Annotated in this window: 49 protein-coding genes and 1 pseudogene (1 of these 50 cut by a window edge); 20 read left to right on the top strand and 30 right to left on the bottom strand. The window is 73.4% G+C overall.

What is annotated here, in order from left to right; all coding sequences use genetic code 11:
- Window positions 1-161: 161 nt before the first annotated feature.
- From OG715_RS36190 to OG715_RS36080, 23 genes are all read right to left on the bottom strand, one after another.
- Complete coding sequence (locus OG715_RS36190) at window positions 162-1538, bottom strand: sulfate adenylyltransferase subunit 1 (protein WP_266273042.1); 1377 nt, start codon at window positions 1536-1538, stop codon at window positions 162-164.
- Between the two features lie 2 nt (window positions 1539-1540).
- Complete coding sequence (gene cysD / locus OG715_RS36185) at window positions 1541-2449, bottom strand: sulfate adenylyltransferase subunit CysD (RefSeq protein ID WP_266273043.1); 909 nt, start codon at window positions 2447-2449, stop codon at window positions 1541-1543.
- A gap of 20 nt (window positions 2450-2469) precedes the next feature.
- Window positions 2470-3033 carry an adenylyl-sulfate kinase gene (gene cysC / locus OG715_RS36180; RefSeq protein ID WP_266273044.1) on the bottom strand — a complete coding sequence of 188 codons (564 nt, stop codon included), beginning with the start codon at window positions 3031-3033 and terminating at the stop codon, window positions 2470-2472.
- A gap of 83 nt (window positions 3034-3116) precedes the next feature.
- Entirely contained in the window at window positions 3117-4478 is a 1362-nt protein-coding gene (locus OG715_RS36175; RefSeq protein ID WP_266273045.1) for a condensation domain-containing protein, read from the bottom strand.
- Window positions 4478-5995 carry an amino acid adenylation domain-containing protein gene (locus OG715_RS36170; RefSeq protein ID WP_266273046.1) on the bottom strand — a complete coding sequence of 506 codons (1518 nt, stop codon included), beginning with the start codon at window positions 5993-5995 and terminating at the stop codon, window positions 4478-4480. The genes OG715_RS36175 and OG715_RS36170 overlap by 1 nt, the downstream gene beginning before the upstream one ends.
- A gap of 50 nt (window positions 5996-6045) precedes the next feature.
- On the bottom strand, window positions 6046-6321 hold the full coding sequence (locus OG715_RS36165) for a phosphopantetheine-binding protein (RefSeq protein WP_266273047.1): 276 nt from the start codon (window positions 6319-6321) through the stop codon (window positions 6046-6048).
- A 115-nt stretch (window positions 6322-6436) separates the two neighbouring features.
- Window positions 6437-7690 carry an MFS transporter gene (locus OG715_RS36160; RefSeq protein WP_266273048.1) on the bottom strand — a complete coding sequence of 418 codons (1254 nt, stop codon included), beginning with the start codon at window positions 7688-7690 and terminating at the stop codon, window positions 6437-6439.
- A 108-nt stretch (window positions 7691-7798) separates the two neighbouring features.
- Window positions 7799-8539, bottom strand: a complete 741-nt coding sequence (locus tag OG715_RS36155; protein ID WP_266273049.1) for a sulfotransferase-like domain-containing protein — start codon at window positions 8537-8539, stop codon at window positions 7799-7801.
- Window positions 8536-9588, bottom strand: a complete 1053-nt coding sequence (locus tag OG715_RS36150; RefSeq protein ID WP_266273050.1) for a M20/M25/M40 family metallo-hydrolase — start codon at window positions 9586-9588, stop codon at window positions 8536-8538. The genes OG715_RS36155 and OG715_RS36150 overlap by 4 nt, the downstream gene beginning before the upstream one ends.
- 32 nt (window positions 9589-9620) lie before the next feature.
- A complete protein-coding gene (locus OG715_RS36145; protein ID WP_266273051.1) occupies window positions 9621-10442 on the bottom strand; it encodes a [LysW]-aminoadipate kinase in 822 nt (273 codons plus the stop codon).
- A 5-nt stretch (window positions 10443-10447) separates the two neighbouring features.
- Entirely contained in the window at window positions 10448-11458 is a 1011-nt protein-coding gene (gene argC, locus OG715_RS36140) for an N-acetyl-gamma-glutamyl-phosphate reductase (RefSeq protein WP_266273052.1), read from the bottom strand.
- Window positions 11455-12339, bottom strand: coding sequence for an ATP-grasp domain-containing protein (locus tag OG715_RS36135; protein WP_266273054.1), 885 nt, complete (start codon window positions 12337-12339; stop codon window positions 11455-11457). The genes argC and OG715_RS36135 overlap by 4 nt, the downstream gene beginning before the upstream one ends.
- Complete coding sequence (locus OG715_RS36130) at window positions 12332-12499, bottom strand: lysine biosynthesis protein LysW (protein ID WP_266273055.1); 168 nt, start codon at window positions 12497-12499, stop codon at window positions 12332-12334. The genes OG715_RS36135 and OG715_RS36130 overlap by 8 nt, the downstream gene beginning before the upstream one ends.
- Before the next feature lie 130 nt (window positions 12500-12629).
- Entirely contained in the window at window positions 12630-13556 is a 927-nt protein-coding gene (locus tag OG715_RS36125) for a transketolase family protein (protein ID WP_266273056.1), read from the bottom strand.
- Window positions 13549-14412, bottom strand: a complete 864-nt coding sequence (locus OG715_RS36120) for a transketolase (RefSeq protein WP_327064236.1) — start codon at window positions 14410-14412, stop codon at window positions 13549-13551. Before OG715_RS36120 ends, OG715_RS36125 begins: the two co-directional genes overlap by 8 nt.
- A gap of 56 nt (window positions 14413-14468) precedes the next feature.
- A complete protein-coding gene (locus OG715_RS36115) occupies window positions 14469-15731 on the bottom strand; it encodes a DegT/DnrJ/EryC1/StrS family aminotransferase (RefSeq protein ID WP_266273057.1) in 1263 nt (420 codons plus the stop codon).
- On the bottom strand, window positions 15731-16849 hold the full coding sequence (locus OG715_RS36110) for a BtrH N-terminal domain-containing protein (protein WP_266273058.1): 1119 nt from the start codon (window positions 16847-16849) through the stop codon (window positions 15731-15733). Before OG715_RS36110 ends, OG715_RS36115 begins: the two co-directional genes overlap by 1 nt.
- On the bottom strand, window positions 16836-17468 hold the full coding sequence (locus tag OG715_RS36105) for a hypothetical protein (protein ID WP_266273060.1): 633 nt from the start codon (window positions 17466-17468) through the stop codon (window positions 16836-16838). The genes OG715_RS36110 and OG715_RS36105 overlap by 14 nt, the downstream gene beginning before the upstream one ends.
- Window positions 17465-17935 carry a GNAT family N-acetyltransferase gene (locus OG715_RS36100; RefSeq protein ID WP_266273061.1) on the bottom strand — a complete coding sequence of 157 codons (471 nt, stop codon included), beginning with the start codon at window positions 17933-17935 and terminating at the stop codon, window positions 17465-17467. Before OG715_RS36100 ends, OG715_RS36105 begins: the two co-directional genes overlap by 4 nt.
- A 150-nt stretch (window positions 17936-18085) precedes the next feature.
- Window positions 18086-19330, bottom strand: a complete 1245-nt coding sequence (locus OG715_RS36095; RefSeq protein ID WP_266273062.1) for a cytochrome P450 — start codon at window positions 19328-19330, stop codon at window positions 18086-18088.
- A gap of 61 nt (window positions 19331-19391) precedes the next feature.
- Window positions 19392-22082, bottom strand: coding sequence for an acyl-CoA dehydrogenase family protein (locus tag OG715_RS36090; RefSeq protein WP_266273063.1), 2691 nt, complete (start codon window positions 22080-22082; stop codon window positions 19392-19394).
- 94 nt (window positions 22083-22176) lie between these two features.
- Window positions 22177-25383, bottom strand: coding sequence for a non-ribosomal peptide synthetase (locus OG715_RS36085; protein ID WP_266273064.1), 3207 nt, complete (start codon window positions 25381-25383; stop codon window positions 22177-22179).
- A gap of 352 nt (window positions 25384-25735) precedes the next feature.
- Window positions 25736-26395, bottom strand: coding sequence for a TetR family transcriptional regulator (locus OG715_RS36080; protein WP_438268129.1), 660 nt, complete (start codon window positions 26393-26395; stop codon window positions 25736-25738).
- Window positions 26396-26504: 109 nt separating this feature from the next.
- Between OG715_RS36080 and OG715_RS36075 the strand changes: the two genes are divergently transcribed.
- Complete coding sequence (locus OG715_RS36075; RefSeq protein WP_266273065.1) at window positions 26505-27320, top strand: SDR family oxidoreductase; 816 nt, start codon at window positions 26505-26507, stop codon at window positions 27318-27320.
- A 119-nt stretch (window positions 27321-27439) separates the two neighbouring features.
- Here OG715_RS36075 and OG715_RS36070 read toward each other — a convergent pair whose 3' ends face one another.
- Window positions 27440-28000, bottom strand: a complete 561-nt coding sequence (locus OG715_RS36070) for a hypothetical protein (RefSeq protein ID WP_266273066.1) — start codon at window positions 27998-28000, stop codon at window positions 27440-27442.
- Between the two features lie 156 nt (window positions 28001-28156).
- Between OG715_RS36070 and OG715_RS36065 the strand changes: the two genes are divergently transcribed.
- From OG715_RS36065 to OG715_RS42535, 4 genes and pseudogenes are all read left to right on the top strand, one after another.
- The gene (locus OG715_RS36065; RefSeq protein ID WP_266273067.1) at window positions 28157-28834 is read left to right on the top strand and encodes a TetR/AcrR family transcriptional regulator; all 678 of its coding nucleotides are present in this window, start codon (window positions 28157-28159) and stop codon (window positions 28832-28834) included.
- Window positions 28835-29015: 181 nt separating this feature from the next.
- Window positions 29016-29210, top strand: a complete 195-nt coding sequence (locus OG715_RS36060; RefSeq protein ID WP_266273068.1) for a DUF1918 domain-containing protein — start codon at window positions 29016-29018, stop codon at window positions 29208-29210.
- Between the two features lie 47 nt (window positions 29211-29257).
- Complete coding sequence (locus OG715_RS36055; RefSeq protein ID WP_266273069.1) at window positions 29258-29992, top strand: DedA family protein; 735 nt, start codon at window positions 29258-29260, stop codon at window positions 29990-29992.
- A 73-nt stretch (window positions 29993-30065) separates the two neighbouring features.
- A pseudogene (locus tag OG715_RS42535) lies at window positions 30066-30848 on the top strand (PP2C family protein-serine/threonine phosphatase); the annotation flags it as partial.
- A 98-nt stretch (window positions 30849-30946) separates the two neighbouring features.
- Here OG715_RS42535 and OG715_RS36045 read toward each other — a convergent pair.
- Window positions 30947-31687, bottom strand: coding sequence for a PIG-L deacetylase family protein (locus OG715_RS36045; RefSeq protein ID WP_266273072.1), 741 nt, complete (start codon window positions 31685-31687; stop codon window positions 30947-30949).
- A gap of 203 nt (window positions 31688-31890) precedes the next feature.
- Between OG715_RS36045 and OG715_RS36040 the strand changes: the two genes are divergently transcribed.
- The 3 genes from OG715_RS36040 (at window position 31891) to OG715_RS36030 (ending at window position 35996) form a co-directional block, all read left to right on the top strand.
- Window positions 31891-32604 carry an ArsR/SmtB family transcription factor gene (locus OG715_RS36040; protein ID WP_266273073.1) on the top strand — a complete coding sequence of 238 codons (714 nt, stop codon included), beginning with the start codon at window positions 31891-31893 and terminating at the stop codon, window positions 32602-32604.
- Window positions 32601-33917: an MFS transporter gene (locus OG715_RS36035; RefSeq protein WP_266273074.1), complete on the top strand. Its 1317-nt coding sequence runs from the start codon at window positions 32601-32603 to the stop codon at window positions 33915-33917. The genes OG715_RS36040 and OG715_RS36035 overlap by 4 nt, the downstream gene beginning before the upstream one ends.
- An 84-nt stretch (window positions 33918-34001) precedes the next feature.
- On the top strand, window positions 34002-35996 hold the full coding sequence (locus OG715_RS36030) for an FUSC family protein (protein WP_266273075.1): 1995 nt from the start codon (window positions 34002-34004) through the stop codon (window positions 35994-35996).
- 27 nt (window positions 35997-36023) lie between these two features.
- Here the strand turns inward: OG715_RS36030 and OG715_RS36025 are convergent, their stop codons facing one another.
- Window positions 36024-37430, bottom strand: a complete 1407-nt coding sequence (locus OG715_RS36025) for an amidase (protein WP_266273076.1) — start codon at window positions 37428-37430, stop codon at window positions 36024-36026.
- A 287-nt stretch (window positions 37431-37717) separates the two neighbouring features.
- Between OG715_RS36025 and OG715_RS36020 the strand changes: the two genes are divergently transcribed.
- Window positions 37718-39514, top strand: a complete 1797-nt coding sequence (locus tag OG715_RS36020) for a glycoside hydrolase family 35 protein (RefSeq protein ID WP_266273077.1) — start codon at window positions 37718-37720, stop codon at window positions 39512-39514.
- A gap of 109 nt (window positions 39515-39623) precedes the next feature.
- The gene (locus OG715_RS36015; RefSeq protein ID WP_266273078.1) at window positions 39624-40775 is read left to right on the top strand and encodes a serine hydrolase domain-containing protein; all 1152 of its coding nucleotides are present in this window, start codon (window positions 39624-39626) and stop codon (window positions 40773-40775) included.
- 110 nt (window positions 40776-40885) lie between these two features.
- On the opposite strand, the gene glmS is transcribed toward OG715_RS36015, so the two are convergent.
- Window positions 40886-42712, bottom strand: a complete 1827-nt coding sequence (gene glmS, locus OG715_RS36010) for a glutamine--fructose-6-phosphate transaminase (isomerizing) (protein WP_266273079.1) — start codon at window positions 42710-42712, stop codon at window positions 40886-40888.
- Window positions 42713-42792: 80 nt separating this feature from the next.
- A complete protein-coding gene (locus OG715_RS36005) occupies window positions 42793-43077 on the bottom strand; it encodes a hypothetical protein (protein WP_030396260.1) in 285 nt (94 codons plus the stop codon).
- A gap of 211 nt (window positions 43078-43288) precedes the next feature.
- Here OG715_RS36005 and asnB point away from each other — a divergent pair, with 211 nt between their 5' ends.
- From asnB to OG715_RS35970, 7 genes are all read left to right on the top strand, one after another.
- Window positions 43289-45139: an asparagine synthase (glutamine-hydrolyzing) gene (asnB, locus tag OG715_RS36000; RefSeq protein WP_266273080.1), complete on the top strand. Its 1851-nt coding sequence runs from the start codon at window positions 43289-43291 to the stop codon at window positions 45137-45139.
- A 211-nt stretch (window positions 45140-45350) separates the two neighbouring features.
- Window positions 45351-46505 (top strand): hypothetical protein, encoded by a 1155-nt coding sequence (locus OG715_RS35995; protein WP_266273081.1) that lies wholly within the window; start codon window positions 45351-45353, stop codon window positions 46503-46505.
- A gap of 138 nt (window positions 46506-46643) precedes the next feature.
- Window positions 46644-48080 (top strand): pyridoxal phosphate-dependent decarboxylase family protein, encoded by a 1437-nt coding sequence (locus OG715_RS35990; protein ID WP_266273082.1) that lies wholly within the window; start codon window positions 46644-46646, stop codon window positions 48078-48080.
- An 89-nt stretch (window positions 48081-48169) separates the two neighbouring features.
- The gene (locus OG715_RS35985) at window positions 48170-49582 is read left to right on the top strand and encodes a GNAT family N-acetyltransferase (RefSeq protein WP_266273083.1); all 1413 of its coding nucleotides are present in this window, start codon (window positions 48170-48172) and stop codon (window positions 49580-49582) included.
- 425 nt (window positions 49583-50007) lie between these two features.
- A complete protein-coding gene (locus OG715_RS35980; RefSeq protein WP_266273085.1) occupies window positions 50008-51270 on the top strand; it encodes a MurT ligase domain-containing protein in 1263 nt (420 codons plus the stop codon).
- 64 nt (window positions 51271-51334) lie between these two features.
- Entirely contained in the window at window positions 51335-52063 is a 729-nt protein-coding gene (locus OG715_RS35975) for a type 1 glutamine amidotransferase (RefSeq protein ID WP_045942902.1), read from the top strand.
- 368 nt (window positions 52064-52431) lie between these two features.
- The gene (locus tag OG715_RS35970) at window positions 52432-53457 is read left to right on the top strand and encodes a 6-phosphofructokinase (RefSeq protein ID WP_266273086.1); all 1026 of its coding nucleotides are present in this window, start codon (window positions 52432-52434) and stop codon (window positions 53455-53457) included.
- A gap of 117 nt (window positions 53458-53574) precedes the next feature.
- On the opposite strand, the gene melC2 is transcribed toward OG715_RS35970, so the two are convergent.
- Complete coding sequence (gene melC2, locus OG715_RS35965; RefSeq protein WP_266273087.1) at window positions 53575-54402, bottom strand: tyrosinase MelC2; 828 nt, start codon at window positions 54400-54402, stop codon at window positions 53575-53577.
- 69 nt (window positions 54403-54471) lie between these two features.
- Window positions 54472-54882 carry an apotyrosinase chaperone MelC1 gene (gene melC1, locus OG715_RS35960; RefSeq protein WP_266273088.1) on the bottom strand — a complete coding sequence of 137 codons (411 nt, stop codon included), beginning with the start codon at window positions 54880-54882 and terminating at the stop codon, window positions 54472-54474.
- A gap of 352 nt (window positions 54883-55234) precedes the next feature.
- Here melC1 and OG715_RS35955 point away from each other — a divergent pair, with 352 nt between their 5' ends.
- The 3 genes from OG715_RS35955 to OG715_RS35940 form a co-directional block, all read left to right on the top strand.
- Window positions 55235-56230, top strand: a complete 996-nt coding sequence (locus OG715_RS35955; RefSeq protein ID WP_266273089.1) for a 2-hydroxyacid dehydrogenase — start codon at window positions 55235-55237, stop codon at window positions 56228-56230.
- 465 nt (window positions 56231-56695) lie between these two features.
- Entirely contained in the window at window positions 56696-56860 is a 165-nt protein-coding gene (locus OG715_RS35945) for an SflA family class IV lanthipeptide (protein WP_266273090.1), read from the top strand.
- 2 nt (window positions 56861-56862) lie between these two features.
- Window positions 56863-57671: the 5' end (the start) of a class III lanthionine synthetase LanKC N-terminal domain-containing protein gene (locus OG715_RS35940; RefSeq protein WP_438268130.1), read on the top strand. 1975 nt of this gene lie beyond the right edge of the window; only the first 809 of its 2784 coding nucleotides appear in the window; the start codon lies at window positions 56863-56865; its stop codon lies off the right edge, out of view.

The following is a 57671-nucleotide window of genomic DNA, read 5'->3' as shown; positions in this document are numbered from 1 at the left end:
GCTGCGCCGAACGCTCGATGAACCAGTGAACTCCTGTGACGGAAAGGTCACTTGTGGAGGAGCGCGGTCCACTCTAGGGGGGTGCTGCGGACTCGAACAGACCTCTTGCACGGTTGGCCGAAAGAAAATTGAAATGGACACCACCCGACGAGGAAAACGCCCTAGAAGTCCCAGCCGTCGGCCTCCGCCGCCACCGCGCCGACCGGTGCGGCGGCGGGCAGGAAGGCGTCTCCCGCCATTCCGGCGGCGAGGGTGGTGCCGTCGGCCGGGTCGATCAGCAGGAACGCCCCGGTGCGCCGGGAGTCGGCGTAGGAGTCGAGCGCGAGCGGTTCGGCGGTGCGGACCCTGACCCGCCCGATGTCGTTGGCGACGAGGCTCCCCGGCTCCGTGTGCTGGGAGAGGTCGTCCAGCGTGAGCCGCGACGGGATGTCCTCGACGATCGCCTTCACGGTGCGGGTGGTGTGCTTGAGCAGGACCCGTTGGCCGACGGTGAGCGGGGTGTCGGCGACATGGCAGACGGTGGCCTCGACCGTCCTGGTGATCCGCGGCGGCCGGGGCCCGGCGGTGAGCATGTCGCCCCGGCCGACGTCGATCTCGTCGGCGAGCCGGACGCTGAGCGAGGCGCCCGCGGCCACCGCGTCCGCCGCCTGGCCGAGCACGTCGAGCGCGACGACGGTGGTGACCCGGCCGGAGGGCTGCACGGTCACCGTCTCGCCCACCCGGAGCCGGCCGCCGACCAGTTGGCCCGCGTAGTAGCGCTCCCCCTGGTGCCGGATGACCATCTGGACGGGGAAGCGGGCGGAGCCCTCGGCCGCGCCGTCCCCGACCTCCACCGACTCCAGGTGCTCCAGTACGGTCGGGCCGCCGTACCAGTCCATCCGCGCGGAGGGCTCGACCACGTTGTCCCCGGCCAGCGCCGAGATCGGGATCGCGGTGACCTCGGGGACGCCCAGCGCGGTGGCGTACGCCGTGAACTCCTCGGCGATCAGGGCGAAGACGGACTCCCGGTGGTCGACGAGGTCCATCTTGTTGACCGCGAGGACGACGTGCGGGACGCGCAGCAGTGCCGCCACGGCGGCGTGCCGGCGGGTCTGCTCGACGACGCCGTTGCGGGCGTCGACCAGGACGACCGTCAGCTCGGCGGTGGAGGCTCCGGTGACCATGTTGCGGGTGTACTGCACGTGCCCGGGGGTGTCGGCGAGGATGAACCGCCGCCGGGGGGTGGCGAAGTAGCGGTAGGCGACGTCGATGGTGATGCCCTGCTCGCGCTCGGCGCGCAGCCCGTCGGTGAGCAGCGCGAGGTCCGGCACGGCGGCGCCGCGCGCGCGGGAGGCGTGCTCGACGGCCTCCATCTGGTCGGCGAGCACGGACTTGGAGTCGTGCAGCAGCCTCCCGACGAGCGTGGACTTGCCGTCGTCGACGGAACCGGCGGTGGCGAAGCGCAGCAGGGTGGTGGGCGACGGGCCGAACCGGCCCTCGGCGGCGGTGCGGTGGCCGATCGTCCCGCGGTGGCTGTTCGTCCCGTGGTGGCTGCTCATGTCTAGAAGTACCCTTCCCGCTTGCGGTCTTCCATCGCCGCTTCGGAGAGCTTGTCGTCGGCGCGGGTGGCGCCGCGCTCGGTGAGCCGGGAGGCGGCGATCTCGGCGATGACCTTCTCGATGGTGGTCGCGTCGGAGTCGACGGCGCCGGTGCAGGACATGTCGCCGACGGTCCGGTAGCGGATCAGCCGGGTCTCGACCGGCTCGTCCTCCGCGGGGCCGCCCCAGTCCCCCGCCGTCAGCCACATGCCGGCCCGCCGGAAGACCGGCCGCTCGTGCGCGTAGTAGATCGCCGGGAGGTCGATCTTCTCGCGGGCGATGTACTGCCAGACGTCCAGTTCGGTCCAGTTGGACAGCGGGAAGACCCGGACGTGCTCGCCGGGCGCGTGGCGGCCGTTGTACAGCTGCCAGAGTTCGGGGCGCTGGCGGCGCGGGTCCCACTGGGAGAACTCGTCGCGCAGCGAGAAGACGCGCTCCTTGGCGCGGGCCTTCTCCTCGTCGCGGCGCCCGCCGCCGAAGACGGCGTCGAAGCGCTCGGTGCGGATCCGCTCGGTGAGCGGCACGGTCTGGAGCGGGTTGCGGGTGCCGTCGGGGCGTTCGCGCAGGAGGCCCCGGTCGATGTACTCCTGCACGGAGGCGACGTGCAGCCGCAGTCCGCGTTCGGCCACCACCCGGTCGCGGTAGTCGAGGACCTCGGGGAAGTTGTGGCCGGTGTCCACGTGCAGCAGCGCGAACGGCACGGCGGAGGGTGCGAACGCCTTCAGCGCCAGGTGCAGCATGACGATGGAGTCCTTGCCGCCGGAGAACAGGATCACCGGCCGTTCGAACTCCCCCGCCACCTCGCGGAAGATGTGCACCGACTCGGACTCCAGGGCGTCCAGGTGGCCGAGGGCGGAGAGGTCGTCTGTCATCGTGCCGATCGGGCGGGGGTTCATATCAGCCGCCTTTCCGCCAGCAGGTTCAGCAGTTCCGTCGCCGATTCGGCGACGGTCTGCTCGTGCGCGGGGATGCGCAGATCGGGGTGGGCCGGGGCCTCGTAGGGGTCGTCGACGCCGGTCAGTCCGGTCAGCTCCCCGGCGGCCTGCCGGGCGTAGAGGCCCTTGACGTCGCGTTCGGCGCAGGTGCTCGTCGGGGTCGCGACGTGGATCTCCAGGTAGGGCGTGCGGGAGGTGTCGTGCCGCTCGCGGACGGCCTGCCGGCTGTCCGCGTAGGGCGCGATGGCCGGGACCAGCACCAGCACGCCGTTGCGCGCCAGCACCTCCGCGACCAGTCCGATGCGCTGCACGTTCGTGTACCGGTCCGCGCGGCCGAAGCCGAGGCCGGCGGAGAGGGTCAGGCGGAACTCGTCGCCGTCGAGCACCTCCACCCGGCGGCCGTCGGCGCGCAGGCGCTCGGCCGCGGCGTGGGCGATCGTCGTCTTTCCCGAACTGGGCAGGCCCGTCAGCCACACCGTCGCGCCGCACTCGCACGCGCGCGTCGTCGGGCTGGTTCGCAACTCCGTTTCCACCGGCGTGTCGCTCTCTTTCTGGAGGTCGGGAAGTCCGGAAGCCCGGAAGTCCTTGGGTGGGGCGGCCCGGCTCAGGCGGTCGCGGCCAGCCGGTCGAACAGGTCCCGCACCGGCACCCCGGGGTCGGCCGAGGCCGCCGCCAGCGCGGTCAGCCACTGCCGCAGGAACAGCGCCGCCTCGTCCGGGGTGAAGAAGTCCAGGGCGTAGTCGGCCCGGACGTCCCAGCCGCCGCCGTCCGCGACCACGTACTGGAGCCAGTCGAACTTCGCCGCGGCGCCGCCGACGTGCACCCGCTCGCAGCGCAGCCCGGGCAGCTCCAGCCGGCTCGGCGACTGGTCCAGGACGAGGCAGATCCGGCCCAGGTGCTGGCCGGACAGCACGCCCCGGGTGCGGCCGACGCCGCCGCCGAGCCGGGCGTAGGGCACGTTGCGGTGCCTGAGCACGTCCAGCGAGCGGCGTTTGGCGGCGGCGCAGACCGCGGCGAAGTCGGCGTCGGCGGGGACGCGGTAGCGGACCGGGAGGAGGTCGGTCAGACAGCCGAAGACGCCGTCGAGGTCGGGTTCGCCGCGGCGGGACACCGGGGTGCCGATCACCACGTCCTCGCTGTTCACGGCCGCCGCGGTGACGGCCATGCAGGTGCTCATCAGGACGTGCGGGGTGGTGCGCAGCGCGCGGGCCGCGGCGCGGACGGCGTCCCCCAGTCCGGCGGGCACGGTGGTCCGCACGGTGTCGCAGGCGGAGCCGCGCCGGGCGGCGAGCGGCCTGGGGCGGGGCGGCAGTTGGGTCAGGACCGGCGCCCCGGCCAGGAAGTCCGCCCAGAACGCGAGGTCGGCCGGGGCGATCCCGGCCGCCCGGGCGCGGACGGCGTGTTCGCCGAGCAGCAGCGCGGGCGGTTCGAGCCCGGCCGGGGCGCCGCCGGTCTCCTCGGTGTACAGGGCGGACAGTTCCCGGTCGAGCAGCACCAGGGAGGCGTCGTCGACGGCGACGTGGTGGATCTGCAGCAGCAGCACGTGCTCGTCCGGCGCCCGGTCGTAGAGGGTGAACCGGGCGGGCGAGGCGGTCAGGTCGAGCGGTCGCTGCCCGGCCCGGCGCAGCGTGTCGTACAGATCGCCGTGGTGCGGCTCCCCGCCGGGCAGTCCCCCGCCGGGCAGGTCACCGCCGGGCAGTTCCCCGCCGGGCCAGGGCAGGCGTTCCAGCGGGACGGTGCCGGCCGGGTCGACGCTCTGCACCGGGCCGTCGTCGCCGAGGCCGAACCCGCTGCGGAGCACGGCGTGCCGGGCGACCAGGGCGGCCAGGGCGCGCTCCAGGGCCGGGACGTCGAGCGGCCCCAGGATGCGCTGGGCCCAGGTCTCCAGGAACGGTGAGGGGTCGCCCAGGAACCGGTCGGCGATCCAGAGCGCCTCCTGCTCGTAGGTCTGCGGGAACTCGCGCATCAGCGGGGGCGCCTCTCCAGAGCCGACAGGTCGACCTTGCCGTTCTCGCGCCTCGGCAGCTCGTCCAGCTGCTCGAACCGGCCGGGCACGGCGTAGGCCGGGAGCGTGCCGGTGAGCCTCCTGCGGACGTCCCGCGCGGTCAGTTCGGCGCCCTCGGCCAGGGTGTAGACCAGCGCGATGTGCTCGACCGTCCCGCCGGCGTCGGTCCGCGCGACGGCGGCGCAGGTGCGGATCTCCGGCAGCGCGCCGGCGGCGGCCTCGATGTCGCCGAGCTCGATCCGGTTGCCGCTGAGCTTGACCTGCCGGTCCCGGCGGCCGTGGTAGTGCAGGACCCCGTGCTCGTCGAGCAGGCCGAGGTCGCCGGTGCGCAGGGCGCGGCGCCGTTCGCCGTCGACCTCCAGGGTCGGGAACCGCTCGCGGGTCAGCGTCGCGTTGTTCAGGTAGCCGAGCGCCACGCCGGGGCCGAGCGCGACGATCTCGCCGCGTTCGCCGGGCGGCGCGGGTGTGCCGTCCTCGCGCAGCAGGAGCACGGTGGTGCCGGGCACCGGCAGGCCGACGGGGATGCCGGTGGGGACGGTCGTGTCGGCCGGCCGCATCCGGTGCACGGTCGTCAGCATGCAGTTCTCGGCCGGGCCGAAGCCGTTCCAGAGCGGCAGGTCGGGGAAGCGCTCCAGGAAGCGCGCGACATGCCGGGGGGACTGCTTCTCGCCGCCGACGTAGAGCGTGCCCAGGCCCGCGAAGGCGTCCGGGTCCTCGTCGACGACCAGGTTGAACAGGGAGGTGGTCAGCCAGAGCGTGTCCACGCCCTGCTCGGCGACGAGGGCCCGCAGCCGCCCGGGCATCAGGTGGTTCTCCTCGACCACGACGCAGGTACCGCCGGTGGTCAGCTGGCCCCACAGCTCGAAGGCGTACATGTCCCAGGCGCCGGGGGCGACCTGCGCGGTGGTGTGCCCGGGTCCGAAGCCGTCCAGTCCGCCCGGGCCGAACATCCGGGTGACGGCGCGGTGCGGGATCAGCACCCCCTTGGGGACGCCGGTGCTGCCGGAGGTGAAGAACACCGTGGCCAGGTCGTCCGGGGCGGTCCGCACCGGGGCGAACGGCTCGGCCGCCGCCCCGGCCGCGAGCGCGGCCAGCGGGCCGGGGGCGAGCGTCCTGGTGACGCCGAGCGGCTCGCCGCCGGGCCGGCCGACCACGACCGGGTCGTCGAGCTGGGCGAGGATCGCGGCGAGGCGGCTCGCGGGCCAGCGCGGGTCCAGGGTCGCGTACGCGGCGCCGCTCATCAGCACGCCGAGCTGGAGCGCGATCAGCTGGGCGCCGCGCGGCAGCAGCAGCGGGACGATGTCCCCGGGCCGCACTCCCCAGCCGGTCAGCCGGCCCGCGAGGGCGCGGGCCGCCGAGACCAGGGTCCGGTAGTCGATCCGCTCCTCGCCGTGGACCAGGGCGAGCGCCCCGGGCGCCCGGGCGGCGTGGGCGGCCACCGCGGCGTGCACGCTCCCCGGCCGCGGGGCGTCCGTCACGGGGACGCCGGAAGCGGGAACGCCGGAAGCGGGAACGCCGGAAGCGGCGGTCATTCCGCACCGAGCCGGATCTGCTCGGCGAAGTCGGCCAGTTCGTCGTACTCCAGCAGCCAGGCGGGGTCGACCTTGAAGCCGAGCCGACGCTCGATCCGGGCGCAGATCCGGATGGCCGCCAGCGAGGTGCCGCCGAAGTCGTAGAAGCTGTCGCGGCGGCCCACCAGGTCGACGCCGAGCACCTCGGCCATGACGTCGGCCACCTGCTGCTCCAGCTCGTCGGCCGGCGGCTCGTACTCGGCCTTGCACACGACGTCGCGGTTCTCGGTCACGGGATCTCCTGTTCTCGGCTGCTCGGCCTGTCTCGACGGTCGACGGTCGACCGTCGACCGTCGACGGCTGGGTCTGCTCACGGGGCTGGACGGTTCGGCGGCACGGGAGGACCGCTCAGGCGATCGGTTCGACGGCGCTCGCGGGCCGTACGTCCCGCTCGGCCTCGCGCAGGGCGCGCGTGGTCACCCGGGAGGCGAACACCACGGCGGCCAGCGCCAGTCCGATGCCGCAGACCACGAAGGCGTGCTCGGGGCCCAGCCAGCGGCCCAGGCCGCCGCCGGTCAGCGCGCCGACCGGCACCGCGCCGAGCACGATCAGCCGGTAGGCGGCGGTGACCCGGCCGAGGAGTTCGTCGGGGACGGCGGCCTGCCGCAGCGTGCTCACCACGATCTGGTTCAGGGCCGTGGAGATGGCGGCGAGGAACATGATGATCTCGGAGAGCACGATGCTCCCGCTGAGGCCGAGCACGAGGTAGCTGGCCGCAGGCACCAGCGCGGCGAGCCAGGTGACCGGCCCGCCGCCGATGGCCGGGACCACCCGCGCCGCGATCAGCGAGCCGATCACGGCCCCCACCGCGGGCACCGCGATGAAGATGCCGTACCAGGACTTGGAGACGCCCAGCGGTCCGGTCGCCAGGAGGACGAGCAGACCGGCGGTGGCGGAGGAGAACAGGTTGATCGAGCCGGAGATGAACGCCACCCGGCGCAGCAGCCGGTGCTCCCAGAAGTAGGACCAGCCGGCCCGGATGCTGCGCAGGACGTCCCCCGCCGAGTGCTTGCCGCCGCTGGTGTCGCTCGCGGTGGGGAGCATCCGGGGCAGGGTGACCGCGGCCAGCGCGCCGAGGGCGAAGAGCCCGGCGGTGGAGGAGAACACCATGATCGCCGACAGCGCGAACAGGGCGGCACCCACCGTCGGTCCGACGAAGTTGTTGATCGCCGACTGGGTGGCGAACAGCCGCCCGTTGGCCCGTTCCAGGTCCGCGCGCTCGACCAGTCGCGGCGGCACCGTCAGCGCCGCGTTGTCCACCAGGGTCTCGGCCGTGCCGGCCAGGAACACGGCGAGGTAGAGGACCACGATGCTGTGCAGGTCCGCCGCCAGCGTCAGGACGAGCAGGAGGAAGCCGACCGCCCGGATCGCGTTGCCCCACACCATGATCAGGCGCCGGTCGATGCGGTCGGCGAGGGCTCCGGACGGCAGCGTGAAGATCAGCCAGGGCAGGAACTGCGCCACCGTGATCCCGGCGACCAGCAGCGGGTCGCGGGTCATCTCCACGGCGAGGAGGGGTACGGCCGCCAGGACCAGGCCGTCGGCCAGATTCGACAACCCCTGCGACCACCACAGCCTGGTGAAGCCAGGGCCCAAACTCATGTCCGCTCCTCTTGTTCGTGCGTACGTGCAGATGTGCGGTGCGTGCCGTGCGTGCGGTGCGTGCCGTGCGTGCGGTGCGTTCTCGCGTGCCGTGCGTTGTGGACCGGATCAGCCGCCCGCGGGCGCCGGGGCGCCGCCCAGCGCCGCCGTGATCCTCGCGTAGTAGGGGAGTTGGTCCCGCTCGAGCTCCTCGGCGGTCCGCTCCAGCTCCGCCGGGAAGGGCTTGCGCCCGGCCGGGGCGGCGCCCAGGGCGTTCGACTCGCCCGCCGCGGCGTGCCAGCGCCCGGTGGCCTCCCAACTGGCCGGCGGCTGCTGCTTGAAGGCCAGTGCCTCGGCACGGAAGTCGATCCCCATCGCCTCGCAGTACCGCCGCACCTCCGCCTCGGCGCCGCCCGCCAGCCGGTCGCCGTCGACGAGGTGCATCGGCAGGCCCGCGGCGGTCACCGTCCCGACGATGTCCCACAGGTGCCCGAAGCCCATCGCCGAGGACGTCGCGTCGGCCTGCATCACCAGGTGCGAGCGCACGGTGTCCCGGGGGTTGCGGACCATCGCGGCGTGCCGGCACCGGCGCAGGAAGGCCGGGTCGGTGCCGAGCCGGTCGAGCGGGAAGTCGGTGGTGTCCTTGAAGAACACCGGCCGCTCGGCCGCCGTGTCGACGAGGGCGGCCATCACCTCCTCCTGGCTGGCGCAGCTGCGGCCGGCCACGTCCGCCTCGCCGAAGTCGCACACCCGGGAGAACGGCTCGTGGACCACCAGGAAGTCGCCGCGCTCGTACATCGCGCGCTCGAACGCGGTCGAGCGCGACCTCGGCACGCTCCACAGCGCCAGCAGACTCGGCTGTTCCGTCATGACGCCGCCTCCGGAAGGGTCTTGTCCAGTTCGGCCAGGGCGGCGCGCAGCACGCGGATGCCGTCGAGGTACTCCTGGACCAGGATGTGCTCGCTGTCGGTGTGGTCCTCGTGGCAGTCCCCGGGGCCGTAGGTGGCCATCGGGACCCGCCAGGTCCTGCTCAGGGTGTTCATGTCGCTGGTGCCGGTCTTGAGCTTGTGGCCGGGGCGCAGCCCGGCGGCGGCGATGGCGCGGGACAGCGCGCGGACGCAGGCGGAGCCGCGCGGCACGGTGACGGCGGGCACCTCGTACACCACCGACGCCTCGACCTGTTCGCCGAGGACGGCCCGGACGTCGCGCAGCAGGTCCTCGGCGGAGGTGCCCGGCGGGGTCCGGAAGAGCAGCGAGCAGGAGCTCCCGAAGGGTTCGAACCTGCCGTCCCTGACGACCATGCCGATCCCGTCGAAGGTGTCGTTGCCCCGGGTGCCGTAGCTGTCGAAGAGCCGGGCGAGGGCGCGGACCAGGGTCTCGCTGGACTTCGGCCCCGGGGTCGCGGTGTGGGTGCGCTCGACCTCGCAGCGCACCGCCAGTTGGACCATGCCCTTGTAGCCGACGGTGACCGAGGAGGCCCCGCTCGGTTCGCCGACGATCACGGCGTCCGGGACGGGGACGGTGGCCCGGACGTGCTCGGCGCCCCGGGAGTGCAGCGTCTCCTCCTCGACCGCGCCCACCCAGTGGATCCGGAGGCCGAGGTCCCGGCTGTTGAGCGCCGCGACGAGCATCGCCGTCAGCGGGCCCTTGGCGTCGACGGCGCCCCGGCCCCGGACCAGGGTCGCGGTGTGCTCGAAGGGCACTTCGCCCGGCACGGTGTCGAGGTGGCTGAGCAGCATGACCGTGCGGGTTCCGTGCCCGACCAGGACGTGTACGTTCCCGACCTCGTCGAGGTGGCTCCGCGCGCCGTGTGCGGCGGCGATGTCCCGCAGTCGTTCCGCGAGCTTCCGTTCGCTGCCGGAGACGGAGGGGACCGCCACCACCTCGGCGAGCAGGGCGACGGCGTCGCTGTCGGTCAACACCCTTGCTTCCGTTACGGCATGATGGATCGTCATATTGTGCCACGGCCCTCTCCGACGATGGTACCGCTGCCGCGCAGGGCGGCCGCGATCGGCGCTTCCACCCGGCCGTCGCAGACCTGGACCGCCAGGGCGCCGCGGTCCAGCGCCTCCACTGCGGCGGCGATCTTCATCCGCATGCCGCCGCTCAGGGTGGGCACGAGCTCCGCCGCGCCGTCCCGGTCCAGTTCGGGAATGACGGAGGCGGGGTCGTCGCGGTCGGCGAGCACGCCCGGGGTGTCGGTGCAGAGCAGCAGCCGGTCGGCGCGCCAGGCCGCCGCGATCGCGCAGGCCATCCGGTCCGCGTCGACGTTGGTGGGCTCGCCCTCGGCCGTCATCCCCGGCGGGCAGACGACGGGCAGGATGTCGCAGGCAAGCAGCGCCTCCAGCACCCTGGTGTCCACGCCGACGACCTTGCCGGCGAGATTGTCGCGCACCACCCGGACGCTGTCGCCGAACACGGCGCGGACCGCCGCCTTGCGCCGGGTGCGGACCAACCCGCCGTCCATGCCGGACAGCCCCGCGGCGGTGACGCCCCGGGCGGCCAGCTCGGAGACGATCCGGGCCTGGGTCCGCCCCCGCATCGCCATCATCAGGGCGGTGAGGGTCGCCGCGTCGGTGTACCGGGTCACCATGCCGTCCGGGGACCGCAGGGTGCGCCGGGGCAGGCCGAGTTCGGCGACGGTGTCGTCGATGTCCCGGGAGCCGCCGTGCACCACGACGATCCGGTGCCCGGGCCACAGGGCGGCGATGTCGTCGGCGATCGCGCCGCTGTTCTCCTGGAGGCTTCCGCCCCACTTCACCACGATTCTCATCCCGGTCACACCGGGTGCAATCCGGGGAAGGTCAGCCCGGCCGTCTCCGGCAGGCCGAGCATGAGGTTCATGCACTGCACCGCCCCGCCGGCGGCGCCCTTCACCAGGTTGTCGAGGCTGCCCATCACCAGGGCCCGGCCGCGGTGGTCGGCGACGATGCCGACATCGCAGTAGTTGGAGCCGAGCAGCACCTTCGGGTCCGGGTAGCGGAACGTGCCGCGCGCGCTGTTCACCAGCCGGACGAACGGCTCCGGGCCGTAGTCCTCGCGGTACATGGCGAGCAGTTCGCGCTCGCCGACGTCCCCGACCGACACCTTCGCGAGTGTCTGCACGCCGCGCACCTGCGGGGTCGCGGTGACCGTCATCGACACCTCGACCCCGAGCGCCTCGGCCACCTCGGCCTCGTGCCGGTGGTCGAACGGTGCGAAGACCCGCAGCACTCCGCTGCGCAGCGCGTGCGAGTTGGCGTCGCCGCCGGAGGCGCCGGAGCCGCTGCTGCCGGTCCTGGCGTCGACCTGGACGTCCTGGAGCAGCCCGCGGGCGGCGAGCGGCGCCAGGCTCAGGATGGCGCTGGTGGCCATGCAGCCCGGGACGGCGACCCGGGTCGCGTCGACGATCTGCTTGCGGTGCAGTTCGGGCAGGCCCCGGACGAAGGCACCGGCGTGCTCCCCGTCGCGGCTCCAGCCGTAGTAGCGCTCCATCAGCGCGGGGTCCTCGATCCGGAAGTCCGCGGTGAGGTCGACGATCCTGGGCGCGAGCGCGGCCATGTCGTCGAGGATCTCCGCCGTGGACCCGTGCACGCCAGCCAGGAAAACCAGGTCGACCGGCTCCAGTTCGGACCGCCGGCGGTAGCGCAGTCCGCTGCCGCGCAGCGGTGGGTGCGCGGTCTCCACGGCGCGGCCTGCCTGGGTGTCGGAGGTGACCGCGGCCACCTCCACCTCGGGATGGTGCACGAGCAGGCGCAGCAGCTCACCGCCCACGAAGCCCCGCCCACCCACCACTGCGATGCGTTTCATACCGGTTCCTCCACCTCGACCTTCTCGGCTGTCCAGGCCTCGACGATGCGGGCCGCGACGTCGACACCCGTCGCGCGCTCGAACCCCTGGAACTCGACCCGGGAGTTCACCTCCAGCACCGTGTGGCTCCCGTCCGCGCGCTCGACCAGGTCCACGCCCGCGATCGTCGCGCCGACGGCGGCGGCCGCCCGGACGCAGAGCCGGTGGACCTCCTCGTCCGGCGCGTGCTGCTCGACCGTCGCTCCCCTCGCGACGTTGTTGCGCCAGTCGCTGCTGGACCGGGTGATCGCGCCGACGCACACGCCGTCGACGACGATGCCCCGGATGTCCGGCGAGCCCGGCCGGACCGCCTCCTGGACGATCACCGTGCGCGCGACCGCCGAGGGCAGCGCGGCGCAGTGCTCCAGGACGGCCTCGGCCGCGTACTGGTCGGTGATCAGGCTGACCCGGTTGCCCCAGGAGGCGCTGAGCGGCTTGATCACGGCGGGGTAGCCGAGGGCGGCCACCGCCGCCCGGCCGGCCTCCGGGGTGGGGGCCAGCAGGGTGGTCGGGGTCGGTACGCCCTCCTGCCGCAACCGCAGGTAGGTGGACCACTTGTTGCCGCACACCCGGATCGCCGCGGCGTCGTTCACGGTGCGGGCGCCGAAGGCTTCCAGCGACTCCCCCGCGAGGGCGGCGCGCTGACTGGAGATCTCCCGGTTGAGCACCGCCATCCCCCGCAGCTCCGAGGTGTCCCCGGGGCCGAACGACATAATGCGGGGGTCCAGTCTGGCGACCGGGATCCCGCGGCGGTCCAGCTCGGACAGGAGCCGCCGTTCCTCGTAGCGGACGGTCGACAGCAGGATCCCGAGCCGTGTCGACGCTCTCCGCGGATCACTCACCCCAGTCCTCTTCGGGCTCGGGCGCGAGGGCCAGCTCCAGCGGGTCGACGGACTGGATCTCCAGCTCGGTGGCACAGCCGGGACAGCTCACGATCTCCCCCTGGTAGCTGTCCCCCGGTATCTTCAGCGGGCCGTCACAGCTGACGCACAGTGCTTCCATCTCTTCCTGTCCTCTCTCGATCACTGCTCGGTCGTTTCTCGGTCTCGCGGTCTTCTCGGTCTCGCGGTCTTCTCGGTCTCGCGGTCTTCTCGGTCTCGCGGTCTTCTCGGTCTCGCGGTCTTCGCGGTCGCTACGGTCGGTCGAGGAACTCCAGGACCCGGCGCAGCACGGCCGCGGCGGTGAGCCCGCTGTCCTCCAGCAGGTCGCCGTGGCTGCCGGGCGGGAGGAATCCGGAGACGCCGACCGGCAGCCAGCGGATCCCGCGCGCCCCCAGCGCCGACGCGACCTGCGCGCCCATGCCGCCGGAGGTCCACGCCTCCTCCAGCGTGACCAGCCACCGGCAGTCGGCGGCGACGGCCCGGCCGACCGCGAGGGCGGCCTCCGGGTCGACGGTGTGGGCGTTGATCACCTGGGCGTCGTACCCGGCGGCGGCGAGCCCCCGCGCGACCTCCAGCGCCGTGGCCAGGATCTCCGGGCCGGTGGCGACCAGCGCGAGGTCACGGCCGGGCCTGACCTCCTGCGGGACGCCGAGCTCCGGCTCGGGCAGTCCCGCGAACACCGGCGAGTCCTTGCGGCCGAGCCGCAGATAGGTCGGGCCGTCGTACTCCAGGCACTGCCCCAGCAGGGACACCGCCTGGCGCGCGTCGGCCGGGACGACCACCCGCATGTTGGGCAGCGCGTTCATCAGCGCCAGGTCCTCGGTGGCGTGGTGGGTCGGCCCCAGCCAGCCGCCGCTGGCGCCGCCGTGGGTGCCGACCACGCACACCCGGCGCCTCGGGTAGGCGATGTCGAGCTTGATGAACTCGAACGCCCGGCTCACCGAGAAGGCGGCGAAGGTGCAGACCAGGGCGCGGCGGCCGCAGTGCTCGGCGCCGGCGGCGAGCCCGACGGCGGCGTTCTCCGCGATGCCGACGTTGAGGTAGTCCATCCCGGGGGCCGGCTCGACGCTCCCGGTGTCGGTGTCGACCACCAGCACGTTGTGGCGCGCGGAGAGTTCCGGCAGGGCCTCGGTGAAGGCCGCCCTGGTGCTCATCCGCTCCGGTGCGGTCTCAGCCACGGCCGGACCTCCCCCCACCGCTCGCGGCGGGCGCCACGGCTCCGAGGCTGCCCCGGACCCGGGCGAGCTTCCGCTCGGTGTCGAGCCGGACGAAGTGCGAGGCGGACCGGCCCTCCAGGACGCCCACGCCCTTGGCCTTGACGGTGCGGCAGACCACGGCGGCCGGTCCCGGGGCGCGGGCCGCGCCGTCGAGGGCCTCGCCGAGCGCAGCCAGGTCGTGCCCGTCCACCTCGACCGTGTGCCAGCCGAAGCCGGCCCAGCGGTCGGCGACCGGCGAACCGGCGCTGACCTCGCGCACCGCCCCGGTCTGCTGGAAGCCGTTGACGTCGACGACCGCCACCAGGTTGTCGGCGTTCAGGGCGCGGGCCACCTGCGCCGCCTCCCACACCGTGCCCTCCTGGAGCTCGCCGTCGCCGAGCAGCACGAAGGTCCGGGCGGGGGTGCGGGCGGCGGTGCCCCCGGGGTTGCCGTCGGCCCGGCGCTGCGCCCACGCGGTGCCGTTGGCCAGCGCCAGCCCGTGGCCGAGCGAGCCGGTGGCGAACTCGACGCCGGGCACGGCGACATTGCCGTGGGTGGCCAGCCGGCTGCCGGGGCGGCAGAAGGTGGCGACCTCCTCCCGGGGGACGAACCCCCGTTCGGCGAGGGTGGCGTAGAGGGCCATCGCCGCGTGGCCCTTGCTCAGCACGAAGATGTCGCGCTGCTTCCACTCGGGGTCGGCGGGGTCGATGTCCATGGTCCGGAAGAAGAGCGCGACCAGGATCTCGACGGCGGACATCGAGCCCCCGAGGTGGCCGCCCTCGGGCCCCGCGCACATCTCCACGATGTGCTCGCGGACGGCGCGGGCGCGGACCTCCAGTTGCGCGGTCGTCGGCCGGTGCTCGGATTCGGTCGTCGGCTGGTGCTCGGGTCCGGTCAGCGGCCCGCACCTTCCGCGAGTTCCGGCAGGGCCTTCAGGTGCGACCAGACCTTCTCCACGGCGTCGGCGAAGCTCTGGAGCAACGGTCCGGCGTCCGGCGGCAGTTGGCGCTGCTGGAGGGTGAAGCTGCGGTCGATGACGTCCTGGGTGACCGGCCAGGAGGCGGGGGTCTGCCGGTTCAGCGGCCGCAGGGCCGGCTGGTCGGCGAGCGGCATCATCTGGTACCTGGTGACCGGCATGCCCTCGGCGCGCAGGGCCCGCATCAGCAGGTTCCTGGCCGCCCCCGGCTCCAGACCGGGCAGGACCCGCTCGAAGTCGACCACGAAGCGCAGGATGTGCCACGCGTGTTCGTAGCCGTCCGGCTCGGACGGGCAGGTCAGGCCCTCCAGCGGCCGCAGCCGGGCCAGGAAGGCCTCGACATTGGCCCGCCGGGCCGCGTGGTACTCGTCCAGCCGCTCCAACTGGCTTGAGGTGTAGGCGGCCTGGACGTTGCTCAGCTTGGCGTTGAAGCCCAGCCGGTGGCTCACGTAGCGACGCGGGCGGTCCGGGCGGATCGTCTCGCCGAACTGGCGCAGCTGCACGAGCCGGTCGGCGAGGCGGTCGTCGTCGGTCACCACCAGGCCGCCCTCCCCGCAGGTGGGGAGGTTCTTGGTCATCTGGAGGCTGAAGGTCGCGGTGTTGCCGGAGGCCCCGGACAACACCCCGCGGTGGCGGGCACCGTGGGCCTGCGCGGCGTCCTCGACCACCACCAGGCCGTGCCGGCGGGCGACCTCGCCGATCGCGTCCAGGTCGGCGCTGAGGCCGTGCAGGTGGACCGGCAGGACGGCCCTGGTGCGCCCGGTGATCTCGGCGGCCAGGCTGTCCGGGGACATCGTGAAGGTGACCGGGTCGACGTCCGCGTACACCGGGGTCGCCCCGACGTGCACCACGGCCATCGCCGTCCCGACGAAGGTCAGGGCGGGTACCACGACCTCGTCGCCGGGGCCCACGCCGTGGGCCAGCAGGGCGAGTTCGATGGCGGTGGTGCCGTTGCTCACCCCGACGCAGCGCCGCACACCCAGGTAGTCCGCCCAGGACCGCTCCAGCCGTTCGACGGCCGTCTCCCCCGCCCGGTCGGAGACGAAGACGTTCGACTCCAGGACGGACAGCACCGCCGCGCGGTCCGCGTCCGTCGTCCTCGGCCAGTCCACCGGTGCCAGCGACCCCAGTACGGGTTCGCCCCCGGCGAGCGCCAGCCCGCCCACAGACCCGCCATCCATCAGACGTCCGTCCATTCCTCGGCCAGGGCGAGCTGCCAGTCGGCAGCCAGCTGCTCGTACGCGTGCACCAGCTCGGCGCCGCGGCGCGGCACGAGTTCCGTGATCCCGGCCGTCTCCGCCGCGTGGGCGCCGAGCAGCCGGACGTTCGACCAGGCCGCGACCAGCCGGTCCGCCGAGGCGGCCACCTCCAGCAGCCGGGGCCGCTTCGTCCGGTGCGCGAACTCCTGGGCGAGGCGGCCGTGCAGGAACGCCTGCGACTGCATCGACCAGCCCAGGGTGTAGGCGCTGCGGAGTTCCGCCGGGTCGTCTCGGTGCTCCGTCAGCCGTTCGACGAAGCACCCCAGTCCGGCCCGGCCGGTCCAGAGCCGGTCCCGGGGGTCGGCGGCGCCGCCGGTCCAGCGGTCGAGGTTGCCGCGCAGTGCCAGGGCGACCCGGTCGGCGGTGAGCTCGCCGGGCTGCTCGCGCACCGAGGTGGTGAGCACCCGGCCGCCGATCTCGCGGCTGGAGAAGAAGACGTCCTGGGCGTCGGAGGGATTGCCGGACAGCCAGCTCGCGAGCAGGTGTTCGGCGGCCAACCAGCCCTGGAAGCACGGCGGTTGGGCGTCCGAGACATAGAACTCCACGGCGCCGCCGGCGGTCCGCCGCCAGCCGGGCACCACCACCAGGTGGGCCGCGTGCACATCGTGGAAGGCGGGGCGGAACGGCAGGTGGTAGTTGTCCACCGCCACCACGACGCCGGAGTGCCGCTCGATCAGCCCGATCAGGTCGTCCGCGTCCGTGCCCGTCGTCCAGGCGGACTCCACCTCGTGGTAGGGGCAGAGGTCGCCCGCCACACCCCGGTCGCCCTGGGCCGGGCGGTAGAACTCCTCGCGCGGGACGTCCTCCGGCGCGAAGACGAACTCGCAGGAGAGGCCCAGGACTTCGAGCGGCCGTAAGCCGTGCTCCAGCAGGACGGCGCCCAGGGTGGTCTGCAGGCAGCTCAACGGGTCCTCGTACCACTGGGGGTAGCTTCCGGCGGCGCCGTTCCACCGGGCGGCGCGCGGCGCGGTGCCGGTGGTCCCGGCTCCGGTCGGAGCGACCCCTGTCGTCCCGGCTCCGGTCGTCCTAGCTGAGTGCACGGCTGGCTCCCTGTATCAGCGGGTCGCCGTCGGCGCCGGCGCCCAGGTGCCGGCCGACGAGCGTCAGGGCGAAGAGATGGACGGCCGGGTTCCTGGGCAGCGACATGGCGGTGAGCGGCTTGCGCGAGGTCACCGGGACGCGCTGGCACCAGAGGGTGATCCCGATCCGCTCCTGCACATGGTGCGGGTAGTGGATGACGTCGGTGCGCAGCGCCAGCTCCTCGCCGAAGTCGGAGCGGCCCTCCCACAGGTCGGAGAGCGCGAGGTGGTCCCGGTCCACGGTGCCGTCGGAGAAGTGCCAGGTGAGGACGTCCCTGACCCGGCGTTCCCCGCAGCCGATGAGGTAGAGCCAGTCCCACCGGCGCTCCGGGACCTCGATCCGCTGCCCGGCGCAGCGGACGTTGTCCGGGCCGAGGCCGTCGAGCCGGGCGGTGCGCAGCGGAACGCCGTCGACGAGGAGTTCCAGCGGCGCGTCCTGCGCCGGCAGCGAGTTGCGCCAGACGTTGAGGCGGCCGTCGGCGAGGTTCGCCGGGGTGGTCGCGGCCTGGTTGTTCATGAAGGGTTCGAGCGCAAGCACCTTGTGATCGGTCTGAACGGTCTGAACGGTCTGATCCGTCAACGGAGGTCCTTCCGTACCAATGCCCTGCTCTGCAAACGGGGTTCGACGACGGTGAAGCCGCAGGACTCGAAGGTGGTCACCCGGCCGCGGAAGCTGCCGCGTTCGACGGCGGCCGCCGGGTCCCGGTCGTCCTCGGGGTAGGCCTCGATGAACTCGGCCTTCTCGTCCCGCGCCCACTGCGCGGCCCGGTCGATGAGCACCTTGGTGAGTCCCTGGTGCCGGTGGTCGCGGGTGAGGTAGAGGCAGACGACGGACCAGATGCGCTCCGGATCGTCGCCCTTCAGCAGTTTCGCCGCCCGGGACCTGGTCAGCCTGGGGAAGCCGAGCCGGGGGCCGACCCCGATCCAGCCGGCGGGGACGCCGCCGACGGTACCGAGGATGCCCACCCGTTCGCCGCCCTCGACCAGTTCGCGGAGCCGGTCCTTGCGCGCCGCGGTGCCGCAGGAGGAGCGTTCCTTCGAGGTCATGCGGAAATACGTGCACCAGCAGTTCTCCACGAGGCCTTTCGGTTCGAAGAATTCGCCGACCGTCGGCCAGTCGCCCGGCCCGACAATCGTGGTGACGAAATCGCTCATCGCTTCTGCCTTCCGCGGTGCGGTCGCCGTCCCGGTCGCCGGTTACTTCCAGGCCACGGCGAGCGGCAGACATACTACGCCGTTCAGGAAGTTCGAGATCAGGTGCCCGGGTTCGCCGTCCAGTGCCACGGACCGCACATTCTTTCGCCAAAGGTCGAAGAATATCTTCATACCGATTGCGGCGACATGCTGGCCGATGCACCGGTGCACACCGAGGCCGAAGGCCAGGTGGCGGTTGGGCGAGCGGTCCGGGACGAACCGGAACGGATCGGCGAACACCTCCTCGTCGCGGTTGGCCGAGGCGATCCAGGCCGAGACCAGCGATCCGGCCGGCACCTCGGTCCCGGCCACCACGCTGTCCCCGGTGGTGCGCCGCAGCACGTGGTTGACCGGGCTCGCCCAGCGGAGCGCCTCGTCGACGAACCGCTGGTCGGTCTCCTCCTGGCGGGTGAACCAGGACCACAGGTCCGCGTCCTCGGCCAGCATGATCAGCATCTGGTTGATCGTCTGCGGCACGGTCGGATTGGCGCCCATCAGGAACGCGTAGGCGTTCAGCAGCGGCACGTCCCGGCCGGTGGTGTCCCCCACCACCCCGGCCGTGGCCGGGCAGCGGCCGCTCACCGTATCGGCGGGCGGGGCGTCCTCCAGGACGTTGCCGAGCACGGACATGATGGTGGTGTGCGCCTCGAAGAGGTCGATCCGGCGCTGGCGCTCGGACTCGGCCGCGTTCACCCCGCCCATCGCCCGCACCGTCGCCCGGCCGGTGACCGCCCACTCCTCCTCCGGGATGCCCATCAGCAGACCGGTGATCGTCATCGGCAGGGTGACCATGGCCTCGCAGAAGTCGAAGGACTCCCGGCCCCGGAGGGTGTCGAACAGCTCCGCCATCCGGTCCGTGATGCCGCGCTCCAGGCGCTGCGCCGCCTGCGCCGTCATCAGCGGGGTGAAGACCCGCTTGACCGCGGGGTGCAGCGGCGGGTCGGTGAGGTGGATCGCCGCCCCGGCCGCGACGTCCCCGGCGCCGCGCACCGTGAGCATGGTGCTGTACGCCGAGGAGAACGTCGCGGGGTCGTTCAGCACCTCGAACACGTCCGCGTGCCGCAGCGCCGCGAAGAATTCCTGGCCGTCCGGCGTCCGCTGCACCGACAGCCCGTCCTGCTTGCGCAGGTCCTGCCACAGGGAATGCATGTTCCGGACCGCGTACTGCGATTCCTCGTAGAGGTCCGGGGCGAGCAGGTCCGACGACAGCAGGTCGGAGGATTCGGGGCCCGCGGGAGAAATTCGCATCGAAATACCGCCTTCACCTGGGATTGCCGACACTCGAACAACACACGCGCACGGTCCGGGCCTATCCGACGGCCGCCGCGCTCCCCCGGTCGAGGAATCCGATGCTCTCCGCGCATTTCATGTAGAAGCGCGAGGCGACCGACCATTCGGTGATTCCCTGGGCGCCCAGCACCTGCATCGCCGCCCGGACGACGCGCACCAGGGCGTCCTGGGCCACCAGCTCGAAGCGGCCGAGCACCTCCCCGTCCACCTCGGCGACGTGCTCCGCGAGCTCGTGCAGCCGGGTGCCGAGGGCGTTCAGCTCGGCGTAGCCGCGGATCAGCGGGAACATCAGGGCGTCGAAGTCGACCAGCTTCCGGTCGAACTGCTCCCGGGCGGAGGCGTGCTCCCAGGCGGTCCGGAACAGCCCGAGGCCGAGGCCCAGCGCGTGGGCGGCGTGGCGCAGCCGGCACTCGGGGGCGGCGCAGCCGCCGTGGGAGTCCTCGTCCACTGCCCCGGCCGACCCGTGGTCGGGACGGCAGGCCCGGTAGGCGTTCTCGTACCCGAGGTAGCCCAGGCCCAGGGCGATCGCGCAGCCGACGGTGAGGCCGAGGCCGAGGCCGCCCTCCTCCTCCGGCCGCTCCACCCCGTCGAGGCCGAGCTCGGCCAGGGTCTCCGCGAGCGCGGTGCGCCGGGCCGGCGAGTGGGCGAACAGCGGCTCCACCCGGACCCCGGCGCCCAACGGTCCGAGGACCTCCAGGACGGTGTCGACGAGCTCCCCGCCGAAGCGGTGCAGGACCGCCAGGCAGCGCCGCTCGTACTCCTCCTTGAGGTCCGCCGCGATGGTGGAGAGCATCATCTCCGAGGTGCCGGCGGACAGGGTGAGCCCCGGTGACTCGGTCAGGCCCGAGAACAGCTCCTCGTGCACCAGGTCGTCGACGCCGGGGGTCCGGCCCAGCGTGCTCCAGCGCCGCAGCACCTCGTGCCCGACCTGCTGGCAGGTCTCGCTGGTGTACAGCTTGGCGACGGCGGTGTCGATCGCCCTGACGTCGGCCCGCAGGAACACCTCGGTGGCCGCGCGGGCCAGCGTGGTGGCGCACTCGACCTGGCCTTCGAGGCGTTCCAGCCCGGGCGACCGGCCGACCGTGGCGTGCAGCGCCCGCAGCCAGCGGGCGGCCCTGACCACGTGGTCGATGCCGGTGCGTTCGATGGCCAGCGCGCCGTCCAGCAGGGCCCAGCCGCGCCCCTCCTCGCCGACCCGGCGCCAGTCCTCGACCTCGACGTCGCGCAGCCGCACCCGGCACATCCGCTCGCGCTGCACCGTCTCCACCAGTTCGACGGCCACCCCGGGGGCGGCCAGGTCGACGACGAAGAGCGTGATGCCGTCGTACTTGTGGCCGTCCCGGCCGGTGCGGGCGGCCACCAGGGCCGAACCCGAGATGTCGCTGTAGATGCTGAACACCTTGACGCCGTTGAGGACGTAGCGGCCGTCCCGCCGCTCGGCCCTGGTGCGGAGCGCGGCGAGGTCGCTGCCGGCGCGCGGCTCGCTGTAGAGGACGGTGGAGAACTCCTCGCCGCCGGCGAGGCGCGGGAGCAGTTCGCGCTTCAGCCGCTCCGAACCGGACTTGAGCACGAAGTTGCCGACGATCTGCACGGTCAGCGCGTGGACGAGGTCCGGCAGGCCGGTCGAGCAGAAGCCCTCGAACAGCTCGATGGCGAGCCGGGTGGGCAGGCCGCCGCCGCCGAACTCGCGCGGCCAGTCCGGGGCGAGCAGTCCGCGCCGGCCCAGCTCCCGGTAGGCCTCGGCGATCGCGTCCGGGTCCATCCGGCGGGCGCGGATCACCAGGTCGCGCCAGTGCGGGGTGTCGACCAGCTTGGCCAGCGTCGTGTGCAGGGCGGCCTCGTCGGGCTCCACGGCCTCGTCGGGCTCCACGGCTTCGTCGGGCCCGACCGTGCCCGGGGCCGGTGCTGCGACGGTGGCGGTCCGGTGCTCCCGGAGGACGCGCTCGATCACGGCGACGTTGCCGCTGTCGCCGAGCAGTCCGTAGTGGTCGCCGGGCAGGTCGTGGAGGTCCACGCGGCCCGTCGTCACGGTGCGCCAGTCGGAGGTGAGCGACTCCGCCGCGCGCACCGACACCAGGTCGAGGTCGCCCGGGGTGGGGTGCCACTCGCAGACCAGCCGCCGGTTGCGGGTGAAGAGGGCCAGCCGCTCGGCGAACACCTCCGGGTCCATGTCCAGCCGCGCGGCGGCCTCCTCCGGCGTCCCGGCCGTGAACCCGTCCGCCTCCCCGCCGAGTTGCAGCGCGTCCTGGACGAAGCCGTGCAGCGCCTCGGCGGGCGTCCACACCGGGACCGTCCGGCCGGCCCAGGTCGAGTCGAGCAGCACCACCTCGGGGCGCTCCCCGCGCTCCGCGAGCAGGCAGGCGATCTCCCAGGCGAGGGCGCCGCCGAACGACCAGCCGCAGACCACGTCGATCCGGGGGCCGTGCTCGCCGAAGCTCTCGACGTGCCGGCGGGCGAGCTCCTGGATCGACCCGGCCGGCCCGGCGTCGACGACCGCGCGGGCGGTCGCGTCCAGCCCGAGGCAGCGGTGGTCGGCCAGTCGCCGCACCAGCGGCTGGTAGGCCAGCAGGCTGCCGCCCACCGGGTGGGCGAACAGCACCACCCGGCCGGCCGTCGCCGAGCGGCCCAGTTCGACGAGACTCGTCGTGTCCGCCGGTGCCGATCTCGTCCGGAGAAGGGCGTTCAGGCGTTCCCCGCCGTCGTGCGTCACATGTCCCCCAGCGTCGCGGTCCCTGTCGCGCTTACTGTCGCGGTCCGTGTCCCGACCGCCGTCCCGAACTCCGTCCCGGCCCATCCCCCGGCCCTCACTCGGCCAGGAGGCGGGCGACGTCCTCCTCGGTCATCCCCTCGATGGCCGCCTGGAGTTCCTCCGGGGACAGCCGGGCCAGCTGGGCGCGTTCGACCTCCAGCGCCAGGGCCTGCACGCTGGAGTCCGCGAAGAAGGCGGCCAGCGAGATGTCGGTGCCGAAGAGCTTCTTGATCTTGGACACCAGCTGGGCGGCCTGGAGGCTGGTGCCGCCCAGGTCGAAGAAGCTGATGTTCTTCGCGAAGTCGGTGCGGCCGAGGATCGGGCCGAACGCCTGGGTCAGCATCCGCTGTTCGACCTCGGTGAGCCGGTCCACCGGCTCCGTCTCGGCGGCGCCGTCGTCGTCGACCCCCGGCAGCGCGCGCTCGTCGATCTTGCCGCTGGCGTTGATCGGGAGCTCGTCCAGCAGCACGAACCGGCTCGGCACCATGGTGGACACCAGGAGCTTGCGGCAGTGGTCGCGCAGGGCCGTCTCGGAGGCCTCGCCGGTCCCGCCGGTCGCGCAGTAGGCCACCACCCGCTTCTGCTCCTGGTCCTGCTGGACCTGGACGAACACATTGCGCACGCCGCGGGCGGAGCGGACGGCGCTCTCGATCTCGCCGATCTCGATCCGCACCCCGTTGATCTTGACCTGCTTGTCGGCCCGGCCGATGTACACCAGCCGGCCGTCGCCGTTGAAGCGCGCCAGGTCGCCGGTCAGATAGAGCCGGACCGAGGGGTCGTCACCGACCGGGTCGGGGATGAACCGCTGCCGGTTGTCCTCGTCCCTGTTCCAGTACCCGGCGGACAACCCAGCTCCACCGATGGCCAGTTGGCCGATCACACCCTGCGGCACCGGGACGTTGCGCGCGTCCAGCACGTACGCGAGGTGGTTGTCCATCGGCCCGCCCATCGGCAGCGCTGACGGCGCCAGCGGCTCCGTCAGCTCCTCGACGATGCTGGTGACGGTGCACTCGGTGACGCCGTAGCCGTTGAAGATCCGCCGGCCCCTGCCCCAGGCCCGGACCAGCTCGTGCGAGAACGCCTCGCCGCCGACGAAGACGATCCGCAGCGCGTCCAGCGGCGCCGGGTCGAGCAGCTTCATCACCGACGGCGGCAGGTCGGTCACCGTGATCCGGTGCTCCTCCAGGAACCGCTGGACGCCCGTCATGTCGAGCCGCGTCGTGGCCGGCACCAGGTGCAGCGAGGCCCCCGTCAGCAGCGCGCCGAACATCTCGAAGACCGACACGTCGAAGCCGCAGGAGGCGTAGCCGAGGAACCGGTCCTCCGGGGTGAGCTCGAACAGCGTCCGGACGTTGCGGACGAACGCCAGGATGTTGTCGTGGGTGACGAGCACGCCCTTCGGCGTCCCCGTGCTCCCCGAGGTGTGCATCAGGTACGCGACGGCACTGCCGCCGGGGGCCTCCACCGGGGCCGGGTCCGCCGCCGGGAGCCGCACCGGGAGCGGGTGTTCCAGCGCCGGTGCGACCCCGGCCGTGCTCGCGTCGCAGACCACGAGCTTCGGCGCGGCTCCGTCGAGGATCGACGCGATGCGGCCCGGCGGGTTCATGGCGTCGACGGGGACGTAGACGGCGTCCAGCGCCAGCAGGGCCAGCACGGTCGCCGGGAAGTCGGGGGACGGTTCCAGCGCCACGCCCACCCGGTCGCCGGGGCCGATGCCCTGCGCCGCGAAGTGGGCCCGGAGCGCCTCCGCGCGGTCCCGCAGCTCGCCGTAGGTCAGCGTCGCGCCGGGGGTGACCACCGCCGGCCGCTGCGGGTGCTCGGCCGCGGCGGCACGGAAATGCGTGAACACGTTGCCGGTCGGGAGCGAGGTATCGCGGCCCTTTCCGAGAACGGACTGCACCGCCCGGGAATCCTCGTCGTGGGCCCACGCCTCGGCAATGCAAAGGTTTGGAAAAGCAATGGCCCTGTTCAGGATTCCGACGAATGCCCGCTGCATCGTGGAAATGGTCGCGGCGTCGAAGACATCGGTGTTGTACGCGGTGTGGACATCCAGATCCGCGCCGTTCCGGGTGACCGTCCAGGACTGGAAGAACTTCGCGTGCGTGGTCTCCGGCTCGGTCTCCACGGCGGTTATTCCGTCGAGCCGCAGCGGCTCCGCCCATTCGTTCATCGTCAGCGTGTACTGGAACAGGGTGGAGCGCGCGGACTCACGTCGCACACCGGCCCCGGCGATAATCTCCTCCAGCGGCAGGTGACCGTGCGCCTGACCGTCCCGGAACCGTCGCTGGACATCCACGAGACATTCCCGGAACGTCGCCCCGGGATCGACCCGGCACCGTAGCGGCAGCATGTTGATGAAGAAGCCGATCGTCCTTTCGCATTCGACTTCGGTGCGGTTGGCCGTCGGCACTCCGAAGATGATGTCCTCGGACCCCGAGTATTTGTTGTAGAGCACGGCCATCGCCGTGGCGTAAACGGTGATCGGCGTGGTCGACAGCGCGGAGGCGAGCTCGTTCACCCGGGCCGCCAGGCCCTCCCAGGTGGTCACCTCGGCGGCGCCGGCGTAGGTCGTCTCGGGCGGCAGCGGACGGTCGCCGGGGATGTCCATGACGTCCACCCCGCGGAGCGCCGCGGCCCAGTAATCCACGCTCTCCTGCCAGGCCCCGGCAGCCATCCGCTTGCGCTGCCAGGCGCCGAAGTCGGCGAACTGCACGGTCGGGGGCTCGACCTTGGGCTCGGCGCCGACCCGGCGGGCGTTGTACTCCTGCTCCAGCTCCTCGAAGAAGATCGAGGTCGACACGCCGTCGAAGACGATGTGGTGGACCAGGAAGCCGAAGTAGTGGAGGTCGTCGGCCACCGTGACCAGGGAGGCCCGCCAGAGCGGGAAGGCGGTCAGGTCCAGCACCGTGCCGGCGAGCTCGGCCATCAGCCGTTCGGCCTCGGCCGCGGATTCCACGGAGGTCCGTTCCACGGCGATCGCGGGATTTTCGACGACACCCTGGAAGTACTCGTCGTTCTCCACCAGCACATGGGTCCGCAGCGCCTCGTGCCGCACGACGATGCTCGCGAAGGAATCGGTCAGCGCGGCGACGTCGAGGTCGCCCTCCAGCCGGAACAGGAATGCGACGTTGTAGGTCGTCCCACCGGTCTGCAACCGGTCCACGAACCACAAAGTGTTCTGTGAATGCGAGAGCGGTACATTGTTCCGGTCCTGGCGCGGTCGGGGACCTTCGGTGATCTTGGCCCGAGCGCGCGCCAACATACCCGCGAGCGACTGCTTCCTGTCCAATGCGGCACCGTCTTGTGCTGAACTCACACAAAGCTCCCTTGTCGTCAAGTGCGATCAAAAGCAGCAGTTCTGCGGGTATTTCAGCAGTGCAGGAACGGGGTCGTGCGACTGAGATGCGCGTTCCGACCATCGGGCATCCTGCCGCAATGAATCAAGGCGGTCAAGGTCACCAACGCAAGGGGGATCCCGCCGCGGCCGCGTTACGCGTTCCGCTGCGGCGGCGTTTCTCCTGGTGGGACGAGAAATTCGCGCACGTCGGCGGCGGAGTCCGGCGGTCCGCTCCCGTCCCCGGCCCATCGTCTTGGCAGGTTCCGGACACCAGCGATCAGCCCAGCGAATCGATCCAGCGCTCCAGCCGCTCCCCCTCGGCCAGCATCAGCCCGGGCTCGCGAAGGGTGTTGGTGAGCAGTGAGATCCCCTGATAGGCGGCGACCAGCGCCACCGCCAGCTCGCGGGAGTCCTCGCGCCCCAGCTCCGCGAACTGCTCCTCCACCCAGCCGATCAGCCTGCGCACGACCTCCGCGACGGCGACGTCGAGGCCGTCGGCGCGCTTGTCGAGCTCCGAGGCGAGGCTGCCGGTGGGGCAGCCGTACCGGGCGGTGAGTTCGCGCTGCCCGACCCAGCCTGCCAGCAGCGCCTTCAACCGTTCCTTGGGGGCAGGGAGCGCGTCGAGCCGCTCGATCAGCTCCTCCAGCCCGCTCCCGTGGGCCTGGATCGCGGCCTCGACCAGCTCGTTCTTGGTCTTGAAGTAGTAGTAGACGTTCCCGACCGGGACGTCCGCCGCGCGGGCGATGTCGGCGAGCGTGGTCTGCTCCACCCCCTTCTCGTGCAGCACCTGCGCCGCCGCCGCGGCCAGCCGCTCGCGCTTGCCCGGGGCCCGGCCGGCACCCTTCACGGCCTTCACGGCCTCCGGATCCTTCGAGCCCTTCGCGGCCCTGGCCGTCTTCGCCGTCTTCGCTGTCTTCGAGGTCTTTGAGTCAGTCACCTGACTAAGAGTAGACGTCCGGCCCGGCATCGGCTACCGTCGTTCTCAGTCAGCCAACTGACTAACTCAATCGGAGCGGCCAACTGCCGCTCTCCACAGGGGGTTTACCATGATTGTTGTCACGGGTGCGACCGGGAACGTCGGCCGCGAGCTGGTCCGGACCCTGGTCGGCGCCGGCGAGCAGGTGACCGCCGTCTCCCGTCGGCCGGGGCCGCTCCCGGCCGGCGTCCGGCACGTACCGGCGGACCTCGCCGACCCGGAGAGCCTGCGCCCCGCCCTCGACGGCGCCACGGCCCTGTTCCTGCTGGTGGCCGGCGAGGCGCCGCAGGAGATCCTCCGACTGGCCCGGTCGGCAGGGGTGCGCCGGGTCGTCCTGCTCTCCTCCCAGGGCGTCGGGACGCGGCCCGAGGTCTACGGCCACGCCGCCGGGTTCGAGGAGGCCGTGCGCGAGTCCGGCCTCGACTGGACGGTGCTGCGCTCCGGCGGCCTGAACTCGAACGCCTTCGCCTGGGCCGACTCGATCCGCGCCGACCGCACGGCCGCCGCGCCGTTCGCCGAGGTCGGACTGCCCACCGTCGACCCGGCGGACGTCGCCTCGGTCGCCGCCGCCACCCTGCGCGAGGACGGCCACACCGGCCGGACGTACGAGCTCACCGGCCCGGCCGCGGTCACCCCGCGCGAACGGGCCGAGGCGATCGGCGCCGCGCTGGGCACCCCGGTGCGGTTCGTCGAGCAGACCCGCGACGAGGCCCGCGCCCAGCTGCTGGCGTTCATGCCGGAGCCGGTGGTGGAGGGCACCCTCGCCATCCTCGGCCGGCCGCTGCCCGCCGAGCGGACGCCGGGCCCGGACGTCGAGCGCATCCTCGGCCGCGCGCCGGGCACCTTCGCCGACTGGGCCGCCCGGACCGCCCCGGCGTTCCGCTGAGACCGGCCGGACGAAGAGAACTGACGAGTCGTCAGCAATCCCCCTCCACTCCGCCCCCGGCTCGGGCACGCCCCCGGGAACGCGTCCACCGCGCTCCCGGGGGCCGGGCCCGGCCGGACTCAGCCGAGGGTGACGCCGCGCTCGGCGGCCAGCTCCTCCAGGCCGTACCGGGCGACGTGCTCCGGGTTGGCCAGGTCGACGGTGCGCACGCCCTCGGCGGCCAGCCGCTCGTTGATCTCGTCCAGGTGCTGCCGGACGAGCTGCTTCTCGGCGTCGGTGGTGCGGCCCTTGTGCGGACGGCCGGCGTGCTCCGTGCTCGCGTAGTTGACCCGCTCCCGCCCCGCCCCGGCGGCCGGGGCCTGCACCGGCACCGCCCGGGCGGCGACCCGCTCGGCACCGCGCAGCACCTCGGCCATCGGCGTCACCGTGGCCAGCCGGTCGAACGCCTCGGCGGTCATGACCACCGTCTCCGGCTCCTCCGCGTCCGGGCGGTGCAGCTCGATCGTCACCAGGTCGAGCGCCAGCCCCCGCACCTCGGCCAGCTCCCCGGCGAGCGCCTCGATCGCGACCGGCCCGTCCACGAGCTCCGGGTGGGCGCGGACCACGACCCGCACCAGCTGGTCCTCGTCCTCCGCGTGCCTGCCGGTCAGGTCCGAGAACCGGATGATCTTCTGCCCCATGGCTTCCTCTCCTGCCCCTCATGATCAGCGCAGAGAGCCTACGGCCTGTCCCCCGCGGACAGGTCCGGGGATCGGCCTTGGGATCGGTCCGGCGATCGGTCCGGCGATCGGCCCGGGGATTGGCCCGCCGAACGGCAGATGCGGCACAGTGGCCATATGAGCGCGGACACGAGGAGTCACCGGACAGCGGGGTGGACGGGCCCCGGGCGGCGACGGCCGGTGCAGCAGCGCAGCCAGGAACGCTACGGAAGGATCCTGGACGCGTGCGCCGCGCTGCTCGACGAGGCCGGGGCCGCCGCGCTCACCACCAAGGAGGTGGCCCAGCGCGCCCAGGTGCCGATCGGCACCCTCTACCAGTTCTTCGCGGGCAAGGAGGACCTGCTCGCCGCGCTGGCCGACCGCAACCTCGACCACTATCTGCACCGGCTCGACGACCGGCTGCGCACCGAGGCCCCCGACGGGCCGACCGGGTTCACCGACCTCGCGGTGGACGAGTTCGTCGCGATGAAGCGGACCGTCCCCGGCTTCGGCCAGGTGGACTTCGGGCTCTCCGGACCGGCCGCGCCGAGCGGCGTCCACGACGACCGGCACCTGCTGGACGCCGAGGTGGACAACAACACGGCCGTCGCGCTGCGGCTCCAGGCCCTCGGCGGCGACCAGTTCGGCACGACCGACCCGGCCGCGCTGACCCTCGCCCTGCGGGTGGCGCTGGAAGCGGCCGACGCGGTGCTCAAGCTCGCCTTCCGCGGCGACCGGGACGGCGACCCGGCGATGATCACCGAGTGCAAGCGGCTGGTCCGCTGCTACCTGGCCGACCAGCTCGGGCCGCACTGAGCCGCTCCTCCCCCGCGACGCCCGGACACGCCGCCGGCCCGGCACCCCCGACGCACCGCCGGCCCGGCGCCCCGCCGCGCCGTTGCGGGCCGTGCACGCCCGCAGCAGAGTGGAGACAGCGGACGGGGACCCGGGCGGCCCGTCGGCCGCCGATGTCCGCACACACCCGAGGAGCACGACCATGCACGCAGCGGTAGGTGACCAGCTCCACATCCACAGCCGGGCGGTGGGCATGATCGACCAGAAGGGCGAGATCGTCGAGGTCCGCGGCCAGGACGGCTCGCCGCCGTACATGGTCCGCTTCGAGGACGGCCACGAGGGCCTGGTCTACCCGGGTCCGGACTGCAACATCGAACCCCGCGGGGCGACCCGCTGACGCCACCGCCCACCGCCCCGCGCCCGTCCGGCCCGGGGCGGTGAGCGGTGCCGCTCCCACCCTGGACGGCGCGGTTCCTCGCCGAGGCCGCGCCCGAGCTGCCGGGGCCGCTCGCCGCGCTCGCGCCGCTGCTTCAGCAGTACGGCTACGCGCTGGTGGCGCTGTTCGTGCTGCTCGACAACTGCGCCGTCCCCGCGCCGGGCCAGACCGTACTGGTGCTGGCCGCCGTCTACGCGGGCACCGGGCACCTGGACCTCGCCGCCGTGGTGGCGATCGCGTTCACGGCAGCGGTACTCGGCAACACCCTCGGCCATCTGATCGGCTCCACCGGCGGCCGGGCCTTCGTCCACCGCTGGGGCCCGTACGTGCTGCTCACCCCGGAACGGGCGGCCCGCGCGGAGGTGTTCTTCGCCCGGCACGGCGGCAAGGTGGTGACGGTGGCCCGGTTCGTCGACGGCCTGCGGCAGACCAGCGGCCTCATCGCCGGGACGACCGGCATGCCCCGGCGGCGCTTCCAGGTGTTCAACGTGCTCGGCGCGGCGCTCTGGGTCGGGGTGTGGGCGGCCGTCGGTTATGTCGCGGGTGCCAACGTCGGCACGGTCTGGCGGACGGCACTGCGCTACCAGCTCTGGCTGCTGGTCGCGCTCGGCGTCCTGGTCGCCGCCCTCGCCGTCCGGCAACTGCTGCGCCGACGCCGACCGCGGGGACCGGAGCGGGAGCAGGAACCGGACGAAGAGCGGGAGGGGGAGGGGGAGCGGGAGGGAGAGCGGGACGACTCCTGAGCACGCCACCCGGGCCCGGTTGCGGCAGGCCTCCCGGCCGGTGAGCCTGGAAACGGGCAGGCGGGAGGCGAGGATGATCGGAGTCGGCAGCCGCAAGGGCGCCACGCCCCCCGGCCCGAGCCGGGCACCCGACAACCGGACCGTCGTCGCCGCGGTGCTCACGGCGACCGCCGTACTGCTGGCCGCACAGGCGGCGAGCGGCGGGGACGCCCGGATCGTCCTGCTGCTGGTGTTCGTCCCCGCCCTGCTCGGCGGCCTGGGCACGCTCGCCCAGACCGTCCTCGCCGCGATCTGGGTCACCGGCGTCATCCTGGTCAGCTCACTGGTCTTCCCGCCACCCTCGGTCACCGGGCGCGCCCTGACCCTGCTCAGCGACGTCGCCGCGGAGGCGGTCGTCGTGGTGCTCTGCGCCCGCCGGATCCGGCGGGACCGCGAACTCTTCCGAATACGGCAGAGCGCCGTCGCGCTCCAACGCCAACTCCTGCGTCCGCTCCCCGCCTATGCGGCGCAGAACGGCGACACCGAGCGCTTCGTCACCGCGACCGTGTTCTGCTTCGGCCCCGGCACCGGCGTCCAGGCCGTCAACTGCGGCCATCTCGCCCCCTATCTGCTGGGCGGGGGCGAGCCGGGGACGGTTCCCCTGGATGCCGGTGTCCCGCTCGGCCTCGCCGAGCTCGCCGGGGAGGTGCGCAGCGCCGAGTGGTTCGACCTGCCGTACGGCGCCGTCCTGCTCCTGGTGACCGACGGCGTGACCGAGGCCGCGGACGCCCGGGGCGTCTTCTACCCGATCGACCGGCGGCTGCGGGAGCTGCCCGACCGCTCCCCCGACGCCCTGGCCGGGGCCGTCGAGGAGGACGTCCGGCGTCACAGCCACGGCCCGCTGCGGGACGACCTCACCATCCTCACCCTGCGCCGCACACCCGGGAGCGACCGTCCGGCCGGGCCCCGGGAGGCTCAGCCGAGCGGGAAGACCTCGAACGGGACGGCGAAGCGGGTGCCGAGCCGGGTGCCCGCCTCGCGGCCGAAGCCCTCCAGGAAGCCGCGCGCGTCCGCCATCGCTCCGCCGAGGCCGGCCAGGTACGCCTTGTGCTGCTCCAGCGAGGCGACGCCCCGGTCGAAGTGCTCGGTGATGTCGACCGCGTGCCCGGACTCCGGCGAGCCGGAGACCCAGATCGCCCGCACGCCGTTCCACGGCTCGTGGCCCTCGGCGGTCAGCTCGCGGAAGATCCAGCGGTTGCCCGCGTCCCGCACCCCGTCGAGCAGGGCCCGGCCGACCGCGATGTGGTCGGCCTGGTTGAGGTACGGCCCGCCCCAGGTGTCGTGGAAGTTGATGGTGATGACGATGTCCGGGCGGTGGCGGCGGACGGCGCGCGCGATGTCCCGGCGCAGCGGCAGGCCGTTCTCGACGGTGCCGTCCGGGTGGCCGAGGAACTCCACGGTGTCGACGCCGACCACGGCGGCGGAGGCGATCTGCTCGGCCTCGCGCAGCGGGCCGCACTGCTCCGGGTCCATGCTGTCGATCCCGGCCTCGCCGCTGGTGGCCATCACGTAGACGACCTTCTTGCCCTGGTCGGTCCAGCGGGCAACGGCGGCGGCCCCGCCGTACTCCATGTCGTCGGGGTGGGCGACGACCACGAGGGCGCTCTGCCAGTCCTCGTCGACGTGCTCGAACGGCTTCGGCTGCGGCTCGGTCATGGTGCTGCCTCTCCCTGGAACCGGTGCGCGAGGGTGGAACGCACCGTGCGGTCGTACGGCCCTGAAGTCCTACCGTCCTACCGGACGCGACTCTAGAAGATCATCGGACCGCCCGGGAGGCGATTCGGGATAACGGGAAACATGCAGAGGTTTCTCTGCAGATACCCCTATGCAGAGGATCCTCTGCAATCTAGGCTGCGGGCATGACCACCGAGCACCCCGACTCCCCCACCACCCCCGGACCGCCCGATCCCCCCGGGCCGCCGCAGCGCCGCCTCGACGCCCGCAGCCTGCGCGGACTCGCCCACCCGCTGCGGATGCAGATCTTCGAGCTCCTCAACCTCGACGGACCCGCGACCGCGACCCGGCTCGCCGAGCGGCTCGGCGAGAACACCGGCACCGTCAGCTGGCACCTGCGCCACCTCGCGGAACACGGCTTCATCGAGGAGGAGACCGGGCGCGGCACCAAGCGCGAACGCTGGTGGCGCCGGGTGGAGGTGTCCAACCGGCTCGACACCGCAGACTTCCGCCACGACCCGGACACCCGCGGCGCGGTCTCGCTCTATCTGAACCAGCTGGTCCAGCAGTACTTCAACCGGGTCAACGACTACATCACCGAGGACTGGCCGGACGAGTGGCGCAACGTCGGCACCATCTCGGACTGGCGCCGGCTGCGGCTGAACCCGGCCCAGCTCCAGGCGCTCAACGACGAGATCTTCGCCGTCGTCGAGCGCCACACCCCGGCCCCGGACGCCGCGCCGGACCCGGCCGCGCTGCCGATCGTCGTCCAGCTCCAGTCCTTCCCGCGCCGCTCCCGCACCGACGGACCCGGGAGCGCCGAGCGGCCAGGGAGCGCCGACGGACCCGGGAGCGCCGACGGACCCGGGAGCGCCGACGGACCCGGGAGCGCCGAGTGACCCGCGACGGGCGCCGCCGCAGCCTGCTCCGCCGCCACCGGGACTTCCGGCTGCTCTGGTGCGGCGAGACGGCCGGCAAGTTCGGCGCCTCCGTGACCGGCGTCGCGATGCCGCTCGTCGCCGTCTCCGAACTGCACGCCTCCACCTACCAGATCGGCCTGCTCAGCGCCGCCGCCTGGGCGCCCTGGCTGGTGATGGGCCTGCCGGCCGGCGTCTGGGTGGACCGCTTACCCCGCCGGACCGTGATGCTGGTGGCCGCCGCCGTCTCTCTCGTGCTGTTCACCGCCGTCCCCGTCGCCGCCTGGGCCGGTCGGCTGAGCACCGGCCTGCTGCTCGTGGTCGCCCTGCTCACCGGCACCGCGGCCGTGTTCTTCCAGACCGCCTACACCGCCTACCTGCCCGATCTGCTCTCCCCCGCCGACCAGCCCGAGGGCAACGCCAAGCTGCACGGCAGCGCCTCCGCCGCCCAGATCGTCGGCCTCGGCTCCGGCGGCCTGCTGGCCCAGCTCGCCGGTGCCGCCAACGGCATGCTCGCCAACGCCGCGACCTTCCTGGTCTCGCTGCTCTGCCTGGGCCGGATCCGGCACCGCGAGACCCCGGCCGCCCGCGACGGGCGCGGCGGGGACCGGGCGCTGCGGCGCGAGATCGGCGAGGGCCTGCGGCTGGTCGCCCGGGACCGCTGGCTGCGCACCCTCACCCTCTACGGCGCCACCTCCAACATGGCGCTGATGGGGTACCAGTCGATCCTGGTCGCCTTCCTGGTCCGCGAGGTGGGACTCGCCCCCGGCACCGTCGGCGGGCTGGTCGCGGCGGCCGGCAGCGGCGGCGTCCTGGGCGCGTTCGCCGCCCGCCGGGTGGCCGCCCGGGTCGGCACGGCGCGCGCGATGATCCTGTTCGAGCTGGGCCTGCCCGCGCTCGCCCTGCTGATCCCGCTCACCGGGACCGGCGCGGGGGTGCTCTGCTACGCCGTGGGCGGGTTCGGGGTCTCGGCCGGGGTGGTGGCCGGGAACGTCATCAAGTCCGGCTTCCAGCAGCACTACTGTCCGCCCGAACTGCTCGGCCGGATCACCGCGAGTGCCGCCGTCCTCAACTACGGCACCATCCCGGTCGGCGCCCTGCTCGCCGGTGTCCTCGGCACCGCGGTGGGTCTGCGCCCGGCGATGTGGATCACCACGGCCGGGGTGCCGCTGGCGGCGCTGGTCCTGCTGCTCTCCCCCGTCGGCCGGGTCCGCGACCTCCCCACCGTCCGCCGACCGGCCGACCCGGCTCCCGCACCGGCGCCCGTGCCCGGCAGCACCGCCGCCACCGCCTGACCGCTCCTCACCTGCGCGGTGGACCCTGCCCGCCCGTGCGCGCCGCGCCCGGGGCCGTACCGGCGGGCGCCGTAGGTTGGGCCCATGGCACAGAGCGAACACGGCGTCCGGCTCTCGCCGCCGACCTGGCTGACGGCCGGGCTTCGACCCCGGCCCGCGCCGGTGCCGTGGGCGGCGGTGGCCCGCGCCTCGGTCGCGCTCTCCGCGCCGCTGGCCGTCGGCCTCGCCGCCGGGCGGCCCGCGTACGGCGCGCTGGTCTCGATGGGCGCCCTGTCCGGCGTCATCGGCGACACCGCCGATGCCTACCGGATGCGGTTCTTCAACATCGCCGTCCCGCAGCTCTTCGGCGCCGTCGGCGTCACCCTCGGCACCCTGGTGTACGGCCGCGACTGGACCGCCGTCGTCGTGCTCACCCTGGTGGCCCTGGTCTCCGGGATGATCTCCTCGATCGGCTCGGTCGCCTCCGTCTCCGGCCTCCTGCTGCTCCTCAACGCCGTCGTCGGGGCCGGGCTGCCGATGCCCCGCCCGTGGTGGACTGCGCCGCTGCTGCTCACCGCCGGCGGGGCGGTGGTGCTGCTGCTGACCCTGTTCGGCTGGCCGCTGCGCGGCGGCGTCCCCGAACGGGCGGCGGTCGCCGCCTCCTACCGCTCGGTCGCCGCGTTCGTCCGCGCCGCCGGCACCCCCGAGCACGACGAACGGCGGCAGGACGTCACCCAGTCGCTCAACGCCTCCTACGACCTGCTGCTCGCCCACCGCACCCGCCGGCACGGCCGCTCCCCCGGCCTGACCCGGCTGATCGCCCGGCTCAACGCGCTGATCCCGATCGTCGAGGCGGCCTCCGCCGCCAAACTGCGCCCGGCCCGGCTCGGCCCGCTGCCGGAGGCCTGGCCGGCGGCCGTCCTGGCGCTCGCCGACGGCATCGAGGACGACCGCCCCCGGAGCGGCAGCGCCGTCGCACCGGAGGCCCTGGACCTGCCCGAACCGACCGGCCCCTCGGAACGCGCCCTGGACCGGGCGCTGCGCTACGCGGCCGCCGTCGGCGCCGAGCCCGACCACGCGCACGCCGCCGACCCCGACCGGCTCGGCCGCCCCGCCGCCCCCTGGGTGCGGACCCGGCGCGCGACCCGGGCGGCGCTGCTCTCCGGCGCGTCCTGGCGCTACGGCCTGCGGCTCGCGCTGTGCATCGGCCTGGCGCAGGTGGTGGTGTCGGTGCTGCCGGTGCCCCGCTCCTACTGGGTCGCGCTGACCGTCACCTTCGTCCTCAAGCCGGACTTCGGCTCGGTGTTCTCCCGGGCCGTGCTGCGCGCCCTCGGCACCGCCGGCGGGCTGCTGCTCGCCGTGCCGGTGCTCGCCGAGGTGCCGCGCGGCTGGTGGGACGTGCCGACCGTCGCGGTACTGGCCGCGCTGATCCCGGCCTTCTCCGCCAAGGGGTACGCGTTCCAGACGGCGGCCATCACCCCGGTCATCCTGCTGCTGTCCGACCTGCTCAACCACCAGGGGTTCGGGCTGGTGCTGCCCCGGCTCTACGATTCGCTGATCGGCTGCGGGATCGCCCTGGTCGCCGGGTACCTGTGCTGGCCGGAGTCCTGGCACACCCGGATCGGCGACCGGCTGGCCGACGCCGTCGCGGACGCCTCGGCGTACGTGGCGCTGGCCTTCGCCGGCGCGCCCGGCCACGACCGGCCCGCCCGGCCGGTCCGGCGCCGGCGCCTCTACCGGGACCTCTCGGCGGTCCGCTCCGAATTCCAGCGCGCGCTCACCGAACCCCCGCCGACCGGGCCCCGGGCCGCGGCGTGGTGGCCGCTGGTGATCGCGGTGGAACGGGTGGTGGAGGCCACCACCGCCACCCGGGTCCGGGTCGAGCACGGGGAGCCGGCGCCGCCGCCGGGCGAGGTCGCCGCCATCGCGGCGGACCTGGCCGCCCTGGCCGGGGCGCTGCGGACCGGCACCCCGCTGCCGAGGCCCGACGGGGACGCGACCGCCGGGGCAGGCGGGGCGACCGCCGCTCCCGATGTGCTCGGCCCGCTGCGCAGCGAGGTCCGGGCCGCCTGCGCCATCGCCTCCCCGGTGCTCGGCTGAACGACCACCGGGGCCCTGTGACCGCCCTCAGTCCTGTATCCGCCGCCAGGGCCGGTCCGCCTCCAGCGCGAACGCCAGCTCCAGCAGCACCCGCTCCTCCCCGTGCGCCGCCGACAGGTGGACGCCGATCGGCAGGCCGTCGGCGCTCGCACCGGTCGGCAGCGCTATCGCCGGACCGCCGGTGACGTTGTTGACCGGTGTGATCGCCACGTACCGGGTGAGCCGGTCGATCAGCTCGTCGAAGGCCACGTTCGGGCTCAGGTACCCGATCGGCGGCGCGACGTGCGCCAGCACCGGCGAGAGGACGACATCGTGGGTCCGGAACATCGCCGCGTAGGTCTCCTCGGCGCGCCGCAGCCGCCGGACCACCCCCGGCACGCGCCGGAACTCCCGGTGGAAGAGCCGCCGCAGCCCGGTGGTCAGCCCGTCGAGACGGCTCGCCCGGAAGCCGGGGCCGACGGTCAGCCGGCCGGTGGTGGCGATCAGGAAGGCGATGTAGCCCCAGTAGAGGACGAAGTCGCGGGAGAACTCCTCGCCGAACGGCATCACGGCCGGGGTCACCTCGTGCCCCAGGGCCTCCAACCGGGCCGCCGTCGCCTCGACCGCCGCCCGGGTCGCCGCGTCGCTGGGCGCGACCGGCGAGTCCACCACCAGGCCGATCCGCAGCCGGCCCGTGCCGGGGCCCTCGACCAGACCGAGCGGGGGCAGCGCGGGGTTGCGGTAGTGGCGTTCGGCGGCGGCGAAGAACGCGGCGGTGTCGCGGACGGAGCGGGTCAGCACGCCGTCCGTCACCAGGTCCACCGGCAGTCGGCGGCCCTGGGCGTTGGGCACCACCCGGCCCCGGGTGGGCTTGAGTCCGACCAGCCCGCAGCAGGCGGCCGGGATCCGGATCGAGCCGCCGCCGTCGTTGGCGTGCGCGATCGGGACGACGCCCGAGGCGACCAGCGCGGCCGCGCCGCCCGAGGACGCGCCCGGGGAGTGCGAGGTCCGCCAGGGGTTGCGGACGGGGCGGGCGGAGGCGAACTCGGTGGAGGCGTTCAGCCCGAACTCCGGCAGCCGGGTCTTGCCGAGGACACCCAGGCCGGTGCCGAGGAACTGTTCGGCGAAGCCCGCGCTGCGGCGGACGGGCCTGGCCCGGTAGGCCGAACTGCCCTGGCCGGTCGGCATCCCGCGCAGGTCGGTGTTGTCCTTCAGGAAGCTGGGCACGCCGTACAGCGGGGCGTCCTTCGCGCTGCCGTCCGCCCCGGGCGGACGCCCGTACGCGGCGAAGGCGACCGGGGCGAGTGCGGCGTCGACCCGTTCGGCCCGGGCCGCCGCGGCGGCCGCCAGCTCGGCGGGGCCGACCTCGCCGGCCCGCACCAGGGCGGCCAGCGCCACCGCGTCGTGCTCCCCCAACGCGTCGTCCGCGTACGCGTGCACCCGCTCGTCGGCCATCCGGACTCCCCATCCCTGCCAGTCGGTGGCGGCGCCTGCGGATACGTACCTACCCGTCGGTAATGCCGCGCGAGCTGAGCAGTCTAGGGGTGGAGCGGCACGTGGAAAACCCCGTGTTCCGGGAGGCGGGTAGGACCGCGCGGGCGGGGAAGGCGGCACGGACAGGGTCCGTACACGGCTCGTATACGCTGGCCGGACGAGGGCAGGCCCGGTGGGCCGACACCCCCGGGCCGGCTCCGACGCAGCAGTACCCGACCGACGACCGCGTCAACCGAAAGCTGGTCCGCATGATCGAGCTCGACTTCGACGACGACGGCTTCCGCCGCAACGGCGCGCCGCACCGGATCGTCTCCGGCGCGCTGCACTACTTCCGGGTGCACCCGGAGCTGTGGGACGACCGGTTGGCCCGGCTGCGCGCACTGGGCGCCAACACGGTCGACACCTACATCCCCTGGAACTTCCACGAACTCCCCTCCGGCGAGACCGACTTCACCGGCTGGCGGGACATCTCCCGGTTCGTCCGGACCGCCGAGCGGCACGGGTTGGACGTCATACTGCGCCCCGGTCCCTACATCTGCGCCGAGTGGGAGTCCGGCGGCCTGCCGGCCCGACTGCTCGCCACCGAGGCGATGGGACTGCGGAGTTCCGACCCGGCGTTCCTCGCCGAGGTGGACGGCTGGTTCGACGCCGTGGTCCCGGAACTGCTGCCGCTGCTGGGCAGCCGGGGCGGGCCGGTGGTGGCCGTGCAGGTGGAGAACGAGTACGGGAGTTACGGCAACGACGCCGCCTACATGGCGTACCTGCGGGACGGGCTGGTGACGCGCGGGGTGGACTGCCTGCTGTTCACCGCCGACGGCTCCGAGGACTTCATGCAGCAGGGCGGGGCGATCCCGGGTGTGCTGGCCACCGGCACCTTCGGCTCGCGCGCGCCGGAGCGCTTCGAGGTGCTGCGGCGGCAGCAGCCCAAGGGGCCACTGGCGGCGATGGAGTTCTGGATCGGCTGGTTCGACCGGATCGGTCAGCCGCACCACGTCCGGGACGTCGCGGAGACGGCGGCCTCGCTCGACGAGCTGCTCGCGACCGGCGCCTCGGTCAACCTCTACATGGCGCACGGCGGCACCAACTTCGGCTTCTGGGCGGGCGCCAACCACTCGGGGACGGGGCCCGAGACCGCCGGCTACGAGCCGACCGTGACCAGTTACGACTACGACGCGCCGATCGGCGAGGCGGGCGAGCTGACCGAGAAGTTCCACGCCCTGCGCTCCGTCATCGGCAAGTACGTGCCTCTCCCCGAGGGCGGACTCCCGGCCCGGCCGCCGCGGCTGGAGCCCCGCCGGCTGGAGCGGGCGACCGGCCGGGCGCGGCTGCTGGACTCCCTGGACGCGCTGTCGACGCCCGTCCACCGGCCGACCACCGAGCCGATGGAACGGGTCGGCCAGTCGCTCGGCCTGATCCACTACCGCACCCACGTCCCCGGGCCGCGCCCGGAGATGCCGCTGCGGATCGACGGCATCGGGGACCGCGCACAGGTCTTCGCGGACGGCCGCCCGGTCGGCGTGCTGGACCGCAACGAGCCGGGCGGCACCCTGCCGCTGGCGGTCGGCCCGGCCGGGGTCACCCTGGACATCCTGGTCGAGGCCCTGGGCCGCGCCAACTACGGCCCCCAGATGGACGATCGCAAGGGCATCCGGCGCGGTGTCCAGCACGAGCGCCAGCGGCTGCACAACTGGGAGATCCGGCCGCTGCCGCTCGCCGACCTCTCCGCCCTGGCCTTCCGCGAGGACACCGGCGCCGCCGGGGGCGACCCGGTCTTCCACCGGTTCGAGACCGGGGTCGACACGCCGGCGGACGCCTTCCTCGCCCTCCCGGGCTGGGGCCGGGGCCTGCTCTGGCTCAACGGCTTCCTGCTCGGCCGCTACACCGAGGAGGGCCCGCAGCGCACCCTGTACGCGCCGGGCCCGCTCTGGCTGCCGGGCCGCAACACCCTCGTGGCGCTCGAACTGGACCGCCACGCCGAGGCCCTGGAGATCCGCGACGAGCCGGACCTCGGCCCCACCACCCGCGCGCCCAGCGCCGACTACTGACACCGACCCGCCCGCTCCCCTCCCGGCGCCGGAATACTCCGGCGCCGGGGCGGGTTGACGCCCCGGCAGGCCGGTGATCAAGGCCGCAGGATCGCGTACAGGGGGAAGCATGTCCAGCAGTGACGTCGTCGGCGGAAGCGTGGCGCCGGGGTTCGAGGCGGTGCGGGAGGAGTTCGCCGCCGTGGTGGCGGAGGAGCCGGCGGGCGGTGGCGCGCAGCTGGCCGTGCACCTGGACGGGCGGCGGGTGGTGGACCTCTGGGCCGGCGAGGGGGTTTCCGGCGGGTCGCTGTTCGCGCTCTACTCCTCCGCCAAGGGGGCGGCGCACCTGGTGACGGCCCTACTGGTGCAGGAGGGCGTGCTCGACCTGGACAAGGAAGTGGCCCACTACTGGCCGGAGTTCGCGGCCGAGGGCAAGGGTGCGCTGACGTTCCGGCAGCTGCTGGAGCACCGGGCGGGGCTGATCGGGGTCGACGGCGGCTTCACGACGGAGGAGCTGGCGGACGACCGGCGGATCGCGGAGCGGCTGGCCGGCCAGAAGCCCTACTGGGAGCCCGGGACGGCCTACGGCTACCACGCCTACGTGATCGGCGCGCTGACCGGCGAGGTGGTCCGCCGCCGGACCGGCCGCACGGTGCAGGAGCTGTTCGAGGAGCGGATCCGGGCCCCGTACGGGCTGGACTTCTTCCTCGGCCTGCCCGCGGAGCTGGAGTCGCGGTACCTGCCGGTGCTTCCGGCGGTCCCCCTCCCCGGTCAGCAGGGCGAGCCGCCGGCACCCGACAGCCTGATGGGGATCGCCTTCAACCTGAACGCCTCCCCGCCCACCGACCTGGCGGGCTTCGGCAACCTCCGCCAGGTGCAGGCGCAGGGGCCGGCCTCGACCGGCAGCTTCGGCAGCGCCCGCGGTCTGGCGGCGCTGTACGCGGCGGCGGCGCAGGGGCTGGACGGGCGGACGCCGTTCCTGGCACCGGCCACGATCGCCGAGTTCGGTCCGGTCCGCACCCACGGCACCGACGTGGTGACCGGCGAGGTGGACCACTTCGGCCTCGGCTTCGAGGCGCAGAGCACCCGCTTCCCGTTCCTCGGGGCGGAGGCCTTCGGTCACAGCGGCGCGGTGGGCGCGCAGTCCTTCGCCGATCCGCGCGGCGGCGTCGCCTACGGGTACACGCGGCGCCGGTTCAGCTCCCTCCCGCTCGGCCCGGAGAACCACCGGCTGGCCGAGGCCGTCGTCCGCGCCGCCGGGGCGGTGCGCGGGGCGGCCTGACCGTCCGGCCCTCGGGCCCGCGACGGCGCCGACGACGGCACCCGGGGCGCGCCCCGGAACGCCCCTCGGGACCGGCCGTGCTGCACGGCCGGTCCCGGGGGCGTCAGCGACTACTCGACGGTGACGCTCTTGGCGAGGTTGCGCGGCTTGTCGACGTCGCGCCCCAGCGCCACCGCCGCGTGGTAGGCGAGCAGCTGGAGCGGGATGTTGAGCAGCAGCGGGTCCAGCTCGGGCTCGCTCTTGGGCACCAGGATGCAGTGGTCCGCGAGCTTGGCCTCGGGCCGGCGGTGGGCGACGGCGAGGACGCGGCCGGAGCGGGCCTTGATCTCGCCGAGGGTGGTGAGGTTCTTGTCGAGCAGCTCGTCGTCCGGGACGAGGGCGACGGTGGGCAGCTCGGGGCTGATCAGCGCCAGCGGGCCGTGCTTCAGCTCGCTCGCCGGGTAGGCCTCGGCGTGGACGTAGGAGATCTCCTTGAGCTTCTGCGCACCCTCCCGGGCGACGGGGTAGCCGCGCACCCGGCCGATGAACATCATGCCCTCGGACCCGGCGTACTCGGCGGCGAGTTCGGCGATGGCGTCGCTCTGCGCGAGGACCTCGCGGATCTGGTCGGGCAGCGTCTTGAGGGCGGAGACGATCCGGCGGCCGTCGGCGGGCGAGAGGTCGTGGATCCGGCCGAAGTGCAGGGCGATCAGCGCGAAGGCGACGACGGTGGAGGTGAACGCCTTGGTGGAGGCGACCGAGATCTCCGGTCCGGCGTGCAGGTAGATGCCGCCGTCGCACTCGCGGGCGATGGCGCTGCCGACGGTGTTGACGACGCCGAGCACCCGGCCGCCCTTGCGCTTGACCTCCTGGACGGCGGCGAGGGTGTCGTAGGTCTCGCCGGACTGGCTGACCGCGATGTAGAGGGTGTCGGCCTCGATGACCGGGTTGCGGTAGCGGAACTCCGAGGCGGGCTCGCTGTGCGCGGGGATCCGGGCCAGCTCCTCGATCAGCTGGGCGCCCATCTCGCCGGCGTAGTAGGCGGAGCCGCAGCCGAGGATCTTGACCCGGCGGATCTCGCGCAGTTCGCGGGCGTCCAGGTTGAGGCCGCCGAGGTGGGCGGTGGCGAACCGCTCGTCGAGGCGGCCGCCGAGGGTGCGCTCGACCGAGCCGGGCTGCTCGTGGATCTCCTTGAGCAGGAAGTGCTCGTAGCCGCCGGTGTCGTAGGAGTCGATCTCCCAGTCCACGGTGGACGGCTGGCGGTGGGTGGTGCGGGCGTCCTCGGTGAAGGTGCGGAAGCCGTCGGCGCGGACGGTGGCCAGCTCGCCGTCCTCCAGGTGGACCACCTGGCGGGTGTAGCGGACCAGGGCGGAGACGTCGGAGGCGACGAACATCTCCTTCTCGCCGATGCCGAGCACGATCGGGCTGCCGTTGCGGGCGACCACGATCCGGTCGGGCTGCTCGGCGTCGAGGACGGCGATGCCGTAGGTGCCGACGACCTTGCCGAGGGCGGCGCGCACGGCCTCCTCCAGCTCGACGCCCTCGGCGGCGTGGGCGGCGATCAGGTGGCCGAGCACCTCGGTGTCGGTCTCGGAGCGGAAGACCGCGCCGTCGGCGGCGAGCTTGGCCCGCAGCTCGTCGGCGTTCTCGATGATGCCGTTGTGGACGACCGCGATCCGCTCGGCGTTGTCCAGGTGCGGGTGGGCGTTGGCGTCGCTGGGCACGCCGTGGGTGGCCCAGCGGGTGTGGCCGATCCCGGTGGAGCCCTTGAACCGGGCGGGGACGGCGGCGGCGAGGTCGGCGACCCGGCCCTTGACCTTGCGGACCTTGATGCCGCCGGTGCGTCCGGCGACGGCGACGCCGGCCGAGTCGTAGCCCCGGTACTCCAGTCGGGCGAGCCCCTCCAGCAGGAAGGGGGTCGCGTCCTTGGGGCCGATGTAGGCCACGATTCCGCACATGGTGGTGGACTCCTTGGTTCCGTCGTTCCTTGGTTCCGCTACTGGGCGTTCCGGCAACCGGGCGGTGCCGGACCGGCCGGTCAGCCGTAGACGATCCGGCGCAGCTGGCGGGCCGAGAGCTCCGGGGCCGCGACCCGGCGGGCGGGCAGCTCCTCGGCGAGCCGGGCGAAGATCTTCTCGTTGGTCAGGCCGCGCGCCTGCAGCTCGCCGTGACGGCGGCGGACGTACTCCTCGGTGGTCTCGGAGAAGTACGCCAGCACCTCCGCCACCACCCGCGCCGCCTCCCGGGGCCCGAGCGGGCTGGTCCGGGTGAGGTGGGCGAGGAGGTCTTCGTGAGGGTGCGAGGAACCGGTCGAGCTGGACACAGTCGGTGAGCCTAGGCGGCCATCCCGGGAAAGATCAAAGATCTTGCCCGAAATCGGGCAGGATTCTGCGGCAATCGGCGCAGCCACGGGGTCTTGTCCGCACCGGGGCCACCACGTAGCGTGATGACCTGCTCACACACCGGGGGGAACCACGGGGTGACCAGGGGGGCGGGAGCATCGGAAGAGTGTCGGAAGAACCGGAGGCTTGCTGATGTGCGGGATCACCGGATGGGTCGCCTACGACCGCGACCTGACCCTCGAACGCGACGTGCTCGACGCCATGACCGCCACCCAGTTCTGCCGCGGCCCGGACGACGGCGGGGCCCACCTGGAGCGGCACGCCGCCCTGGGCCACCGGCGCCTCGCCGTGCTCGACCCCGAGGGCGGCGCCCAGCCGATGACGGCCGAGCACGACGGCCGGCTGCTGGTCGCCCTCAGTTACAACGGCGAGGTGTACAACCACCACGAACTGCGCGCCGAGCTGGTGGCCGCCGGCCACCGCTTCCGCACCCGGGGCGACACCGAGGTGGTCCTGCGCGGCTACCTGGAGTGGGGCGAGCGCGTCGCCGAGCGGCTGAACGGCATGTTCGCCTTCGCGGTCTGGGACGCCCGCACCGAGGAGCTGCTGCTGGTCCGCGACCGGATGGGCGTCAAACCGCTGCACTACCACCCCACCCCGGACGGCGCGGTCTTCGGCTCGGAGCCCAAGTCGCTGCTGGCCCACCCCGCGGTGCGCCCGGTGGTCGACCTGGACGGGCTGCGCGAGCTGATCTCCATGGCCCGCACCCCGGGCCTCACCCCGTACCGGGGCATCGCCGAGGTCCAGCCCGGCCACCTGGTGCGGGTGCGGCGCGGCGGCGTCTCGGTCCACCGCTACTGGGCGCTGGAGGCCCGCCGGCACACCCAGGACCTCGCCACCACGATCGGCACCGTCCGGGCCCTGCTGGAGGACATCGTCCACCGCCAGCTGGAGGCGGACGTGCCGCTCTGCTCGCTGCTCTCCGGCGGCCTCGACTCCAGCGCGGTCACCGCCCTGGCCGCCCGCTGCCTGGACGCGGCGGGCACCGGGCCGGTCCGCTCCTTCGCGGTCGACTTCACCGGGCAGAGCGAGCACTTCCACCCGGACGCGGTGCGCACCACCCCGGACCGGCCGTACGCGGAACTGCTCGCCCGGCACGTGGGCGCCGACCACTCGGTGATCGAGCTGGACAGCGCCGCCCTCACCGACCCGGCGCAGCGGCTCGCCACCCTGCGCGCCCGGGACCTGCCGGGCGGCGTCGGCGACATGGACACCTCGCTGCTGCTGCTCTTCCGCGGGGTGCGCGAGCACTCGACGGTCGCGCTGTCCGGCGAGTCCGCGGACGAGCTGTTCGGCGGCTACCGCTGGTTCCACGACCCGAAGGCCCTCGACGCCGACGACTTCCCGTGGGCGACCGCGATCAGCGGCTTCGGCGGCGCGGGCACCGGCCCGCGCGAGCAGCTGCTGGACCGGGAGCTGCTCGCCAAGCTCGACCTGCCCGGCTACCGGCGCGCCCGGTACCGGGAGGCGCTCGCCGAGGTGCCGCAGCTGCCGGACAGCGACCCGTTCGAACGGCGGATGCGGGAGGTGTCGTACCTCAACCTCACCCGCTTCGTCCGGATCCTGCTGGACCGCAAGGACCGGATGAGCATGGCCAACGGGCTGGAGGTGCGGGTGCCGTTCTGCGACCACCGGCTGGTGCAGTACGTCTTCAACACGCCGTGGACGATGAAGTCCTTCGACGGCCGGGAGAAGAGCCTGCTGCGCGCCGCCGTCCGGGACGTGCTGCCGGCCGAGATCGCCGACCGGATGAAGAGCCCGTACCCGATCGTCCAGGACCCGCGCTACCCGGAGCTGCTCCGCCGCGAACTCGCCGCACTGGCCGCCGACCCCGGCTCCCCCGCCCTCCCCCTGCTCGACCGCCGCGAGCTCGCCGACGCGCTCGCCCCGGACACCGACCCGCAGACGGTCCGGCTGGCGGCCGATCTGGCCCTGGACCTGGACGCCTGGCTGACGGAGTACCAGGTGTCGCTGGAGCTCTGACCCCCGGGTGCGCCGGGTGCCCCCCGGGTGGTGCGCCGTTGCGCCACCCGGGGGAGGGTGACCCGCCGCGAACCCGCCTCGTTGACCGGGCGGGACGTGCGATAGCGTCGCCGACACCTCCCGAATGGCGGCCGAAAACACGGAATCCGAGACCCGTGCCGTCAGGATGGGGAACGTCCCGTCCGTCTCGATCCGCCGGGGGATCTCCGCCATGCAACCGCGAGCCTTCGCGATTCTCACCGCCCTGCTGCTCGGGGTGCTGGGCCTGGGGTCGGTGGCCGTCACCGACTGGACGCCCCAGCAGGCCGCCGACCGCGCGGCCGTCGCCCCGGCCGTCCCGGGAACCGAGGGCACCACCGGGCCGGCCGGCGCCGCGCCCGCCGGTGGCGGGCAGGCGGCCGGGCAGCCGGCCGCGTCGGCCACCGCGACCGGGGACCCGGCGGTCTGGACCCGCTCGACGCTGCGCAACAAGCTGATGGCCGAGATGGACGCCAGCGACCCCGGCGTCGCCCTGGCCGACCTCGACCGGATCACCAAGCAGCTGCCGTACACCGTCCGGTTCTGCCACCCGATCGCCCACGAGCTCGGGCACGCGGCGGTCAAGCGGTTCAACGCGGACTTCCAGAAGGTCATCTCCTTCCCGCACGAGACCTGCGCGGCCGGCTACCTGCACGGCGCGGTCGAGGAGATGCTCAACGCCTCCGCCCAGCCGGAGACCGACCTGGTCAAGCTCTGCGCGCCCAAGAACAGCGGCCCGTGCATCCACGGCGTCGGCCACGGCACCATGTTCGTCGCCAAGCAGGACGTCGCCAAGGCGCGCGAGCTCTGCAACAAGTTCACCACCGACCAGAACCGGATCCGCTGCTCCGAGGGCCTGTTCATGCAGCTCTTCGGCCCGGACGAGGAGGACGAGAAGGCCAAGGCCAACCTCCCCGCCGACAAGCTCGCCCAGGACCCGCTGTACCCGTGCAAGGACCAGCCGGCGCTGTTCCAGTCCGCCTGCTTCTTCTACGCGCCGACCTTCTACCTCTCCTCGCACGACTACCCGAACCACCCCGAGGTGTACGCCGAGGCCCTGAAGTGGTGCCTCGCCGGCAAGGCCTCCGGCGGGTCGGTCGACTGCAGCCGGGGCGTCGGCTCGCGCACCATGAAGTACAACCTGGACCGCGAGGACTGGGCCGCCCAGCAGTGCGCCACCGCCGCGGACGGCTGGCAGCGCAAGGCCTGCGCCGAGGGGCTGGTCAGCTACTACACGGTCAACTACACGGACGCGGGCGCGGCCGGCCGGCTCTGCGCCAAGTTCTCCGACAAGGAGATGCAGGGCTACTGCCGCTCCGCCGGCGGGCTCTCCGCCTCGCTCGACTGACTCACCCGGCCGGGGCCGGGGGTCGTCCCGGATACCGGGCCCGCGCCGCACGGCGCGGGCCCGTTTCCGTAGGATCGCGGCGTTCGGGTGCGCCGAGGACGCCGCGCCACCGGGCCCCGCACCACCTGGAGCCACCGCATGACCTCCGACGACTTCCGCGCCGCCGCGCACACCGCCGCCGACCTGGCCGCCGACCACCTCGCCGGCCTGGCCGCCGGCCCGGTCTGGCAGCCGATGGACGACGCCGCCCGCCGCACCCTGCTGGACGCCCCGCTGCCCGCCGCCGGCCGTCCGCTGGACGAGCTGCTGGCCTCGGTCGGCCGGGACGTCCTGCCGTACCCGATGGGCAACGGCCACCCGCGCTTCTTCGGCTGGGTGAACTCCGCGCCCGCCCCGGCCGGCGTGCTCGCCACCCTGGCCGCCGCCGCGATGAACCCCAGCTCGGCCGGCGGCGACCACGCGGACGTCCACCTGGAGCGGGCCGTGGTCCGCTGGATCGCCGAGCTGGTCGGCTTCCCGCACCCGCCCGGCGGCGGGCTGCTCACCTCCGGCACCTCGATGGCGACCATCGTCTGCCTCTCCGCCGCCCGCAACCGCGCCGCCCGCGACGCCGGGTGGGACGTCCGCGAGGACGGCCTGGCCGGGATGCCGCCGCTGGTCGGCTACGTCACCGGCGAGACCCACTCCTGCGTCCGCAAGGCCGCCGAGCTGCTGGGCCTCGGCAGCAAGCACCTGCGCGTCGTGGCCACCGGCCCCGACGGCCGCCTCGACCCCGCCGAGCTGCGCACCGCGATCGCCCGCGACCGGGCCGCCGGACTGCTCCCGTTCCTGGTGGTGGCCTCGGCCGGCACCGTCGGCACCGGCGCGGTGGACGCCTTCGACCCGCTCGCCGACCTGTGCGCCGAGGAGCGGCTCTGGCTGCACGTGGACGGCGCCTACGGGGCGTTCGGAGTCCTGGACCCGGAGATCGCCCACCGCTACGCCGGGCTGGCCCGCGCCGACTCGCTCGCCCTCGACCCGCACAAGTGGCTCGGCGTCCCGGTCGACTGCGGCTGCGCGCTGGTCCGCGACCCCGCCGAGCTGCGCGCCGCCTTCAGCCTCGTCCCCTCCTACCTGCGCGACGAGGCGGCCGGCGAGCTCGGCTGGTTCTCCGAGTACGGCACCGAGCAGACCCGCCCGTTCCGCGCCCTCAAGGTCTGGGCGACGATCGCCCACCGGGGCCGCGACGGCCTGGCCGCCGACATCGCCCGGACCACCGCCCTGGCCCGCCGGCTCGGCGAACTCGTCACCGCCGACCCCGAGTTGGAACTCCTCGCCGAGGTCCAGACCTCCATCGTGGCGTTCCGCCTGCGCCCCGCCGACCCGACCGGCCCGGCCGACGAGGCCGCCCTCGACGCCCTCAACCGCGAGCTCCCCGCCGCCGTCCAGCGCCGCGGCCGCGCCTTCCTCACCGGCGCCCGCCTCGACGGCCGCGAGATCCTCCGCGCCTGCCTCCTCAACCCCGCCACCACCGAGGAGGACCTCGCCGTCCTCCTCGCCGAAGTGAAGGCAGCCGGGGCCGAGCACACCGGGTGACCGGCGACGGTGATCGAGTCACGGCACCATTAACCGCGGGGTCACGGAGGATTCGTGATCGTGAAACACGGAAGCGGCAGATTGATGGCATGGAGCACACGGAGCAGCTGACGCCCACGACCGATCCGACCACGACCCCCTCCCGTGCCCAACGCCGCGGCCTCCGCAACCACCGCTGGCGGCGCGACGCGGTGGAGCTCTCCGCCGTCTTCCTCTCGGTGACCGCCGCCGACCTGGTGGCCAAGCTGGTGGTGCACGGACCGGACGGGCCGGCGGTGCTCGGCGTGTCCGCCGTCGCGCTGCTCGCCACCGCGCTGTTCCACACCTGGTGGGCACACCGCCACCAGCTGCACGGTCCCCCGGCGCCGGACGCGCCCGCGCCGCCGGGGGTGCCGGAGGCCGAGCCGCTGCGGGGGCCGCTGCACGACTTCGAGGGCAGCTCGCTGTGGCGGGTCCGCACCACCGTGCAGGACTCCCCCGGCAGTCTGGCCCGGGTCTGCGCGGCCCTCGCCGGCCGGCAGGTGAACATCGTCTCGATGCAGTCCCACCCGCTGCCGACCGGCGCGGTGGACGAGTTCTTCGTCCGCGCGCCGCGCTCGCTCACCCGGGCCGACCTGACCGCGCTGGTGGCCGGGGCCGGCGGGCACGACATCTGGACCGGCCCGGCCGACGCGCACGACCTGGTGGACGTGCCCACCCATGTGCTGGCCCTCGCCACCCGGACGGCGCTGGACGCCGCGGAGCTGCCGATCGCGCTGCGCCAGCTCTTCGGGCAGTGCAGCATCCGGCAGTACCCGGGGGCGGCCGCGCGCGGCACCGCCGGGGTGGACGGCCATGTGATGCGGCTGCCCGTCCCCTCCGGCGACCTGGTCGAACTCACCCGCCCGCAGCTGCCGTTCACCCCGACCGAGTTCGCCCGGGCGCAGGCCCTGGTCGAGCTGGACACCCTGCTCGGCCCCCGGGTGCCGGACGTCCGGGCCCAGCTGAGCGTGCCGGCCGGCGCCGAGCTGACCGTGCGGCGCGCGGACGCCGACGACAAGGCGGCCGCGCTGGCGATGCACCACCGCTGCTCCCCCGAGACCCTGCGCAAGCGCTACCACGGGCCGGTCCGGGACGCCGACCGCTACCTGGACCACCTGCTGGACGCCCGGCACGGGCAGGCCCTGACCGTCGAGACGGCGGACGGGCGGATCGTCGCCCTCGGACACCTGATGTGGGACGACGACAGCGCCGAGGTGGCGGTGCTGGTCGAGGACGCCTGGCAGCGGCGCGGGCTGGGCCTGGACCTCATGCGGCGGATGTCCGCGCTGGCCCTGGAGGCCGGGGTGGAGACGGTGTACGCGGTCACCCAGTCGTCCAACACCGGGCTGATCGCGACCATGCGCCGGCTGGCGGCCCCGCTGGACTACGAGGTGGACGAGGGCACCCTGGTGATCACCGCCCATCTGGCGGAGGCCGCCGAGGAGCTCCCGGTGCCCTGGCAGACCCGTCCGGGCCGCTGAGAACGGGGCGTCCCCAGAACCGCTCACAGGCTGTCTTCGGGGCCGCGCGACCCCGCGATCGAGTCGTACCGGTGAGCAGATCGGACAGGTCCGGTAATCGTCCGGTCATTTCTTCACCACATCCTCACCAAGAACCTCACCGGCCCCGGGCCGGGCGGCCCCAGCGCCGCCCGGCCCGGGGCGCGCGCGGAACCGCCGCACCCCGCCCACGCGTCCCCGACGGCGAACGGCCCGTCCGTACACCGCCCACCCCGACCCCGCGTCAGGACCTCCCGGACCGCCGCTCCCGGGGCGTCGCAGCAGGCGGCACGGGGTCCGGGGAGTCGAGCCGGGCGACGGAGTCGGTAGGCTGATCCCGTCCCCGCCGCCCGACGGCCCGTAGTCCGGCCCCCGGGCGGTGCCGCAGCAAGGAGGAACCACTGAGCATGGCAGGCACCGAATCGGAGCCCACAGGCGCACGCGACGCCTCGCTGCCGGCACGCGCGAAGATCGCGGTGACCGCCGGCAAGGTGGCCGCCGCCGTGTCCCGCAAGGCCGGCCGAGGCAGCGGCTCGGTGATCGGCGGCAAGGTCGCGCTCAGGCTCGACCCCGATCTGCTCGCCACCCTCGCCGACCACCTGGACGTGGTGCTGGTCAGCGCCACCAACGGCAAGACCACCACCACCCGTCTGATCGCCGAGGCGCTGCGCGCCGCCGGCCCGGTGGTCTCCAACGCCCTGGGCGCCAACATGCCGGCCGGCATCACCTCCGCCCTGGCCGGCGGCTCGGAGGCCCGCTTCGGCGTGATCGAGGTCGACGAGAAGTACCTGGCCGGCGTCGCCCGCGACACCCGCCCCAAGGCGATCGCCCTGCTCAACCTCTCCCGCGACCAGCTCGACCGCGCCGCCGAGACCCGGATGATGGCCGAGAAGTGGCGCGAGGGCCTCCAGGACACCGAGGCCGTGGTGATCGCCAACGCCGACGACCCCCTGGTGACCTGGGCCGCCTCCTCCTGCAAGAAGGTGGTCTGGGTGGCCGCCGGACAGGCGTGGAAGGAGGACGCCTGGTCCTGCCCCGCCTGCGGCGGTGTGATGCAGCGCCCCGGCGACGACTGGTTCTGCCAGGAGTGCGGCTTCCGGCGCCCCAACCCGCACTGGGCGCTCCAGGGCACCCATGTGATCGACCCGCAGCGCGGCGCCTGGCCGATCCAGCTCCAGCTGCCCGGCCGGGCCAACCTCGCCAACGCCACCAGCTCGGCCGCCGTGGCCGCCGTGTTCGGCGTCTCCCCGCAGGTCGCCCTGGAGCGGATGCGCAGCGTCTCCGCGGTCGCCGGCCGCTACGACGTGGTGCAGTACCAGGGCCGTGACATAAGGCTGCTGCTGGCCAAGAACCCGGCCGGCTGGCTGGAGACCTTCTCGCTGATCGACGGCCCGCCCACCCCGGTGGTGCTCTCGGTCAACGCGCTCGACGCGGACGGCACCGACACCTCCTGGCTGTGGGACGTCGACTACGAGCGGCTGGCCGGGCACCCGGTCTTCGTGCTGGGCCAGCGCAAGCTGGACCTCGCGGTGCGCCTGGAGGTCGCCGGGCTGCAGTTCCACGTCGTGGACTCGCTGGAGCAGGCTGTCCGGATGGCCCCGCCCGGCCGGATCGAGGCGATCGCCAACTACACCGCCTTCCAGCAGCTGCGGAAGGTCGTGGCCGGCTGATGCCGGACCGGCACCCGCAGCCCCCAGCAGCCCACCGCACGTACGTCATGGAAGGCCTTCGAGGATGAGTGAGAGCAGCCTGCGCGTGGTCTGGGTCTACCCCGACCTGCTCAGCACCTACGGCGACCGGGGCAATGCCCTGGTCGTGGAGCGCCGGGCCCGCCAGCGCCATCTCAACGTGACCCGGATCGACGTCCGCTCCGACCAGTCGGTGCCCACCAGCGGCGACATCTACCTGATCGGCGGCGGTGAGGACCGCCCGCAGCGGCTGGCCGCCGAGCGGCTGCGCAACGACACCGGGCTGGTGCGGGCGGCCGAGAACGGCGCGATCATCTTCGCGGTCTGCGCCGGCTACCAGATCCTCGGCCACGAGTTCGTCAACGACCTCGGCCAGCGCGAGCCGGGCCTCGGCCTGCTGGACGTGTGGACCACCCGCGGCGAGGGCGAGCGCTGCGTCGGCGACGTGCTGGCCGACGTGGACCCGGCGCTCGGGCTGCCGCAGCTGACCGGGTTCGAGAACCACCAGGGTGTGACCCACCTCGGCCAGGGCGTCAAGCCGCTGGCCCGGGTCACCGCCGGCCGGGGCAACGGCACCGGCGACGGCACCGAGGGCGCCTGGCGGGACACCGTCTTCGGCACCTACCTGCACGGCCCGGTGATGGCGCGCAACCCCGCCGTCGCGGACATGCTGCTCAAGCTGGCGCTGGACGTGAACGCCCTGCCGCCGGCCGACACCACCTGGTACGACGCGCTGCGCGCAGAGCGCATCGCGGCCACGACGCGCCCCGCCTAGTACGACCCCGGTCCGTCCACCCGGTGCCCGCGATGCGGTCATGGGCTCCCCGGACGGGCCGGGACGTACGACAATGGGGCTGCCCCGTCCCGGGGCTGCCGGCTGCACACCCTCCTCGGCAGCAGGCTGCATTTCCACGCGGGGGCGTCGACGACGCCGCTCCCGCGTCGGCTCCTGCCCGGCCGGACGCAGGCGCCGTATGCTCGACTCCACGGCCGGTTTCGGATGTTCTGTCCGAATCGGCCGGTCCTTCACCCGACGGTCACCTCCGCGCCCACCCGGCGCGGGTACGGCCTGTCATGGTGGTGGTCCGTCGTCCCAGCCTGTAGTCCGGCCGTTCCTCGGTTCTGCTCGGGAGTTGCAAAGCAATGCGTATTGGAGTGCTGACCAGCGGCGGTGACTGCCCCGGCCTGAACGCGGTGATCCGGTCCGTGGTCCACCGGGGGGTGGTCGACCACGGCGACGAGATCATCGGGTTCGAGGACGGCTGGCGCGGTTTCCTCGAAGGGCACCACCGGCCCCTGACCCTCGACTCGGTGAGCGGCATCCTCGCCCAGGGCGGCACCATCCTCGGGTCCTCCCGGGTGCAGCCCAGCCATCTGCGCGACGGCGTCGAGCGCGCCAAGAAGTACTGCGCGGACCTCGGCCTGGACGCGGTGATCCCGATCGGCGGCGAGGGCACCCTCAAGGCCGCCAAGCTGATGAGCGACGCGGGCCTGCCCATCGTCGGCGTGCCGAAGACCATCGACAACGACATCGCGTGCACCGACGTCACCTTCGGCTTCGACACCGCCGTCTCGGTCGCCACCGAGGCGCTGGACCGGCTGAAGACCACGGCCGAGTCGCACCAGCGCGTCATGGTGGTCGAGGTCATGGGCCGCCACACCGGCTGGATCGCCCTGAACGCGGGCATGGCGGCCGGCGCGCACGCGATCGTCGTGCCGGAGCGCCCGTTCCACATCGAGAAGCTCACCGCGGTCGTCCGGGAGCGCTTCGACCGCCAGAAGAAGTTCGCCATCGTGGTCTGCGCCGAGGGCGCCAAGCCCGAGCCCGGCACCATGCACTGGGAAGAGGGCAGCAAGGACATCTACGGCCACGAGCGGTTCACCGGCATCGCCACCCAGCTCTCCGGCGAGCTGGAGCACCGGCTCGGCAAGGAGGCCCGTCCGGTGATCCTCGGCCACACCCAGCGCGGCGGTACCCCGACCGCCTACGACCGGGTCCTCGCCACCCGCTTCGGCTGGCACGCCGTGGAGGCCGTCCACAAGGGCGCCTTCGGGCACATCACCGCCCTCCAGGGCACCAACATCAGCCTGGTGCCGCTGGCCGAGGCGGTGGCCGAGCTGAAGACCGTGCCGGCCGACCGCTACCTGGAGGCCGAGACGGTCATCTGACCGCCCGCCCCCGTACGTCCGGTGCCCCGGCCCCCGAGAGCGCGAGCCTCGGGGGCCGGGGCCGTTCGCGGCGACTGCCCCGCCGGGAGCGGAACCGGACCGGCGGCGATCAGCCGGTCAGAAGCCGGTGTCGTAGGTGTAGGTGCCGCTGTGGTCGAGCAGGTCGGCCGGGGTGACCGTGTTCCACGGCTTCATCCGGTCGTTGAGGTCGATCACGTCGGGCGTGCCGGCCGTCGGCAGGTAGGTCTTGCCGGGGTTGCGCTTCTGCCACTCGGACCACAGCTTGTCGACGAAACAGTGGTGCAGCCAGAACACCGGGTCGTTGGGCGACATCCCGGTGGCCATCTGGCCGCCCACCCAGACGTGCACCCGGTTGTGCAGGTTGACCCCGCGCCACCCCTCCAGGTTGTTGCGGAAGCCGGCCGAGGAGCTGTTCCACGGCGCGGCGTCGTAGGTGGTGATGGCGAGCACCGACTCGGTGTCGGTCCGGCTGGGCAGCTGGGCCACCCCGGTGCCGAGCTGGCGGCGCAGATAGGTGCGGCTGTCGGTGTTGACGTTGAGCCGCCAGTTGCCGCCGGAGAAGGCGAACGGGCCGGTGGTCACCTGGCCGTCGCTGCTGCGGCCGTTGCCGCCCATGAAGTCGGCGCCCCAGATCCCGGCGGTGGCGGTGCGGTCGGCCGTCCAGTCCCAGTACGGGAGGTTGACGCTCGGGTCGACGGCCTGCAGCGCGCGCTCGAACTCCAGCAGGTACTGGCGGTGCCAGGGCAGGAAGGAGGGCGAGCGGTGCCCGGTGCGCTCGCCGTTGTCGACGTCGCTGATGATGAACTGGTTGTGCGTGGTGACGAACGGGTCGTAGCCGCCGTTCGCCTTGAGCGCCAGTACGGCGTTGACGAACGCGCGCTTCTCCTGGGCCGTCAGGTTCGCCTGGTTCTTGCGGACTCCCATGAGTCCCCCCTCTGGTGGTGGTGTATCGGTCTCGGGTGGCCGAGCGGCCGGGTGGCCGGGTGGCCGGAATCAGGCGGTGACGACGGGGACGAGCGTGGCGCCCTGGAGGTCGTTCACGGCGGCCCGGGCGAGCGCGCGCGGCGTCGCGAAGGTCTGGTAGTGGTTGACGACGCTGATCCAGGTGCCGTCGGCGTTGCGCATCATGTGCAGCTCGTCGCCGTCGATCCGCACCTCGTAGCCGGTGCCGGCGGCGCCGCCGTGGTGGTGGCTCCCCACGTCGGCCGGGCGGCCCTGGATCCGTCGGCCCTGGAAGACCTCGTCGAAGCTGTCGGACGCGCCCGGGTCGGCGGCGGTGGCGGCCCCGCCGCCGGGGCCCGCGAGACCGATCACGACGGTGCCGGTGGCAACGGTCAGGGCGGCCGCGGCCCCCTGCAGCATCCGTCGGCGCGTCAGCTCCGTGGCATGGGTGTCCTCGGACATGGTGATACCCCCTCAAGTGCCCGGGGCTGTGGTTCGGGCACTGTTCACGAACGATTGGTTAATCGTTAAACGAAGGTGATTCCTTGATCGAATCACTCGTTTCGATGGTCGCAATGCTTGTTGACCTACGGAACAGCCGATCGGCGGGGGTACGTAGGGTTGCGTATAAATCCGGTCATTTTCTGTCACATGCCGAACACGCAGCGATCACCCCGGTGTTCACCCGGCGATCACGCCGGCGACCACCCTCGGCCGCGTCCGCCTGGCGGGACCGGCAGGAGTCGCCCTAGCGTGACCGGAGGAGCGCGACGGAAGCGCAACGGAGCGGACGAGACCCCGGAGGGGCCAGGCGATGGAGATCCTCGCGTACGGCGTACAGGCCGACGAGCGACCGCTGCTGGAGAAGGCCTTCGCGGGCCGGCACTCCCTGCGCTGCCTCTCCGTCTTCCTCAACCGCGACACCGCCCCGCTCGCCGCCGGGTACCCGGCCGTCAGCAGCAGCGTCAACGCCGAACTCGACGCCGCGACCCTCGCCGCCCTCGCCGCCGGCGGCACCAAGCTGATCGCCCAGCGCTCCACCGGCTTCAACAACATCGACCTCGACGCCGCCGCCGAACTCGGCCTGACCGTCGCCCGGGTCTCCCACTACAGCCCCTACGCGGTCGCCGAACACGCCTGGACGCTGGCGCTGGCCGTCAACCGCAGGCTCACCCGGGCCGCGAGCCGCTCCCGCGAGTTCGACTTCCGCCTCGACGGCCTGCTCGGCCGCGACATCCACGGCATGACCGTCGGCGTCATCGGCACCGGCAAGATCGGCGAATGCTTCGCCCGCATCGCGGCCGGATTCGGCACCGAGCTCCTCGGCTGGGACATCGCGGAGAACCCCGCCTGCCTCGACCTCGGCCTGACCTACACCGAACTCCCCGAACTGCTCTCCCGCGCCGACCTCGTCAGCCTGCACGTGCCCCTGCTGCCCTCCACCCACCACCTCATCGACGCCACCGCCCTCGCCCGCATGAAGAACGACGCCATCCTCGTCAACTCCAGCCGCGGCGGCCTCGTCGACAGCGCCGCCCTCGTCGAGGTCCTCCGCGCCGGACACCTCTCCGGCGTCGGCCTCGACGTCTACGAGGAGGAAACAGGCGTCTTCTTCACCGACCGCTCCATCGAAGGCATCACCGACGACACCCTCGCCCGCCTCGTCACCTTCCCCCAGGTCCTCGTCACCAGCCACCAGGCCTACTTCACCCGCACCGCCGTCGGCCAGATCATCGACGCCACCGTCCGCAACATCGACGACTTCGCCGCCGGCCGCACCAACGGGAACACCCTCGTCCCGAAGACGTGAGACTGCTGATCCCTCCGACGGGGAGCTGTCGGAATGCGGCGTCGGACAGGCCACCGAAGACGTGCCGGTCCGGGGTGGGCGGTGCGTGGCCGGTACGGTAGCCGCACAGGTTCCAGGTTCGGACCGGGACCTCGGGCGGGACGGGGGCGAACGGGTCGAGCGGCCCGAAGAGGCCGGGCGCGCACCGGCACGACCGCATCCCCGTCCTCGGGGGGGCGACGGCCGACGACGCCCGCGACCGCGGTCGCACCAGCCCCGCCGATCAGCATGTTCGACGATGGAGAAGCCTCCACATCTGTTACGCCGCTGTGAAGTTGGCGTCACCTGACCTCTTGTCAGAGAAGCCCTTCCTCCCTACCTTCGTGGATCAGGATCACAGTCCAACAGGCTGTTCGTCCGTAGCGGTCGCGACCCGCGCCCTCACCCATGCATGACAGGACTTGGAGGCGTCACATGCCCGTAGCCATGACGGAACTCCCGAAGGTCGACGAATTCAGCTACGCCGGCCCGCTGGTGGTCGACGACGAGACCCTGGTGTTCGAGGACGACGACCGCAGCGACCACGGCGCCACCGCCTGCCTCGTGGACCCCTGGGTGACCGCCACCACCCGCTTCGCCTGCGGGGACTAGGAGTGCTCCGGTCCATCGTCGGCCGCAGCGGACGGTCGGACGACAAGTGGTCGTACCTGAACGATCCGCGCATGCCGGCGATGGACCACGGTTGGAAACTCCACATCTCGGCCCGACCCGACGGACTCGAGGCTGTGACCGGTCTCGTACTTCCGGTGCTGGAGCGGTTCGTCTGCCACGCGAAGTTCGCCCGGAGCCCGCAGATCCTGCGTGAGATCAACTCCGGCACAGCGAGCGCGGGGGTGGTCGGCAAGGCGATCACGGTCTACCCGGTGACGGGCATCGTGGTCGAACTCGCCGAGGAGCTCGTCTCCGTACTGGGCGGCTGGGAAGGCCCGCAGGTCGTCAGCGACCGACGAGTCGACCCGCGGGCCCCGGTCTACTACCGTTACGGGCCCTTCACGGCCGCCTACCGCACCGGCCGCAGCGGACGGTTGGAGTCCGTCATGGTCGGGCCGGGCGGCCGGGCCTTCGACGGCCTTGCCAGCGGTTCCTACCGGTGCCCCCCATGGGCCGAGGACCCCTTCGCCGACCGGCAGCGGAACGCGAGCGCGGCCGGGGCCGGGGCCGGGGCCGGTGGAGAGCCGTCGGCGCCCGCACCCGGGACGGGCGGTGGACGCTACCGGGTCACCGGCGGCATCGTGCGCAAACCCGAGGGCAATGTCTACCGGGCCCTCGACCGGGTCACCGGGGCGTCGGTCGTGATCAAGCAGGCCCGGGCCTTCGTGGCCGAGGACGAATCGGGTGCCGATGCCCGCGACCGGCTGCGCCACGAACACACCGTCCTCGCCGCGCTCGACGACGTCACCGG

Source organism: Kitasatospora purpeofusca (assembly GCF_036010405.1).
Lineage (GTDB): Bacteria > Actinomycetota > Actinomycetes > Streptomycetales > Streptomycetaceae > Kitasatospora > Kitasatospora purpeofusca.
This window is presented reverse-complemented; position numbering and strand designations above follow the sequence as displayed.

Coding starts and splice junctions, on each gene's coding strand:
- OG715_RS36190 (WP_266273042.1), bottom strand. CDS start 1,538: ATGAGCAGCCACCACGGGACGAACAGCCACCGCGGGACGATCGGCCAC.
- cysD (WP_266273043.1), bottom strand. CDS start 2,449: ATGACAGACGACCTCTCCGCCCTCGGCCACCTGGACGCCCTGGAGTCC.
- OG715_RS36175 (WP_266273045.1), bottom strand. CDS start 4,478: ATGCGCGAGTTCCCGCAGACCTACGAGCAGGAGGCGCTCTGGATCGCC.
- OG715_RS36160 (WP_266273048.1), bottom strand. CDS start 7,690: ATGAGTTTGGGCCCTGGCTTCACCAGGCTGTGGTGGTCGCAGGGGTTG.
- OG715_RS36155 (WP_266273049.1), bottom strand. CDS start 8,539: ATGACGGAACAGCCGAGTCTGCTGGCGCTGTGGAGCGTGCCGAGGTCG.
- OG715_RS36145 (WP_266273051.1), bottom strand. CDS start 10,442: ATGAGAATCGTGGTGAAGTGGGGCGGAAGCCTCCAGGAGAACAGCGGC.
- argC (WP_266273052.1), bottom strand. CDS start 11,458: ATGAAACGCATCGCAGTGGTGGGTGGGCGGGGCTTCGTGGGCGGTGAG.
- OG715_RS36130 (WP_266273055.1), bottom strand. CDS start 12,499: ATGGAAGCACTGTGCGTCAGCTGTGACGGCCCGCTGAAGATACCGGGG.
- OG715_RS36115 (WP_266273057.1), bottom strand. CDS start 15,731: ATGGATGGCGGGTCTGTGGGCGGGCTGGCGCTCGCCGGGGGCGAACCC.
- OG715_RS36100 (WP_266273061.1), bottom strand. CDS start 17,935: ATGACCTCGAAGGAACGCTCCTCCTGCGGCACCGCGGCGCGCAAGGAC.
- OG715_RS36095 (WP_266273062.1), bottom strand. CDS start 19,330: ATGCGAATTTCTCCCGCGGGCCCCGAATCCTCCGACCTGCTGTCGTCG.
- OG715_RS36085 (WP_266273064.1), bottom strand. CDS start 25,383: ATGTTGGCGCGCGCTCGGGCCAAGATCACCGAAGGTCCCCGACCGCGC.
- OG715_RS36075 (WP_266273065.1), top strand. CDS start 26,505: ATGATTGTTGTCACGGGTGCGACCGGGAACGTCGGCCGCGAGCTGGTC.
- OG715_RS36070 (WP_266273066.1), bottom strand. CDS start 28,000: ATGGGGCAGAAGATCATCCGGTTCTCGGACCTGACCGGCAGGCACGCG.
- OG715_RS36065 (WP_266273067.1), top strand. CDS start 28,157: ATGAGCGCGGACACGAGGAGTCACCGGACAGCGGGGTGGACGGGCCCC.
- OG715_RS36060 (WP_266273068.1), top strand. CDS start 29,016: ATGCACGCAGCGGTAGGTGACCAGCTCCACATCCACAGCCGGGCGGTG.
- OG715_RS36045 (WP_266273072.1), bottom strand. CDS start 31,687: ATGACCGAGCCGCAGCCGAAGCCGTTCGAGCACGTCGACGAGGACTGG.
- OG715_RS36040 (WP_266273073.1), top strand. CDS start 31,891: ATGACCACCGAGCACCCCGACTCCCCCACCACCCCCGGACCGCCCGAT.
- OG715_RS36030 (WP_266273075.1), top strand. CDS start 34,002: ATGGCACAGAGCGAACACGGCGTCCGGCTCTCGCCGCCGACCTGGCTG.
- OG715_RS36025 (WP_266273076.1), bottom strand. CDS start 37,430: ATGGCCGACGAGCGGGTGCACGCGTACGCGGACGACGCGTTGGGGGAG.
- OG715_RS36020 (WP_266273077.1), top strand. CDS start 37,718: ATGATCGAGCTCGACTTCGACGACGACGGCTTCCGCCGCAACGGCGCG.
- OG715_RS36015 (WP_266273078.1), top strand. CDS start 39,624: ATGTCCAGCAGTGACGTCGTCGGCGGAAGCGTGGCGCCGGGGTTCGAG.
- glmS (WP_266273079.1), bottom strand. CDS start 42,712: ATGTGCGGAATCGTGGCCTACATCGGCCCCAAGGACGCGACCCCCTTC.
- asnB (WP_266273080.1), top strand. CDS start 43,289: ATGTGCGGGATCACCGGATGGGTCGCCTACGACCGCGACCTGACCCTC.
- OG715_RS35995 (WP_266273081.1), top strand. CDS start 45,351: ATGCAACCGCGAGCCTTCGCGATTCTCACCGCCCTGCTGCTCGGGGTG.
- OG715_RS35990 (WP_266273082.1), top strand. CDS start 46,644: ATGACCTCCGACGACTTCCGCGCCGCCGCGCACACCGCCGCCGACCTG.
- OG715_RS35985 (WP_266273083.1), top strand. CDS start 48,170: ATGGAGCACACGGAGCAGCTGACGCCCACGACCGATCCGACCACGACC.
- OG715_RS35980 (WP_266273085.1), top strand. CDS start 50,008: ATGGCAGGCACCGAATCGGAGCCCACAGGCGCACGCGACGCCTCGCTG.
- OG715_RS35975 (WP_045942902.1), top strand. CDS start 51,335: ATGAGTGAGAGCAGCCTGCGCGTGGTCTGGGTCTACCCCGACCTGCTC.
- OG715_RS35970 (WP_266273086.1), top strand. CDS start 52,432: ATGCGTATTGGAGTGCTGACCAGCGGCGGTGACTGCCCCGGCCTGAAC.
- melC2 (WP_266273087.1), bottom strand. CDS start 54,402: ATGGGAGTCCGCAAGAACCAGGCGAACCTGACGGCCCAGGAGAAGCGC.
- melC1 (WP_266273088.1), bottom strand. CDS start 54,882: ATGTCCGAGGACACCCATGCCACGGAGCTGACGCGCCGACGGATGCTG.
- OG715_RS35955 (WP_266273089.1), top strand. CDS start 55,235: ATGGAGATCCTCGCGTACGGCGTACAGGCCGACGAGCGACCGCTGCTG.
- OG715_RS35945 (WP_266273090.1), top strand. CDS start 56,696: ATGACGGAACTCCCGAAGGTCGACGAATTCAGCTACGCCGGCCCGCTG.